The sequence below is a fragment of the Salicola sp. Rm-C-2C1-2 genome, assembly GCF_040196175.1.
Taxonomy (GTDB): Bacteria; Pseudomonadota; Gammaproteobacteria; order Pseudomonadales; family Oleiphilaceae; genus Halospina.
On the sequence record NZ_JBEFNF010000010.1, the window covers coordinates 1 to 56,676 of the forward strand.

At 58.7% G+C, this 56,676-nt stretch carries 56 protein-coding genes (1 of these 56 only partly in view); 14 read left to right on the forward strand and 42 right to left on the reverse strand.

Annotation, left to right across the window (positions count from 1 at the left end; translation table 11 throughout):
• Positions 1 to 204 precede the first annotated feature (204 nt).
• From AAF659_RS14040 to AAF659_RS14075, 8 genes are all read right to left on the reverse strand, one after another.
• Positions 205 to 834, reverse strand: a complete 630-nt coding sequence (locus AAF659_RS14040) for a hypothetical protein (RefSeq protein WP_349752409.1) — start codon at positions 832 to 834, stop codon at positions 205 to 207.
• 252 nt (positions 835 to 1,086) lie between these two features.
• On the reverse strand, positions 1,087 to 1,875 hold the full coding sequence (locus AAF659_RS14045; protein ID WP_349752410.1) for an HNH endonuclease: 789 nt from the start codon (positions 1,873 to 1,875) through the stop codon (positions 1,087 to 1,089).
• A 119-nt stretch (positions 1,876 to 1,994) separates the two neighbouring features.
• Positions 1,995 to 3,512, reverse strand: coding sequence for an LA2681 family HEPN domain-containing protein (locus AAF659_RS14050; protein ID WP_349752411.1), 1,518 nt, complete (start codon positions 3,510 to 3,512; stop codon positions 1,995 to 1,997).
• A 77-nt stretch (positions 3,513 to 3,589) separates the two neighbouring features.
• On the reverse strand, positions 3,590 to 4,258 hold the full coding sequence (locus AAF659_RS14055; RefSeq protein ID WP_349752412.1) for a hypothetical protein: 669 nt from the start codon (positions 4,256 to 4,258) through the stop codon (positions 3,590 to 3,592).
• A 688-nt stretch (positions 4,259 to 4,946) separates the two neighbouring features.
• Complete coding sequence (locus tag AAF659_RS14060) at positions 4,947 to 6,050, reverse strand: tRNA-queuosine alpha-mannosyltransferase domain-containing protein (RefSeq protein WP_349752413.1); 1,104 nt, start codon at positions 6,048 to 6,050, stop codon at positions 4,947 to 4,949.
• Positions 6,040 to 7,293, reverse strand: a complete 1,254-nt coding sequence (locus AAF659_RS14065; protein WP_349752414.1) for a D-amino acid dehydrogenase — start codon at positions 7,291 to 7,293, stop codon at positions 6,040 to 6,042. The genes AAF659_RS14060 and AAF659_RS14065 overlap by 11 nt, the downstream gene beginning before the upstream one ends.
• A gap of 6 nt (positions 7,294 to 7,299) precedes the next feature.
• Entirely contained in the window at positions 7,300 to 7,998 is a 699-nt protein-coding gene (locus tag AAF659_RS14070; RefSeq protein WP_349752415.1) for a hypothetical protein, read from the reverse strand.
• The gene (locus AAF659_RS14075) at positions 7,988 to 8,887 is read right to left on the reverse strand and encodes a LysR family transcriptional regulator (RefSeq protein WP_349752416.1); all 900 of its coding nucleotides are present in this window, start codon (positions 8,885 to 8,887) and stop codon (positions 7,988 to 7,990) included. The genes AAF659_RS14070 and AAF659_RS14075 overlap by 11 nt, the downstream gene beginning before the upstream one ends.
• A gap of 122 nt (positions 8,888 to 9,009) precedes the next feature.
• Between AAF659_RS14075 and AAF659_RS14080 the strand changes: the two genes are divergently transcribed.
• Together AAF659_RS14080 and AAF659_RS14085 are read left to right on the forward strand one after the other, a co-directional pair.
• Positions 9,010 to 9,786 (forward strand): ferredoxin--NADP reductase, encoded by a 777-nt coding sequence (locus AAF659_RS14080; RefSeq protein ID WP_349752417.1) that lies wholly within the window; start codon positions 9,010 to 9,012, stop codon positions 9,784 to 9,786.
• 64 nt (positions 9,787 to 9,850) lie between these two features.
• Entirely contained in the window at positions 9,851 to 10,162 is a 312-nt protein-coding gene (locus AAF659_RS14085) for a hypothetical protein (RefSeq protein ID WP_349752418.1), read from the forward strand.
• On the opposite strand, the gene AAF659_RS14090 is transcribed toward AAF659_RS14085, so the two are convergent.
• Entirely contained in the window at positions 10,156 to 11,685 is a 1,530-nt protein-coding gene (locus AAF659_RS14090; protein ID WP_349752419.1) for a methyl-accepting chemotaxis protein, read from the reverse strand. The genes AAF659_RS14085 and AAF659_RS14090 overlap by 7 nt on opposite strands.
• A 258-nt stretch (positions 11,686 to 11,943) precedes the next feature.
• On the opposite strand from AAF659_RS14090, the gene imuA reads away from it, so the two are divergent.
• The 7 genes from imuA to AAF659_RS14125 all read left to right on the forward strand — a co-directional run bounded on the left by imuA (position 11,944) and on the right by AAF659_RS14125 (position 19,054).
• On the forward strand, positions 11,944 to 12,591 hold the full coding sequence (gene imuA / locus AAF659_RS14095) for a translesion DNA synthesis-associated protein ImuA (protein WP_349752420.1): 648 nt from the start codon (positions 11,944 to 11,946) through the stop codon (positions 12,589 to 12,591).
• A 4-nt stretch (positions 12,592 to 12,595) separates the two neighbouring features.
• Positions 12,596 to 13,999, forward strand: a complete 1,404-nt coding sequence (locus AAF659_RS14100) for a Y-family DNA polymerase (protein ID WP_349752421.1) — start codon at positions 12,596 to 12,598, stop codon at positions 13,997 to 13,999.
• On the forward strand, positions 13,996 to 17,073 hold the full coding sequence (locus AAF659_RS14105) for an error-prone DNA polymerase (protein ID WP_349752422.1): 3,078 nt from the start codon (positions 13,996 to 13,998) through the stop codon (positions 17,071 to 17,073). Before AAF659_RS14100 ends, AAF659_RS14105 begins: the two co-directional genes overlap by 4 nt.
• 21 nt (positions 17,074 to 17,094) lie before the next feature.
• On the forward strand, positions 17,095 to 17,589 hold the full coding sequence (locus AAF659_RS14110) for a DUF6231 family protein (protein ID WP_349752423.1): 495 nt from the start codon (positions 17,095 to 17,097) through the stop codon (positions 17,587 to 17,589).
• 18 nt (positions 17,590 to 17,607) lie between these two features.
• Positions 17,608 to 17,880: an acylphosphatase gene (gene yccX, locus AAF659_RS14115; RefSeq protein ID WP_349752424.1), complete on the forward strand. Its 273-nt coding sequence runs from the start codon at positions 17,608 to 17,610 to the stop codon at positions 17,878 to 17,880.
• A 68-nt stretch (positions 17,881 to 17,948) separates the two neighbouring features.
• Positions 17,949 to 18,557, forward strand: a complete 609-nt coding sequence (gene lexA, locus AAF659_RS14120) for a transcriptional repressor LexA (RefSeq protein WP_349752425.1) — start codon at positions 17,949 to 17,951, stop codon at positions 18,555 to 18,557.
• Positions 18,558 to 18,589: 32 nt separating this feature from the next.
• The gene (locus AAF659_RS14125) at positions 18,590 to 19,054 is read left to right on the forward strand and encodes a cell division inhibitor SulA (protein ID WP_349752426.1); all 465 of its coding nucleotides are present in this window, start codon (positions 18,590 to 18,592) and stop codon (positions 19,052 to 19,054) included.
• On the opposite strand, the gene AAF659_RS14130 is transcribed toward AAF659_RS14125, so the two are convergent.
• On the reverse strand, positions 19,048 to 19,311 hold the full coding sequence (locus AAF659_RS14130; RefSeq protein WP_349752427.1) for a hypothetical protein: 264 nt from the start codon (positions 19,309 to 19,311) through the stop codon (positions 19,048 to 19,050). The two genes, AAF659_RS14125 and AAF659_RS14130, sit on opposite strands and share 7 nt — an antisense overlap.
• 12 nt (positions 19,312 to 19,323) lie before the next feature.
• On the reverse strand, positions 19,324 to 19,809 hold the full coding sequence (locus AAF659_RS14135) for a DUF6586 family protein (RefSeq protein WP_349752428.1): 486 nt from the start codon (positions 19,807 to 19,809) through the stop codon (positions 19,324 to 19,326).
• 178 nt (positions 19,810 to 19,987) lie between these two features.
• On the opposite strand from AAF659_RS14135, the gene AAF659_RS14140 reads away from it, so the two are divergent.
• Both AAF659_RS14140 and AAF659_RS14145 read left to right on the forward strand, forming a co-directional pair.
• Positions 19,988 to 21,022, forward strand: a complete 1,035-nt coding sequence (locus AAF659_RS14140) for a response regulator (RefSeq protein ID WP_349752429.1) — start codon at positions 19,988 to 19,990, stop codon at positions 21,020 to 21,022.
• Entirely contained in the window at positions 21,019 to 21,981 is a 963-nt protein-coding gene (locus tag AAF659_RS14145) for a sensor domain-containing diguanylate cyclase (protein WP_349752430.1), read from the forward strand. The genes AAF659_RS14140 and AAF659_RS14145 overlap by 4 nt, the downstream gene beginning before the upstream one ends.
• Positions 21,982 to 21,985: 4 nt before the next feature.
• On the opposite strand, the gene AAF659_RS14150 is transcribed toward AAF659_RS14145, so the two are convergent.
• Positions 21,986 to 26,851: an NAD-glutamate dehydrogenase gene (locus AAF659_RS14150; RefSeq protein ID WP_349752431.1), complete on the reverse strand. Its 4,866-nt coding sequence runs from the start codon at positions 26,849 to 26,851 to the stop codon at positions 21,986 to 21,988.
• 226 nt (positions 26,852 to 27,077) lie between these two features.
• Between AAF659_RS14150 and AAF659_RS14155 the strand changes: the two genes are divergently transcribed.
• Entirely contained in the window at positions 27,078 to 28,760 is a 1,683-nt protein-coding gene (locus AAF659_RS14155) for a BatD family protein (RefSeq protein WP_349752432.1), read from the forward strand.
• On the opposite strand, the gene ccmI is transcribed toward AAF659_RS14155, so the two are convergent.
• The 9 genes from ccmI to ccmA are packed head-to-tail and all read right to left on the reverse strand — an operon-like array spanning position 28,757 to position 35,552.
• Entirely contained in the window at positions 28,757 to 29,695 is a 939-nt protein-coding gene (gene ccmI, locus AAF659_RS14160; protein WP_349752433.1) for a c-type cytochrome biogenesis protein CcmI, read from the reverse strand. The genes AAF659_RS14155 and ccmI overlap by 4 nt on opposite strands.
• A 22-nt stretch (positions 29,696 to 29,717) precedes the next feature.
• Positions 29,718 to 30,191, reverse strand: a complete 474-nt coding sequence (locus AAF659_RS14165; protein WP_349752434.1) for a cytochrome c-type biogenesis protein — start codon at positions 30,189 to 30,191, stop codon at positions 29,718 to 29,720.
• Entirely contained in the window at positions 30,166 to 30,699 is a 534-nt protein-coding gene (locus tag AAF659_RS14170; RefSeq protein WP_349752435.1) for a DsbE family thiol:disulfide interchange protein, read from the reverse strand. The genes AAF659_RS14165 and AAF659_RS14170 overlap by 26 nt, the downstream gene beginning before the upstream one ends.
• Positions 30,696 to 32,699 (reverse strand): heme lyase CcmF/NrfE family subunit, encoded by a 2,004-nt coding sequence (locus tag AAF659_RS14175; RefSeq protein WP_349752481.1) that lies wholly within the window; start codon positions 32,697 to 32,699, stop codon positions 30,696 to 30,698. Before AAF659_RS14175 ends, AAF659_RS14170 begins: the two co-directional genes overlap by 4 nt.
• A gap of 36 nt (positions 32,700 to 32,735) precedes the next feature.
• Positions 32,736 to 33,227, reverse strand: coding sequence for a cytochrome c maturation protein CcmE (ccmE, locus tag AAF659_RS14180; RefSeq protein WP_349752436.1), 492 nt, complete (start codon positions 33,225 to 33,227; stop codon positions 32,736 to 32,738).
• Positions 33,211 to 33,426, reverse strand: coding sequence for a heme exporter protein CcmD (gene ccmD, locus AAF659_RS14185; protein WP_349752437.1), 216 nt, complete (start codon positions 33,424 to 33,426; stop codon positions 33,211 to 33,213). Before ccmD ends, ccmE begins: the two co-directional genes overlap by 17 nt.
• 17 nt (positions 33,427 to 33,443) lie before the next feature.
• Positions 33,444 to 34,181 carry a heme ABC transporter permease gene (locus tag AAF659_RS14190; RefSeq protein ID WP_349752438.1) on the reverse strand — a complete coding sequence of 246 codons (738 nt, stop codon included), beginning with the start codon at positions 34,179 to 34,181 and terminating at the stop codon, positions 33,444 to 33,446.
• Between the two features lie 20 nt (positions 34,182 to 34,201).
• Positions 34,202 to 34,930 carry a heme exporter protein CcmB gene (gene ccmB / locus AAF659_RS14195; protein WP_349752439.1) on the reverse strand — a complete coding sequence of 243 codons (729 nt, stop codon included), beginning with the start codon at positions 34,928 to 34,930 and terminating at the stop codon, positions 34,202 to 34,204.
• Complete coding sequence (gene ccmA, locus AAF659_RS14200; RefSeq protein ID WP_349752440.1) at positions 34,917 to 35,552, reverse strand: cytochrome c biogenesis heme-transporting ATPase CcmA; 636 nt, start codon at positions 35,550 to 35,552, stop codon at positions 34,917 to 34,919. Before ccmA ends, ccmB begins: the two co-directional genes overlap by 14 nt.
• Before the next feature lie 114 nt (positions 35,553 to 35,666).
• Here ccmA and fliK point away from each other — a divergent pair, with 114 nt between their 5' ends.
• Complete coding sequence (gene fliK / locus AAF659_RS14205; RefSeq protein ID WP_349752482.1) at positions 35,667 to 37,112, forward strand: flagellar hook-length control protein FliK; 1,446 nt, start codon at positions 35,667 to 35,669, stop codon at positions 37,110 to 37,112.
• On the forward strand, positions 37,105 to 37,401 hold the full coding sequence (locus AAF659_RS14210; RefSeq protein WP_349752441.1) for an EscU/YscU/HrcU family type III secretion system export apparatus switch protein: 297 nt from the start codon (positions 37,105 to 37,107) through the stop codon (positions 37,399 to 37,401). Before fliK ends, AAF659_RS14210 begins: the two co-directional genes overlap by 8 nt.
• On the opposite strand, the gene AAF659_RS14215 is transcribed toward AAF659_RS14210, so the two are convergent.
• The 21 genes from AAF659_RS14215 to fliM all read right to left on the reverse strand — a co-directional run.
• Positions 37,398 to 37,826, reverse strand: a complete 429-nt coding sequence (locus AAF659_RS14215; RefSeq protein ID WP_349752442.1) for a DUF2802 domain-containing protein — start codon at positions 37,824 to 37,826, stop codon at positions 37,398 to 37,400. The two genes, AAF659_RS14210 and AAF659_RS14215, sit on opposite strands and share 4 nt — an antisense overlap.
• Before the next feature lie 23 nt (positions 37,827 to 37,849).
• Complete coding sequence (locus AAF659_RS14220) at positions 37,850 to 38,344, reverse strand: chemotaxis protein CheW (protein ID WP_349752443.1); 495 nt, start codon at positions 38,342 to 38,344, stop codon at positions 37,850 to 37,852.
• A 92-nt stretch (positions 38,345 to 38,436) separates the two neighbouring features.
• A complete protein-coding gene (locus AAF659_RS14225; protein WP_349752444.1) occupies positions 38,437 to 39,336 on the reverse strand; it encodes a chemotaxis protein CheW in 900 nt (299 codons plus the stop codon).
• Positions 39,337 to 39,357: 21 nt separating this feature from the next.
• Positions 39,358 to 40,167, reverse strand: coding sequence for a ParA family protein (locus AAF659_RS14230; protein ID WP_349752445.1), 810 nt, complete (start codon positions 40,165 to 40,167; stop codon positions 39,358 to 39,360).
• Positions 40,168 to 40,320: 153 nt separating this feature from the next.
• On the reverse strand, positions 40,321 to 41,049 hold the full coding sequence (locus AAF659_RS14235; RefSeq protein WP_349752446.1) for an OmpA family protein: 729 nt from the start codon (positions 41,047 to 41,049) through the stop codon (positions 40,321 to 40,323).
• Between the two features lie 10 nt (positions 41,050 to 41,059).
• Complete coding sequence (locus tag AAF659_RS14240; protein WP_349752447.1) at positions 41,060 to 41,803, reverse strand: flagellar motor protein; 744 nt, start codon at positions 41,801 to 41,803, stop codon at positions 41,060 to 41,062.
• Complete coding sequence (locus tag AAF659_RS14245; RefSeq protein ID WP_349752448.1) at positions 41,803 to 42,990, reverse strand: protein-glutamate methylesterase/protein-glutamine glutaminase; 1,188 nt, start codon at positions 42,988 to 42,990, stop codon at positions 41,803 to 41,805. Before AAF659_RS14245 ends, AAF659_RS14240 begins: the two co-directional genes overlap by 1 nt.
• 63 nt (positions 42,991 to 43,053) lie before the next feature.
• Positions 43,054 to 45,303, reverse strand: a complete 2,250-nt coding sequence (locus AAF659_RS14250) for a chemotaxis protein CheW (RefSeq protein ID WP_349752449.1) — start codon at positions 45,301 to 45,303, stop codon at positions 43,054 to 43,056.
• An 11-nt stretch (positions 45,304 to 45,314) separates the two neighbouring features.
• The gene (locus tag AAF659_RS14255; protein ID WP_349752450.1) at positions 45,315 to 46,100 is read right to left on the reverse strand and encodes a protein phosphatase CheZ; all 786 of its coding nucleotides are present in this window, start codon (positions 46,098 to 46,100) and stop codon (positions 45,315 to 45,317) included.
• A 16-nt stretch (positions 46,101 to 46,116) separates the two neighbouring features.
• A complete protein-coding gene (gene cheY / locus AAF659_RS14260) occupies positions 46,117 to 46,488 on the reverse strand; it encodes a chemotaxis response regulator CheY (RefSeq protein WP_502949219.1) in 372 nt (123 codons plus the stop codon).
• Between the two features lie 110 nt (positions 46,489 to 46,598).
• Positions 46,599 to 47,330, reverse strand: a complete 732-nt coding sequence (locus tag AAF659_RS14265) for an RNA polymerase sigma factor FliA (RefSeq protein WP_349752452.1) — start codon at positions 47,328 to 47,330, stop codon at positions 46,599 to 46,601.
• A gap of 45 nt (positions 47,331 to 47,375) precedes the next feature.
• The gene (locus AAF659_RS14270) at positions 47,376 to 48,182 is read right to left on the reverse strand and encodes a MinD/ParA family protein (RefSeq protein ID WP_349752453.1); all 807 of its coding nucleotides are present in this window, start codon (positions 48,180 to 48,182) and stop codon (positions 47,376 to 47,378) included.
• A gap of 59 nt (positions 48,183 to 48,241) precedes the next feature.
• Positions 48,242 to 49,537 carry a flagellar biosynthesis GTPase FlhF gene (gene flhF, locus AAF659_RS14275; RefSeq protein ID WP_349752454.1) on the reverse strand — a complete coding sequence of 432 codons (1,296 nt, stop codon included), beginning with the start codon at positions 49,535 to 49,537 and terminating at the stop codon, positions 48,242 to 48,244.
• A 26-nt stretch (positions 49,538 to 49,563) separates the two neighbouring features.
• The gene (gene flhA / locus AAF659_RS14280; RefSeq protein WP_502949220.1) at positions 49,564 to 51,732 is read right to left on the reverse strand and encodes a flagellar biosynthesis protein FlhA; all 2,169 of its coding nucleotides are present in this window, start codon (positions 51,730 to 51,732) and stop codon (positions 49,564 to 49,566) included.
• A gap of 115 nt (positions 51,733 to 51,847) precedes the next feature.
• Complete coding sequence (flhB, locus tag AAF659_RS14285) at positions 51,848 to 52,987, reverse strand: flagellar biosynthesis protein FlhB (RefSeq protein ID WP_349752456.1); 1,140 nt, start codon at positions 52,985 to 52,987, stop codon at positions 51,848 to 51,850.
• A 15-nt stretch (positions 52,988 to 53,002) separates the two neighbouring features.
• Complete coding sequence (gene fliR / locus AAF659_RS14290; protein ID WP_349752457.1) at positions 53,003 to 53,782, reverse strand: flagellar biosynthetic protein FliR; 780 nt, start codon at positions 53,780 to 53,782, stop codon at positions 53,003 to 53,005.
• A gap of 4 nt (positions 53,783 to 53,786) precedes the next feature.
• Positions 53,787 to 54,056, reverse strand: a complete 270-nt coding sequence (gene fliQ, locus AAF659_RS14295; protein WP_349752458.1) for a flagellar biosynthesis protein FliQ — start codon at positions 54,054 to 54,056, stop codon at positions 53,787 to 53,789.
• Between the two features lie 14 nt (positions 54,057 to 54,070).
• The gene (gene fliP, locus AAF659_RS14300) at positions 54,071 to 54,823 is read right to left on the reverse strand and encodes a flagellar type III secretion system pore protein FliP (RefSeq protein WP_349752459.1); all 753 of its coding nucleotides are present in this window, start codon (positions 54,821 to 54,823) and stop codon (positions 54,071 to 54,073) included.
• A gap of 11 nt (positions 54,824 to 54,834) precedes the next feature.
• Positions 54,835 to 55,305 carry a flagellar biosynthetic protein FliO gene (gene fliO / locus AAF659_RS14305; RefSeq protein WP_349752460.1) on the reverse strand — a complete coding sequence of 157 codons (471 nt, stop codon included), beginning with the start codon at positions 55,303 to 55,305 and terminating at the stop codon, positions 54,835 to 54,837.
• The gene (gene fliN / locus AAF659_RS14310; RefSeq protein WP_349752461.1) at positions 55,302 to 55,820 is read right to left on the reverse strand and encodes a flagellar motor switch protein FliN; all 519 of its coding nucleotides are present in this window, start codon (positions 55,818 to 55,820) and stop codon (positions 55,302 to 55,304) included. Before fliN ends, fliO begins: the two co-directional genes overlap by 4 nt.
• Positions 55,813 to 56,676 carry the 3' portion of a flagellar motor switch protein FliM gene (gene fliM / locus AAF659_RS14315; protein WP_502949221.1) on the reverse strand. 135 nt of this gene lie beyond the right edge of the window, so 864 of the gene's 999 nt are visible here — the last part of the coding sequence; its start codon lies beyond the right edge, outside the window — the gene reads right to left on this strand; its stop codon occupies positions 55,813 to 55,815. The genes fliN and fliM overlap by 8 nt, the downstream gene beginning before the upstream one ends.

Here is a 56,676-nt window from a genome sequence, read left to right on the forward strand (position 1 = left end):
CTGGGTCAGTTGTCGGTATCCCATCTGCTCTTCACTTTGGTCGGTAAAGGCGATGAGGGTACCGGCGGCGGCCCTCTTACCTCTACCCGGCTACACCAAAGTGCTGCAGTTATTATCTGAATTCAGGAGTACAGCAAGAAAGACCGGAGTCTTTCGTCATGACACACGAGCGCAGCGGAAATTTTGTCCCTGTGCCTGCGCTTGTTAAATTTTCCCTGCTACGGGCGAGAATATGGCGCGCGTACCATCCTCATGATCAAAAACATGACCACCAACTCTCTTGACCCGCAACTCTTCCAAACCTTTATCTATCTCTTCGATCTTATCTGGATTCGATTTATAAAGCGTTTTCTTAATCTTCTCTAGAGTTGTGTAAATAATGTCAGACATTAAATCCAGATGTTCATTTATGCCTGATAGTAGATTTACAGATCTCTGTGATAGATCATTGTTGTTAATATAATTAAGATGCAGCCCTCCCATATCGAATCTTACCGGGACGAAAGAAAGCACTTCTTCCTTTTGCTTATCGATATAGTCAATGCTGTGAGCCCCTAGCTTATGCCTGATATCACGGATTTCAAGCTTCTCCAGTCTATCTCGGAAAGCAGACTGCTCTGCAAGCTGGCAAAGTTTACAAATAGTAAAAACAGCTTCTTGCTGGATGTATGTTGAATTCAAAGCCCCATACAATCTGAGGTACTTCTCGCCGACTTCGTTGTACCTCGAAACACCTTCCATGCCAAATCTCAAAAAATGATCAAGCGATAAGGAAGTATCACCGATAAGATCCATTCCTGAGCAGATAAAATTCCAATCTTTTCCGTCATTCAACTTCAGTGATCGCTTTGCATAGTCAGAGAACGACTCTTCTTCCTATGGGCCCTTGGCAAGTCGCCCATTAACAAGATCACGAAAGAAGTCTACATGATCATATAGTGCTTTCGCTTTGAGACTATGCACGAATTCTCCTTGAAATTTAACGCAGAGGTAGCCGGCGCCGGAGCGATAGCGGAGGGAACCAAAAGCGGTACGCTTTTGGCGTCCGGTTGACCGACTTGTTGTGTGCTCGCGCCATTAGAAACGTCAAACCCTAAAATTTTTACACCCGCGGCCCATAATGACGCTGGTTTCTCCAATAATCACGCCCGCGAGACAGCCTTCAGCCTTCCCTCCTGAAACCATAATCGTTGAATTATCTGGAGCCACCGCCTTAAAACCGCGATCTCTTACCCCTGAAATTCTCGCTCCTCGAAAGAGCATATCAATCTCTTCAACGATAAAAGCATTTGGCGGCTCTACTCTAATTTTTAGAGCAACTTTCCGCTTTTCCTTCCTGACGGTAAATACATTTCCTGCAACGTCAATATCAAAATTATCCGTAGAGCCTTTCCATTCATTATTATCTATTCTAAATATTTCTTGGTCTTCATCGTTATGAAAGATCCCTGAGATCTCAACCATTCCAGACTCATCGTTTCGGGTTAATCCCAAAACAGTTTCACCAAGTGCTTCGATTATAGTTGGGGTGTCTTTCCATTCGGTATCTCCAAAAACAACGATGGGCAGTTCCTGACCAGTATCGAAGAATTCAGACGCGAAGCCATCTTCAACGCACTTCGGTTTTTCGTTGTGGCGTATCACTTTCTCTTTAGACCAAACACCCCTAGTCACTTTGTCATGGCATGCTCCACACAATGCTGTGATCTTATTGGGATCGTGTTCTTGAGCTTCAGAAAACTCTGGATCAATATGTTCATATTGAATAATTGCTAAACCACATATCGCACACCCGAAACCACAGCGCTGTCTTACCTCGCGTTTTACGGCCGCTGGAATATCCCGTGAGAGCCCGTGCTTGTTTTTATTTCCCAACTTATTCTCCCGCGTTACTCAAAAAGATCCTTGATGGAACCATGACACACAACGCCCTGGCTTTGCGGCGCACCGGAGCGCCAGCGTAGGTGCGTCCGGCAACAGCCACTGGTTAGATTTCACTCATCGTGTCCACGGATATACTCATGAGATGGAACGAACAGGGGCATTGAAATCCCATTCTTCTCTCCAGCAATCCTCTTTTCCCTAATGAGAACCATCTCCACGAAATAAACAACAGCTGCGCGAGCAAGCTTCAACGTTTGAAATGACTCTTGCACGAACGACTCAAAGTCGAAATGCTCTACGCAACCTGATGCGCCTTTGGGGACTGACATGCCCATATCGTGAAGGACAGTAAATCGATGTGTCGAAGAGTTTCTCGAGCTTTGTTTTGCCCATAAAAATCCTTGCTCACTGGATAGATCTCTTGAGATTTCAGTCAGCGCCAAAAGAGCCGGATTACCATTTTTGATTTCTAACTTGATAGCTGGATCTAGATCCCGTCTATTCTGTCCTTTCTTCGCCTTCGTAAACCAAGCAGTCTTCATCGACGCGTTCTTCGATCCACATACTCCAAGATACGATAGTGATGCCACAGATATTTTATCCAGTATATCCAGGGCGCTGCGTTGAGCCAAAGCCAGTGCCGATTCGTTTACACCGTAGCAAGCGTAATCAAGTGTGTCGTTATAATTCCCGGTCTCATTAAAACGCTTCTGATAGGCGTCAAAAAGTAGTTGGCGAGCCATAATAAAATAAGATTTTAGAATATTAACCATTGCAAATATTTCTGGAACTGCGGCTTCGTCTTCTATCGACGAGGTAACTGACGATATATTAATATCATCCCAGTATTTTGATTCGCGCGTGTGCGAATGGATATTCGGAGAAAGAGTCAAGTTGTTAGAAATGACAAATCCTTTATAATCATCAGGCTGGAAATCTAATTTTGGCCTTTCAGATGGTCGAATATCTTTTATGCCACCCAGAATCCCATTAACCCCATATTCACCAGCGTAGGCATATATTCCTTCAATATTATTATTGACATGATAGGCTAGATGTTCGATTTCTTCTCTTAACAAATGGGGATCACCGATACCTTGACCTAGTGCATGCCTGAGCATTTTTAATGCTCCTGAGCTTGCTACCGCGTTTTGGGGGTTTTTCTCCATGGCTTTCGAATAGAAATCATAGGCTTCGACCCATCTATAAGAAGCCCAAAGAAGGTTTCCTAGGTTGGTAAAGGATTGAGATTGTGTATCTATCGATGCCTTCGAATCATTAGCTGATTTATAGAAGAGGCTCCGAGCTTCAAGCCGATATTTTTCAGTGTTGCCATACCAACTATACCCGTCATGGGTTGCAGCCAGCGCAATAGCATGGAGGCCGTTCGCCAAATTGTAGTTTAGCTCCGAGTTGTCTTCGCATCTGTCGATGACATATCGAAAAATTTCAACTCCCTTGAGGATTGCCTCGGACTCTTTCGCTATCCCACCTGCATCAACCAGAATGGCTGCCTTCAACAAATCGACATTTACATTTCCAGAAAGGCTCAGTGCTTCACGGATAGCTTCATTAGGATTTTCATCCACCAAGCGATGAAGCCTATCTGCTTGTTCTGCTAATTCCACTTAGCCTCCTGAAAATCTAACGCCGTGCGCAGCGGCCGGTTTGTGTAGCGAAGCGGAACAAATCGGTCCGACTGACGCTACTGGTTAGATGTTCTCGCCGCACGGGCCCTCTCGCGACTTTGAATTAAGTTATTTTCGTACTTCCTGTAGTCCCTTCTTTTTAAGTTAGTTCGGACTTGGTTTAAACGCCGAAAATGGTTATCAAAGTCTCTTTCAAAAGTTGCAGGGCTTACCACCAAATCATGGACTGCCTCTGCCAAATGCCCAACAAGCGCATATTTGAATTGAAGAGAGAGGAGGTTTTCTTGATTTATTAGCTGGTACTTTTCTGACTCAATAGAGGTCCCTTCATTATTGAATGGATAGACCCATTGTCCGTGTGCCAATTTATTTCGGATTTCGATTATGATCCTCAGTTCGTCGCTGAGAACTTCTTGGAGAGCATCTCTGCGCGCAGAGTGAGTCACACCTAGAGTCTGAGCATTGAGCGCCGCATGTCGAATATTGTGGTGCTTTCGAAAGGCTTGATCAACAGCTTCCTGCCACTGTTCGAGCTGAGAGGACTGGCCCTCTATGAATGCTCTTAATTGGTCATCAAATCCGAATTCTTCGTGCAGGAGCTTTTTTAGACGTGTCTCGGCCCAGGCGCCTATCAAAAAGGCGTAAAGACGAAGCAAAGATTGGAGGCTTTTCTGTGGATCTTTTGAGGCTATTTCTGATTTGGCTAGACGGCTGGTGTGGCCCATCGCAAACTCCAGCTCACGAAGGTTAGCCACATGGTACTTATATATTCTAGAAGGGCTTCTCGTCATTTGAATTACCACCTCCAAAGGCCACTCAGAGAATGACCTTTGGCGGTGAGGATTCGAACCTCACAAATACTCTCCAGAAGGAGTGTGTTTTCCATTACACCATCGCCCATGATAAACCCTACTAAAAAATCTAACGACCTACAACCTGAATACATCTAACAGAGATTAGTGTGCCGGCAGCGATATCCAATATCGTTGCCGGCTCAATAACTCCGCCTTCAGGCACGAACATCAACGCCCAAAGACCTTTTAAAAACAATAATCTATGTGAGGCAAGCTCGCTAGGTGTGTAATCGCTTGACCTCTCATTTTTGCTCATTCAATAACACTGTATATGCAAACAGTGCCGCAAGAAGAAAGCCATGGTTCGGCAGAAGGCACGGCTACGTCTGAGGGAACAGTTCCGTGAACGCATTCGGGCCCAGCAAGCGATGGGCAGCAAAGAGATTGAAGGCGTTGTTGACCACGCTACCGCCCCGGCGGACTTTAGTCACCGACCGGTCAGATTAGCGCGGGAAAAATGATCGCGCCAATAGGTTACTGGTATCCGGGGTCCATTTCTGGAAGATGGCGCACGTTCCTGCCATCACCGGGTCAACACGGTTCCATTTTGGATGGTAGCTCATTGGCCGACCAATGATGCAAGCAGATGCTGGTACTCTGGAACCACACGGCCCAGGCGGTAGCGCTCCGGCATCAGCGCCTCTGGCCCGGGGCGCGGGCGCGCCAGGACGGCCCTGACCCGCTCCGCTGCGGCCTGCCCTTCCTGGTCCGGGTCCGTTTCGTGGGATGCATAACGGAACGCCACCGGCACATACTCGGGATAGGCCAACCGGTCCGGCACAATGGGCACGCAGCCGGCTGCCATGGCTTCCTGAACCGCCAGCCCCTGGAAGTCGTGAAGCGCCGTGGACAGCACCATATCCGCGCTGCTTAGCAGCTCATCATAAGCCTCACGGCTCGTCACGTAGCCCAGGTTAACGAGCTGACCAGCAAATTCTTCCTTAATCCGGGCAAAGGCCTGGGGCGCATTCTGAAACCCCTCTCCCACCAGGCTCAGACGGAATGCCTGCCCCTGCTGGCGCAAGCCCCTGAGCAGGGCCAGCAACCGCTCAGGCCCTTTGTCGTACTCCCACCGGTGGTTCCAGACCAGATGGGGCACCTCCGGCCAGTCCTGGGAGCGCGCCGTAAACGCGGCGTCCGGCACGGGAACGGGAACCACCTGTGAGCGGGCCTCGATGGTCGCCAGGGCGGTTTTGGGCTTACGGTCGGGCATGCGCTTCAGCAGCGCCCTGGCCCCCTCCAGAAAACTCCGCCGGTTCCATTCACTGTTGAACAGCACCCGGTCCGCGGCCAGCGCCGTATACAGGTTCACAACACGGGGTTCATTGCTGGCAACCCGCTCCCGCTGCTCCGGGTAGGCAAATTGGTTCTCGTGGAAATAGACCACGGTGGGCGCCGCGGCCAGCCCCCGGTTCAGGCCCCGGACCACCGCCAGGTCCACCATGCTGGTCGCCAGCACGAGATCCGGGGGTTCCTGTAACTCCGGCGCGTCGTACCAGCTCAGGGGATTGCCCCGAATGCGCCAGCGGAAGTGGCGTGCTGGCAGCGTCAGGGTCCGCCAGTCGAATTCGGTAAGGGCGCCGGCCAGGCGCTCCCGCCACTGGCGATGGCTGGCGGCTTCGTAAGCGGACAGGCACAGCAGTCGCGGTCGGTCAGCGGCCATGGTCATCCAGTCTCAGGGCGCCGGGCTCCCCGGCAATACGGTCTCTCAGCAGCGCCGCCGAGCCACAGGCATTGGTCCACCCCAGGGTTCCGTGGCCGGTGTTGAGGTAGAGCCCGGGCCGGGAGCTGGCGCCCACAAAGGGAATACTGGAAGGTGTGGTGGGCCGCAGACCTGCCCAGAAGCGGGCCTGTCCCCAGTGCCCGGCCCCGGGGAAGCAGTGCGCCGCGCGCTCCAGGATCTGTTGGCAGCGCGCCGGATCAATGTCCTGCCGCCAGCCGTCAATTTCCGCCATACCGGCCACCCGCAGCTCATCGCCCAGGCGCGAATAGACGAGCTTGAACTCATCGTCGATCAGGCTGACGGTGTAGGCACTGTCAGGATCGCGCACCGGCACCGTCACGGAATAGCCGCGCGCCGGATAAACCGGCAGATGGAGGCCCAATGGCCGCAGAAGAGGTGCCGAGAAGCTGCCCAGTGCCACCACCACCGCATCCGCCTCCAGACTGGTGAACGCCCCGGACTGATTCAGCCGGACACCGCTGACCGCCCTGCCCTGCGTTTCAAGCCCCATCACCTGGGTATCGAACAGGAAGCGCACCCCTTGAGCCGCCGCCAGCTCCGCCAGCTGGGCGGTAAAAACCCGCGCATCCCCGGATTCATCGCCTGGCGTCCAGGTAGCGCCCTGTAGCCGGGGCTGGATCCGGGCAAGCGCGGGCTCCCTCGCGACCGCATCCGCCACGTCAATCACTTCCCGCTCACAGCCGAGCGCGCGCATGCGGGCCGCGGGTTCATGGGCGCCGGCGTACACATCCGGATCGGTGTAGAAATGGAGGATGCCCTCACGGCGTTGATGGTACTCAATACCGGTTCGTTCACGCAGTGCCGCCAGGCAGGCCCGGCTGTACAACCCCAGCCGTACAACCGTCTCAAGGTTACGGGCATAGCGGCGACTGCGGCACTCGCTGAGAAACCGCGCGCCCCAGGCCCATTGGTGGGGATCCAGGCGCGGCCTGAAGCGCAGCGGCGCAGAGGGGCGGAACAGCCAGCGCAGCAGCTGGGCGGGCGCTCCGGGGCTGGCCCAGGGCTCGGCGTGGGACACGGAGATCTGGCCGCCGTTGGCAAAGCTCGTCTCCTGAGCCGGCCCGCCCCGGCGCTCGACTACGGTCACATCATGCCCGGCTTCCCGCAGGTACCAGGCTGTGGTGGTGCCGATCACGCCAGCACCGAGGACCGCCACATGCATCCGCCACTACTCCAGATTAAGGGTGCGCGGCAGTGTAACCGCCAGATCGGCCCGCCACCAGAGCACGGCCACGCCAATACCGTGGACGTTGAGCAGGGTGATCAGGATCCAGTCAAAGGCGTACTTGATGCTGTCGTAATCCACCGCCGGAATTGACTGGAGGATCAGCGTGACAATCGCGATCCCCAATGTCACCGCACTCAGCATCAGGAGCCGGGCACCAGCGCGGCGCAGAAAGGGGTAGCGTGCCCGCCACAGGACGCTCCCCAGAAGGATCTGAACGATACCGGTCACGCCCACATAGCCAGCCGTACCAATACGCCGCGCCAGCGCGAAGGCGTCGCCGGCGTGGCCGAGACTGAGCACATAGGGCAGCAGAAACGCCGCCGCCAGTGCCCCGAGCCACCCAACGCACTTGCCACGGGGGTAGCCCAGCGCCTGCAGCCAGCGGTGGTTGACCGCCCAGAACAGGACCTGAAGCGTGATCGCCGGGATCATGGCACCCTTGAAGATGAAATAGGCCAGGCCGTTACGGCCGGTGGCGCTGATGGAGGTGCACGCATCCCAGTACGGGATGCACCAGTCCACGTACCCGTTCCAGGCGGAGACCAGATAGGTGGTATGGAAGGTTACCAGGGGCAGTAAAGCGGTAATGAATCCCAGCCATGCCAACCGGATGTCCCGTTGGGCCAGCTCATGCGTCATCGCTCGCCTCCGTGGTTTGCCGACACAGCTTCAACCACTGGTCCACGCCGGCGCTGCGGTATTTCTGGCGATGCAGGATGAAATAGAACGAGCGCGCCAGATCCCGGTGCAACACCGGCAGCGGAACCAGGTCCCCGCGGTCAAAGGCCTCCCGCAGGGCCACTTCAGACAGGCAGCCCACCCCCATACCGGCACCCACGGCCCGCTTGATCGCTTCGGTGTGCTGGAGCTCCAGCAGCACCGTGAGATCCGGCAGCAGGCCGTGCATGGCACGGTCAAACGTCTGCCGCGTCCCCGAGCCGCCTTCACGCAGGATCCAGGTGGCTGCCAGCAGATCCTCGTCGGTCAGTGCCTCACGCCCCGCCAGCGGGTGGTCCGGTGCACAGAATACCATCAATCGGTCACCGCGCCAGGGAATCACCTCCAGATCCGGCGAGTGGATTTCACCTTCAATCAACCCCACATCCAGCTCAAAATCCGCCACCTTGCGCCCTATTGTCCGGGTATTGGCAATCTCCAGCGACACATTGGCACCCTCGTTTTCACTCATGAAACGTGCCATAATCGGGATCGCCATATAGTTGCCGATGGTCAGCGTGGCACCTACCTTGACGTGCCCCACCTCGGCATGACGCGCCAGCGCATGCTCCAGCTCGCGGGCCTCATCCAGAAGCGCGGCGACCCTTGGGCGCACCAGCCGGCCAAGCTCATTGAGCTGCAGGCGTTTGCCCATGCGGTCAAAGAGCTGGACGCTGAACTGATTCTCCAGATCACGCAGCGCACCGCTTGCCGCGGACTGGGACATGGCCAGCTCATCAGCCGCACGGGTGATGTTTTCGTTGCGGGCAGTGGCCTGGAACACTTCAAGCTGGCGTAGCGTATACTTCATAATCGATTGTTCCGATAAAAACCAATTGGCTCATCTGTTGAACCAATACGTTAAACACTGGGTACTGCCCAGGCAACTGCCTGCGCCCATTCACCCGGTAAGCCACCAGCGAGGTAGATCTCATGGGCAAATACAATGTGGAAAAGGTGCTGGACGTACATCACTGGACGGGAGACCTTTTCAGTTTCCGCACAACCCGTGATCCATCATTCCGATTCAAGAACGGCCAGTTCACCATGATCGGGCTGCAGCTTGAGGAGGGTAAGCCGCTTATGCGCGCCTACAGCATGGCCAGCGCCAACCACGAGGACACGCTGGAGTTCTTCAGTATCAAGGTGCAGGATGGCCCTCTGACATCACGCTTGCAGCACCTGGAGGTGGGCGACGAGATACTGGTCGGCCAGAAGCCAACAGGCACTCTGATCGGTGGCAATCTGCTGCCCGGGCGTAATCTTTACCTGATCGGCACGGGGACTGGGCTCGCCCCCTACCTCAGCATCATCAAGGATCCCGAGATCTATGAACAATTCCAGAATGTGATTCTGGTCCACGGCGTACGCTACGTAGACGAACTTGCCTATCATGAAGCCATCACCAGCGAGCTGCCGCAACACGAATATCTGGGCGACATGATCCGGGACCAGCTGACGTACTATCCCACCGTCACCCGCGATGACTTCCACAACCAGGGACGTGTCACGGAGCTCATCCAAAGCGGTGAACTCACCCGCAATCTGGGCATGCCGGAGCTGAGCCTTGAAGACGACCGGTTTATGGTCTGCGGTAGCCCGGGCCTGCTCAAGGATATGGTGACCATCCTTACGGAGCGCGGTTTCCAGGAAGCCAAACAAGGCCATCAGGGCCATTTCGTGATCGAACGCGCTTTCGTGGAACAATAACGATGGCAGCGCCTCTGGTTACCGTTAAACTGGAACTCACGGTCAACGGTAGCCGGAGGCGCCCATGAACCCCGATGAATTTCTCAGAAAGTACGGTATCGAGCCCTCGGATCAGGAAAGGGAGCATTCGCTCCGCGAGAACTCCTGGGAGCGGGCGGTGCGTGTTCATCAGCCGAATGCCGGTACGCCGCATGACTGGGAAGAGTGGGAACACGCCAGTGAGCGCTATGGCGTGGAGGTGGAAACCGGCGAGGATGAGACAGATCCGACTCGGCCACGCCACAACACGGCGGAGATGATCGACGATCGGCCCACTGTGATGGACTGGCTTATTACCCGCTGGCGGCGCCTGCGCAAGCGCCTGCTGGGTCACTGAATCCGGAACCGCTCCATGGTTGTTCGCAGCTGACTCAACTGCTCTTGTATGGCTCTGGCCGATTCAACCGTCTGACCGGCATCCGCGTCCGTCTGGTTAGCCACTTCAGAGACGGCTCCCATGCGCTGACTGATGTCGTCCGAAACCTGGCTCTGTTCCTCCACTGCCGTAGCGATCTGATCGTTCATCCCCTGAATCTGCCCGATGGCTTCCAGGATGCGGTGAATCGCCTCAGAGGTCTGGCTCACAGACGCTACGCTCTCCCGGCTAGCCTGAGCACTCGCTTCACTCTCACTGACCAGGGTTCGCACCTGTGACTGCAGCCGCTCAATAGTCTCCTGAACCTGATTGGTCGAGTCCTGAGTCCGCTGAGCCAGATTACGCACCTCTTCAGCCACTACCGAAAATCCGCGACCGGATTCGCCAGCACGAGCGGCCTCAATCGCAGCATTCAGAGCCAGGAGATTGGTCTGGTCGGCAATCTCACGGATCATGCTGAGGACCTTGCTGACGTCGTCGGCATCCTGTTCCAGACTTTCCATAGTCCGGGCCGTCTCCGCAAAGCGGGTATCAAGATGACCGATGCGATCGCGAGCCTCACGCGCGACGCTGTCGCTCTCGCGCGCCGACTCCGCTGCTTCATGAGCATGACTGGCAGCATTCTGGGCATTGCCAGAAACGTCCTGAATGGAAGAAGCCATCTGGTTCACGGCCGTTGCCGCCTCGCTAACATCCCGACTCTGGCGGTCCGCGCCATCATGGGTCTTGGCTGTAACATCCAGAACCTGCTTGAGGCTGTTCTCTGCCGAGGCCGTGACAGTATCGATCTGGCGCAGCAGATCTCCCACATGGGCCACCATCAGATTATAGGCCTGCAGCATCTCACCCACTTCATTCTCGCGGATCTCAATGGCAAGCGTTTCTGAAAAGTCCCCGTCAGCCACCTGGCGCAGATTCCGGCGCAGCCGCTCCACCTGTTCCATGAAATGGAAATTGCCATAGATCCGGCCAATGGCCAGCATGCCCACCATCATCACCAGCAGAGCCATACCCACCATGGCTGACTGCCGCCGGCCCTGAGCATCATTCTGGCGCACAGTTTCAGCACCACGGGCAAGCGCATCCCGCACCGCTGTGGAAGCCCGGAGAACAGCTTTGGGGTCGGCGTCTTTCCCCTCCTGGCCGATCAGGCGCTGATATTGCCGCCATGCCCCAGCAACGCCGTTGAAGGCTGCCTGATTCCCCAGCAACGGCTCCAGTGAGCGCTCCAACTGCGAGAGCTGACGTTCGACCCCACTGCCGTCCGCAATAACCCGCTCATCAATGGTGGTAAGCTGTTGCGTGGCCGTGGCCGCAGCGGCGATGGCCTCGGGTTCCGGTGTGAGGTTACGCCAGAGACTCGCTGCAAGCCCTGCCAACAGCACAAAGATCAGGATAAACGAAACAAGAAACTGAGCGTTGAAGGTTTTCAGCCCCACCAGAGCCATCATCCGGAAAACCAGATTAGCGACCCACTCCCTCATAGACTGCTCCAAGCATACCGCCTTAATGGATTCGGTTACGGCTCTTGACCGGAAGACCGGAAAATTTAAGTTTGATCAACAGACCCTTCTTGATGCCTATAGCGTAGCATTTATACCGCAACCAGTGATCAGCAGCGATGACAATTCTCATGGACCAAAATACCCGGGGCGACTGACACGATGAACTGAGCCGGAGCACACGTTGCCGGACTTTGTCACAGCCTCTATACTGTATATATAAACAGTATAGAGGTGGCAATGGCCGTTAATCCCCGTAAACAACTTGAGCAGGATCCCCGATTGTGGCGCGCCAGCCAGCAGAAAGCTGCTCACATCCAGGGTATTGCCAGTGGTTTTGAGGCTCTGGACCGGTTGCTCGCAGCCAGTGGCTGGCCCCAGGGGGCACTGATCGAATGCCACTGCCCTCTCAACGGTATTGGCGAGCTGCAGTTGTTCGCCCACGCTATGCGCCAGTGCACCCATAACGGCGAGGCCCTGTTCTGGGTGGATCCACCTCACACACCCTACCCACCCGCCATGGAAGGTCTGGAACTGCCCACGGAACACTGCTTCATGGTGCGCACCGACAGCCATTCAGATCACCTATGGGCCCTTGAGCAGCTCCTGGAAAACAACGCGTCGGGCATGGTTCTGGGGTGGAGCCGGCGGCGGGATCCAGCCTCGCTGCGGCGACTGCAGCTGGCGCTTGAAGAGAGCCGGACCCTGGGCGTAATAGTTACCCCTGCGCAAGATGCCGGACAGGCCTCTCCCGCCCCGCTCCGTGTAAGCATTGACCCGATTCCCGGAGAAAACCGCCTCCAGGTGACGCTGCTACGTCAAAGGGGCGGCCAGGCAGGAACTCGAACTCTTCAGTTGCCTTCCATCATTTCCCATCAACCGGTGTAACCTGATGCTTTGGTTCTATCTCCATCTGCCCTCATTGCTTCTGGATCACCACTGCCGCGACAGCGCTCCCATGGCACTGTGCACAGGTACACCCCCAGTAATCCTGCAGCCGGACAACCAAGCCCAAAAAATGGGCGTGCAGGCAGGCCAGTCCCTGGCCACGGCCCGTGCGCTAAGCCCGGATCTCACCTTGATCGCCTTCAATAAAGTCCGGCAGACGGAGCTGTTGGAGCAGGTGGCAGAAAAACTCTATCAGCTGGCCGCTCCGCTGGCCCTGTGGCCACCGGATGGCCTTCTGATCCGGGCTGACCGGCTATGCCACCTCTATCCGGAACCGGGAGACCTCGCGACGGTACTAATGCAGCACCTGTCACAGCTTGGGCTGAACAGTCGTATGGCCACCGGCACCAGTCCGCGTATGGCCCGGCTTCTGGCTCGCCATGGCACCAGCGTGTGCACGGACGATCCGGAAACCATGCACCACGCCCTGTGCCAGCTACCGGTTACCGCCACGGACTGGCCACAAAAAGTCCGCCAACGATTGACCCGCATGGGGCTGCACCACCTTAAGGACCTGCTCGAATGCTGTCCGGCGGAACTGGCCAGCCGCCTCGGCCCGGAACTGTACAATGATTTTCAGAGAATGCTGGGACGATCCAGTGATCCCGTGCAGGAATTCCATCCACAGACGGCATTCCACCGGTCTCTGACCCTGAACCGGGAAAGCCAGAACACCGACCACCTACAGGGCCCGCTGGAGCACCTTCTGGAATCACTGGAAGCCTTTCTGCGCCAGCGTCAGCGCCTCTGTGACCGGCTAAGGCTCACCCTGCACCACCCCGAGCACAGGCCCACAACTCTGGAGCTGGAAACCCGTCAGGGCGAATCCCGGGCGGTTGCATTTCTGGAGCTGGCCCTGCTGCGCCTTGCGTCGCTCAATCTGCCCGATGATGTACAAGCACTCTCTCTGGCAACAGCCCGTACTATTGCCATTGAAACCACCGTAAGCCATGACCTGTTCAATAGTGACGAAAGCCAACAGCAGGCACGCCAGGCACTGCTGCACCGCCTGAGTGCAAGGCTGGGGCGGGACAGTATTCAGTGTCCCGGCCGGCGCCCGGACCCACGCCCGGAACGCTGCGCTTACTGGCAGCCCGCCGGGGAGCGCGGTGCCCATGCCGCGCAACGCTCAGAAACAACGCGCCCCTTCTGGCTGCAGCACCCTCCTCAGCCGCTGAAGCGAGCGCCTGCGCGCTGGCTCAACGGCCCCGAACGCATCCAGAGCGGGTGGTGGGATGGCGACTATGTGCGCCGCGACTACTACATCGCTCTGCTGGACAACGGCCAGCGCGCCTGGCTGTTCCGTAATCAGCAGAGCCAGTGGTTTATTCACGGCTGGTTCGGATGACGGCCGATTACGCTGAGCTCCACTGCATCAGCAACTTCAGCTTCCTGCGCGGTGCCTCTCACCCAGAGGAACTCGTCGAAGAAGCAGACCGGCTGGGCTACCAGGCTCTGGCGCTGACCGATGAGTGCTCCCTGGCAGGTGTGGTCCGAGCCCACACCAGGGCCCGCTCGCTGTCGCTGAGCCTGCTTATCGGCAGCGAGCTGCAACTGCAGGATCTGCCCGGCACTCTGGTGCTGATCGCGCCGAACCGCCAGAGCTATGCCGCGCTCAGCCAACTCATCACCCGGGGCCGGCGGCGCCGCGACAAAGGCCATTACCAGCTCTGGTTCGACGACCTGGAGCTGTGCAGGAACCAATGCCTGGCCCTGTGGCGCCCCGATTTCAGCCAGGGAGATGATAACAACGGCCAGCGGCTTATGGCGTTTTTCCCCGGGTTACGGCTGATGGCCGAACGCCCTCTGGCTCAGAATGACCACCTGCGCATGCGCTGGCTGAAACAGCTTTCAACCCGCCTCGGGTGCCCGGTGGTGGCCACGGGCAACGTGCTGATGCACCGACGCCGACGCAAGTCCCTGCAGGACCTGGTTACCGCCATCCGGTTGGGCCAGCCACTGCCACAAGCTGCAGACCATCTCCAGGGCAACGCCGAGGCCTATCTGCGCCCACGCGAGCGCCTGGAGCGCCTGTTTCCCCCGGATTGGATTGAGGCTACCGTGGACGTAGCCCGGCAATGCACTTTCAGCATGGATGAGCTGCGCTACGAATACCCAGGTGAGCTGGTGCCCAATGGTCACACCCCCATCAGCTGGCTGCGGGAACTGGTGGCACAGGGTTGTCACTGGCGCTTTCCGGACGGCGTATCAGAGGCTATTGAGAACCAACTGACTCATGAACTCGAGCTGATCGAGTGCCTGGGCTACGAGCCCTTTTTTCTGACCATCTATGATGTGGTCCGCTTTGCCCGCGAGCGCGGCATTCTTTGCCAGGGGCGGGGCTCAGCCGCCAATTCCGTGGTCTGCTACTGCCTGGGTATCACCGAGGTCGATCCCAGACGGGTTAACCTGCTACTGGAGCGCTTCATCTCAAAGGAGCGCAACGAACCCCCGGACATTGACGTCGATTTCGAGCATGAACGCCGCGAAGAAGTCATCCAGTACCTTTACCGCAAGTACGGACGCGAGCGCGCCGCTCTGGCCGCCACTGTCATCTGCTACCGCCCGCGCAGCGCTCTGCGCGATGCCGGCAGGGCCCTGGGGCTGGATTCAATGCATCTCGAACAGCTTGTCCAGGGCATCGACTGGCGCGACGATGCTGATGACTGGGAGCAGCAACTGCGCCGCAAGGGCCTGCTGGATGACCAGGGCCCGGCCCGTCACCTGCTGCCACTGGCGCGCGAACTCATTGGCTTCCCGCGCCACCTGTCCCAGCATGTGGGGGGGTTCATCATTGCCTCGGAGCGGGTCGCCGACCTGGTGCCGGTTGAGAACGCGGCCATGGCCGACCGCACCGTCATTCAATGGGATAAGGACGATCTTGAAGCCCTGGGGCTGCTCAAGGTGGACGTGCTCTCACTGGGGATGCTCACTGCCATCCGTAAAGCACTTGCACTCACGGGCAACCATGGCGGGCCGAGTAGCCTGGCGGAGGTGCCGCCGGAATGCCCGGAGGTCTACCGTATGCTCCAACAGGGGCACAGCATGGGCGTATTCCAGGTGGAATCCAGGGCCCAGATGAGCATGCTGCCACGCCTGAAACCCCGTGAGTATTATGACCTCGTGGTACAGGTCGCCATCGTCCGCCCCGGTCCCATACAAGGGAACATGGTTCATCCTTACCTGCAGCGTCGTAAGGCACCGGAGGCTGTCCCCTATGCGGACGACCGCATCCGGACTGTGCTTGAGCCCACCCTGGGAGTGCCCATCTTCCAGGAACAGGTCATCCGGCTGGCCATGGTAGCGGCCGGCTTCAGTGCCGGCGAGGCTGATCAACTACGTCGGGCCATGGCCGCCTGGAAGCGTCACGGCGATCTATCGCGGTTCCGGGAAAAGCTTATAGATGGCCTTGAAAGTAATGGCTACAGCCTTGAATTCGCAGAAAACCTATACCGCCAGATGAAGGGGTTTGGCGGCTACGGATTCCCAGAATCCCACGCTGCCAGCTTTGCACTTCTGGTCTATGTCAGCGCCTGGCTCAAATGCCATCACCCGGCCGCGTTTCTATGCGCCCTACTCAACAGCCAGCCCATGGGATTCTATTCGCCGTCACAGCTGGTACAGAACGCCCGGCGTGAAGGTGTGAATATTCGGCCTGTAGACATCAATCAAAGCCAGGAACAGCACTGCCTGGAAGACGACGACAAGCCCCCTGCAGTCCGTCTGGGATTGCGCCTTATCGATCGCCTGCCCCAGGAAAAGGCCCGGTGTCTGATTGAACGCCGCCCCGGAAGGGGTTACACCAGTATGACGGAGTTGCGCCGGCGCACAGGACTGAGCCACGCCGATCTGGAGATCCTCGCTGCGAGCGGCGCCCTGCACCCCCTGACAGGCAACCGCCACCAGGCGCGCTGGGATCTACTGGAACCCGATCACGCTCTGCCGCTGGCTGCTGATGGTGCGATGCCTATGCCGGAGCCGCGCTCGCGCATGCCGGAACCCGATGAATCCCAGCGGACCTTTGAGGATTACGCCAACCTTGGTCTGTCATTGGAACGCCATCCTCTCGCCCAGCTGCGGGAATCCGGCCAGCTCCGCCACTGTCTGCGGGCGACCGATCTGGAAACCGCCGAAAGCGGTCGTCCCCTGGCTGTATCGGGGCTGGTTACCGGGCGCCAGCGGCCGGGCTCTGCGGGCGGGGTCACCTTTGTAACCCTCGAGGATGAGACCGGCAACATCAACGTGGTTGTCTGGCCGGATACCGTCCGCTGCCAGCGCCGCCCCCTGCTCAACGCAAGACTGCTTCAGGTCCGGGGAACCCTGGAACGCCATGAGGGCGTCATTCACGTGATCGCTGGCCGTCTCAATGACCTCAGCCACCTCATTGACAGGCTCAGCGTCAGCAGCCGAAACTTTCATTAACACTCAGCCCGCGAGGCCGCCATGCAAACTGATACCAACGGCTACAACCCTGCCAGCGACATCGGCATGATCCTTGATCACTACCGCCCCGCCTCCGTGGTACACAGCGCCGGTATCGCCGAGCAGTGTCTGCAGCGGTGGCCGGAACGCACAACAGCAACGCAGTGCCTGAAGCTACCTCCTGAGGAGCCTGAAAGCGTCTTCCCGCTACCCCAGCTTTTCGAGCTGGCTCTGGTTACGGACACCCTGGAGAAACTGCCACAGGCCCGGGGCCAGAAGCTGCTCGGTCAGCTGCGTAACATGGGCGCCACACGTATTGCCGTACTGGTGCGAAACGACAGCCCCTGGCGCTTCCAGGATTTCATCGGCATGGGTTTCACACGCCTTTACCAGTACACGGAGCCCGTGAACGCCACCCTGTTCGCCTATGACCTGGACACCTATAATTACGTTCGCGAATGGAACAATCCAGACAACTGGGCCAACCCCGAAATGTGGGACAAAGCCCGCTGGTAACAGCACAGGAGCACAGCAATGGCAGAAACCTGCGTTCTCGCCCGCGTTGAGGGCCATGTTCAGGGAGTGAGTTTCCGGGACGGCACTCGCATCCGCGCCCAGAAGCTGGGCATTACCGGCTACGCCCGCAACCAGCCTGACGGCAGTGTGGAAGTACTCGCCTGTGGCGCGGAAAACGCCGTTAGTCAGCTCATTGAGTGGCTCCATGAAGGTCCGCCCGCCGCCTCAGTAAGCCGTGTTGAAAGCCACCCAACCAGCACGGTAGCCCCTTCCGGATTCACCCTTGGCTGACCTCTTTACAGGGCCACAAAAACTGTATACATTGACAGTGCCTGTACAAAAAAACAGTGGCCCTAACTATGAACCTGACCTCAAGACAGCAACAGATTCTCGATCTCATCCGTGAGCACGTACACTCCACGGGGTATCCGCCCACACGGGCTGAGATCGCCACCACTCTGGGATTCAAATCCGCTAACGCAGCCGAGGAACATCTCCGCGCCCTCGCCCGGAAAGGCGCCATTGAAATGGTCAAAGGCGCCAGCAGGGGTATCCGTCTCCCCGAAGGAGAAGAAAGCCCGGGGATTCCCATTGTCGGCCAGGTAGCTGCCGGCAACCCCATCCTCGCCGAAGAGCACATCGAGGATCACTGCACCCTGGAACCCGGATTCTTCACACCCGCCGCAGACTATTTTCTGCGGGTACGCGGCACCAGCATGGAGAATGTGGGCATCCTGGACGGCGACCTCCTGGCGGTGCACCGCACCACGGAGATTCACAATGGTCAGATCGTCGTGGCCCGGCTGGAGGACGAGGTAACCGTCAAGCGCTTCCGCCGGGACGGGAGCACGGTCTGGCTCATTGCCGAAAATGATGAGTTCGAGCCCATCCAGGTGGATCTCACCGAAACACCACTGGACATTGAAGGGTTGGGCGTGGGCGTCATCCGCCGCGGTGATCTGCACTGATCCGGCCCCACAGCGCTGACAGGAGTCCTATCATGGAACAACTGGATCTCAGTCCCCAGAAACAGACAAGCCCTATTACCGGTGCACCACCCACCAGCGTCAGCCATAGCGGCGACGATGGCGCGCCGGAGGCGAACGTTACGGAGATCATTCTGCCGCAAGAGCAGGTCGAGAACTTCCAGCTGCTTTTACCGATGCTGACCCAGCTCAACCAGGAGGAGCGCTGGCTCGCCTGGATTGACCCGCCGGCAGGGCTGGTCGGCAAGTGGCAGCAGCATCACGGCATTATCCAGCACCAGCTTCTGATTCTGCGCTCGTCGGCGCAGCACAGCGCCGAAGATCTAGCCACAAAGGCGCTCTCAGCGGGCACCTGCCATGGCGTAGTGCTCTGGACCTCAGGCCTGAGTCGCCACAGCTATGCCCGCCTGGAGAGCGCGTCTGTCCGCGGCCACAGCCATGGCGTCATACTGCGCCAGAGACAGAACCATCGTCAGTGAACGGTCTGATTGTAGGCGGGGGGCATGGTATCTTCCTCTTCCATGTCCACGTCACCGATATCATCGGTGGTTGACCCTGCCGCCTCCAGGCCGGCAGTGATCATAGCCTTGGCCACGTTCAGGTCATTGTCCTGGAGCATCTCCTTGGCTTCATCTGAGAAGCGGATCCGCACCAGTGGTGTACTTTCATCATCCGCCCGGCGCAGCGCGTACTCGCCAGTGGGAAGCTGAATGATTTCCAAAAAGGATGTGGGCATAGACAACGCCTTTTACCATTGGTTGTGACGTTCCACGAACGTCTCAAAATAATCCCTGAAATCGCTGATCAGTGAACGAAGTGCTTCTGGAGAACAGTCGGGTCCGGCCGCAGCCACGGCAATCACCCCCGGATCACGCGGCTGCGAGCCGCGCCTCCCCGCCTCCTGTTGACGCGCCAGAAGGGCTTCGAGTCTTGACCACCAGCTGTCGCTTGCCGCGGCAGAAGCTGACAGCACCTGAACCTCGCCAGGTTGATCGCCAACTCGTGCACGCAGAGTCGCGAGGCAATCAACATCAGCCGCGTCATCACCAGCACTTTCAGCAACCAGCGTCAACAGAATGTCGCGAGCCTCGGCAACCAGGGCTACAGTGCCCTGCACCAACGCCTCTGATGTCACCATTGTCCTTCGGTGACCGGCCTCATCCGATAGCGCCACCAGCTGCCCTGCAAGGGTTAGCTTTTCCCGTAGCAGTGAACACCGCTCGGCATCCGGCATCAGCAGTTCTCTTTGGCAATCAGTTGCCCTTATATTATCACGAACATAACCGGCTGACTTCCCCGCAGCCGCAACCAACAAAGTGAAAAACCCCTTCAGCCTGCTACCCTTTAGAGATAACACGCGCCGCCCCGGTATAGACCGGCGCGGCGCTCCACCACACATTCAGGAGCTGCCGATGCCCACAGGCGTGATCATCTGTGATGACTCCTCCATGGCCCGCAAACAAATGGCTCGGTCTCTCCCTCGGGACTGGGACACGGCACTGACTTTTGTCGAAAACGGTGATGCTTGCCTCGAGGCTATCCGTGACGGCAAAGGGGCTGTTGTTTTCCTAGACCTCAATATGCCCGGGTCCGATGGTTACGCGGTTCTGGAACGTATTCATCAGGAAGAACTGCCTGCCCTTGTTATCGTAGTCTCAGGCGATATCCAACCCGGGGCGTATGAACGGGTTCGCCGCCTGGGCGCCCTCAACTTCATCCGCAAACCCATTGACCCGGATATCCTGGCCGATACGCTGAAAGACTATGGGCTCTACAGCCCCACTTTGGCACCCGAGCCAGTAACGGCCTCAGCCCCTGCGCCATCCTCAGCCACGGACGTGCCCTGGCAGGATGCGCTTCAGGAAATCGCCAATATCGCCATGGGTCAGGCGGGGGATCTTCTCGCACGCCTTTTGGATGTATTCATCAGGCTTCCTGTTCCACGCGTCAATATGCTGGCGGTCTCTGAACTGAAAATGGCACTGAACATCACCGAATCAACCTCCAGCTGGTCAGGCGTGTGTCAGGGCTTCATTGGTGCCGGAATCGCCGGCGAAGCGCTGCTGCTGTTCAATAATGCGCACATGGATACGATGGCACATCTCCTTGGCATTCCCGATGAAAATAATGCCAACCGTGATCTCGAGTCCCTCATGGATCTATCCAGCATCATGGTGGGCGCGTTTCTGCGTGGTTTCGGACAGCAGATGGACATGCAGTTCGGCCTCAGCCATCCCGTTGTGCTGGGCACCCACCTGGACATCAGCGAGTTGCTGGAGAGCAGCCAGTATTCCTGGCAGCAAATCCTGACTATTGAACTTACGTACGCTATCGAGTCCCATAATATCGAGTGTGATCTACTTCTACTATTCAGCGAGGATTCAGTGACCCCGTTACGCCAAACGCTGACATGGCTTTCCAATTCCAGCGCCGGAGTTACGGCATGACCGAGTCACAGAATGAGCTGCATGAATTCCATTGGCTCATGGACATGCTCCAGACCATTGAAGTCGGCCTTGTTGTTCTGGATCGCCAGTTCAACGTTCGACTCTGGAACGGGTTCATGGAAAGTCACAGCGGATTCAGTGCCACCCAGGTCCAGAACCGTCCCCTGTTCGAAATTTTCCCGGATATCCCTGAGGGTTGGATCCGACGCAAGGTTGAAACCGTGCTCACGCTGAACATGCGAACCTTCACCACCTGGGAACAGCGCCCCCACCCGTTTCCGTTCCGCAACGCGCGCCCGATTACCGGCACTGAAGCCTACATGTACCAGAACATAACCTTCAGTCCCCTGAGCAGCGCTTCCGGTGAAGTGGATCATGTATGTCTACTGGTGTATGACGTGACGGACAGCGCCACCGCAAGACTGCGGATGGAACGCACCAACGCCCGCCTGGAGCAGCAGAGCCAGACCGATGGTCTGACTGGCCTGCTCAACCGCAGTGCGTGGGAATCACTGCTTGCCAGTGAGTTTGAGCGATTCCGCCGCTACCGCAGCGTCGGGACGCTTCTGATGTTCGATATTGATCATTTCAAACCCATCAACGATACCTGGGGGCACCAGGCAGGTGACGATGTCATCAGGGCTATCGCTGCCATGGTCATGGAGCGTCTGAGGCAGACCGACATTGCAGGTCGTTATGGCGGTGAGGAATTTGCCGTCATATTGCCGGAAACGGACCTCGCAGGCGGCGAGATACTGGGGGAGCGGCTACGCCAGTCGATTAGCTCCATGCAGGTAACGACCGAAGCCGGCCTACTTGAATGCTCGGTCAGTCTCGGTGTTGCCCAGGTCACTGATGCCATGAGCGATCACCAGCAGTGGCTGTCGCACGCCGATAAAGCGCTCTATGCAGCCAAGGCGAATGGCCGCAACCAGATCGCTCTCGCCGGCAATCAATAGTCAATCAGCCGTTGGCACCTGCGTAGACCGTGCTCTGCGCCAAATCCAGAAGCTCGCGCAGAGCCACGGAAAACATGGCGTATTCCGGTGCGCTCTGGTTCCGAAACTCTCCCAGAATGCCATGCCAGCGTTCGATCAGCCCGGCATGCTCGTCTGTCCAGGCCTGGAGCATGGTTTCAAGGTCTGCCTTCGCGTTGCGCGAGCGCAGAATGCCGGTGGTCAGGGCGCGCTGCTGCCAGTTCAGGTCCTCACGGAAACTTTCCCGGGCCAGTGCCTCCCAGTGGCTGCGTGGCTCAAGCGCGGATATGGCTTTTGCAAACCAATCGAGTTCCAACTCATCCCCAACCGCGAAATACAGGTGCGCCACCTCCCTGAGGTCAAGCCCCGTCTCTTCCCTGGCATCAATGATACCCAGGCCAGATAGCAGATAGCCGCTGCCGGCCACGACCCCGGCCAGAGCCCCAGGAACGCCCTCACCTGCGAGACGATCACGCTCGTGCTGCCAGGTCTCCGTCGCCCGCTCGCCAATATAGGACGGAAGATCCGCTGCCATGGCATCCAGCCTGGCCTGGAAGCGCTCAATCTGGACAGAAAGGTCAATCTCGCTGCGCCGGTTACGCAGAAGCCAGCGCGTTGCGCGCCGGACAAGGCGCATCAGCTCACTCTGGAGCTCAACCTGGAGGCTGCTCGGGATCTGGTAGTCAAGTGCCTCCACCTGCTGCCACCAGTAATCCAGGCGGAAAATGGTCTTGGCGATCAGGTATGCGCGTGCTATGGAGGGCAGCGTGGCGCCGGTCGACTGCTCAAGTCGTTCCACGAAGGTCATGCCCATATGGTTGACCAGGTCATTGGCCACGCGCGTGGCGATGATTTCACGTCTCAGCTGGTGGCGCTCAAGTTCCTCACTGAAGCGTTCAACCAGCTGCGACGGGAACATCTCGCGGATCATTGACTTGATGCCGGGATCTTCCGGCAGATCGCTGCCGACCAGTACCTGTTTCAGGTCCGCCTTGACTACGGCGATCAACACGGACAGTTCCGGGCGGGTGAGGCCTCGGCCAGCAACCTGGCGCTCACTGAGCGCCTCTTCGTCAGGTAGATTCTCAAGTGTCCGGTCCAGCAGTCCTCGATTTTCATATCGGGTCATTAAGCGCCGGTATTCCTCGAGCCTTGAGGCGCCTTCCGAGTTGGCGATGGAGATCGCCTGAGTCTGGCGATAGTTATTCGCCAGCACCAGCCCCGAAACATCCTCAGTCATGCTGTTCAGGAATTCGTTGCGCTGCTTGAGGGTCAGGTCCCCCTGGGCAACCAGGCGGTTGAGAAGGATCTTCATGTTGACCTCGCGGTCGGAGCAATCAACACCACCGGAATTGTCTATGAAGTCCGTGTTGCAGCGGCCGCCATTAAGTGCAAATTCCACCCGTCCGGCCTGGGACATGCCGAGATTACCGCCTTCACCCACAACCCGACATCCGAGTTCGGCACCATTAACCCTCAGGCCATCGTTAGCCTTGTCGCCAACATCCCCATGGGATTCCTGGCGACTCTTCACAAAGGTGCCAATACCCCCAAGCCAGAGCAGATCGTGCTGCATTCTCAGAAGATGGGAGATCAGCATATTGGGCGGCATGTGGTCGGAACGTGTACCCAGAAGCCGTTTCACCGGTTTGCTCAACGGAATCGACTTGGCCGCCCGGCTGTAAATGCCTCCGCCTTCCGATATCAGCGTTGTGTCATATTCTTCCCAACTCGACTCCGGAAGAGCGAACAGTCGCTCGCGCTCCCGGAAACTAGCCTCGATGTCCGGTTCCGGATCCAGGAAGATGTGCTGGTGATTGAAGGCTGCCACCAGCCGGATTTTGCGGGACAGCAACATGCCATTACCGAAAACGTCCCCGGCCATGTCGCCAATTCCGACAACACTGAACTCATCGGAATCCGTATTCAGCCCCATTTCACGGAAGTGGCGCTCGACCGAGACCCAGGCCCCCTTGGCGGTAATCGCCATTTTCTTATGGTCGTAGCCGTAGCTGCCGCCGGAGGCAAAACCGTCCTCCATCCAGAAGCCGTATTCGTTGGAGATCTCGTTGGCTAGATCCGAGAAAGTAGCGGTTCCCTTATCCGGTGCTACAACCAGATAGTAATCGTCGTCATCGTGACGGATGACACCAGCAGGCGGAACCACTTCACCGTTGATGAAGTTGTCCGTCACGTCCAGAAGTCCGCGGATGAAGCAGCTGTACGCGACTCGGCCGGCAGCCTGGACCTGGTCCCGGTCAGCATCACTGGGGATCTGCTTGGCAACAAAGCCACCCTTGGCGCCCACCGGCACAATCACCGCATTCTTGACCTGCTGAGCCTTCACCAGCCCCAGGATTTCGGTCCGGTAATCCTCAAACCGATCCGACCAGCGCAAACCACCGCGGGCGACCTTGCCGCCGCGCAGGTGAACACCTTCCACCTGGGGAGAATAGACAAAGATCTCATAGACCGGCCTTGGGCGCGGAAGATCTGCCAGCTGGGCAGAGTCAAACTTGAGACTGATGCAGTTGGCGTCACCATTGCTCCCTTGCTGGTAAAAATTGGTTCGGGTTGTGGCCTGCATCAACTCCAGGAATAGCCGCAGCACCCGGTCTTCGCTGAGGTTCGGAACTTCATCCAGAGCACTTCCGAATTCAATCGCAATCTTCTTCTGAGCCGCCTCACACTGGCGCGCGCTCTGGTAACGCTCGGGATTAAAGCGGACATCAAAGAACTGGAGCAGCAGCGATACCAGCTTACCGTGCCGGGACAGAGTACCGGCGATGAAGTTCTGACTGTTACTGATACGGATCTGCTGCATGTAACGGGCATAGGCCCGTAGCAGCCCGATGGAGCGCCAGTCCAGGTAGTCGGCCAGGGCCAGCCGGTTGAAATGGTCATCCTCTGCTTCACCATTCCAGACGCGCGTGAACAACGCCTCGAAAATCGGCCTGATACGCTCAATATCAATGGGCTTGCCGGAACGCGACTGCAGTGCGAAATCATGAATCCAATGAGTGTTCCCCTGGCGATCCGTGATTTCGAACGGGTGCTCACCGATCACCCGGAAACCGATGTTCTCGAACACCGGGATCACATCGGAAAGCGGCAGCTGTTCACGCGGATGGAACAGTTTGAAGTGCAGCGTATTAGCCGTCTCCTCCGGATCCCGGTAAAAGCTCATGGCCATCTGGCCCGTGTCACGGATGCGATCCAGGTACTCCACATCAATCGCGGCCCGCCGCGCGGAGAACATGTCTCTATAGCCGGCTGGGAAGGCGTTCTCATAGCTGGCGGACAGCCGTGTGCCAATCTCCTCACCGTGATGTTCAACCAGAGCTTCGTGCAGGGTGTCCTGCCAGGAGCGCGCCAGTTCCACCAGTTTCTGCTGCAGTTCATCCACCGGCAGAACCCGGTTCTCCTGGGGCTGCACGCGCACCGTAAACTGGGTGCGCGCCAGCACGGATTCAGAGAAATAGGTGGTGAAATCCACACCCTCAGCATCCAGCGCCCGCACTAAGGCGTTCTGCATACTCACCCGCAGCTGGGTCGAGTAAAGCTCACGTGGCACAAACACCAGACAGGTCACAAACTGGCCGTAAACATCCTCGCGCATGAAAAGCCAGATCTTGCGTCGCTCCTGAATATAGAGAATAGCCTTGGCCACATTGAGAAGCTCATCGCCTTCAATCTGGAACAACTGATCCCTAGGATACACCGTCAGGATCTGATCGAGCTCCTTGCCAGCATAATCCTCACGCTGGAAGCCGGACGCATTGAGCACGTATTCAATCTTGCGCCGCAGCAGCGGAATCTCGTCCGGACGCTCCTGGTAGACCCGCGAGGTATACAGGCCGAGGAAACGCCGCTCACCGACCACACGCCCTTCGGAATCCAGTTTCTTGATGGCGATATAATCCGGAAAAGCGGGCCTGTGGATGCGCGAACGCTGGGCAGACTTGCCGAAGATGAAAAGACTGCCGCTGTCGGTCATGGCCTGACGCGTCTGGCGCGGCATGTCTTTCATGCGGATACGACTCGGCCGCTCGTTGTAGGTACGCAGGATTCCCAGCTCGGAATCGGCCACCTGCCGGATCTCGGTACGCCGGTTTTCACGCACGAAGTCGTACTCGTCATAGCCCAGGAAGGTGAAACGGTCGTCCACCAGCCATTCGAGGAATGCTCTGGCCTCGCTGATCTTCTCTGCAGACAGAGTTTTCGGCGGATCCGCCAGCTCTTCCAGGATGGCTTTGGCCTTATCGCGCATGTGCGGGAAATCCGATACCGCGATCCGGACCTCACTCATTACCTGCTCTACATCCGCACGCAGCGTTCGGAGGGCAGTGCTGTCCGAGTGGCGATCCACCTCCATAACGATCAGCGCTTCCTCGCCCGGCTCGAGCGGCTTTTTAACCGCCTCGTTGAGCCGCACCAGACTGCCATTGTCGTCACGCTCCGGGTTCAGAATGGTGTAATGGATTGTGTGGATATTCAGTTCCCGGGAATTGACTTCCATGCGCATAGAGTCAATGAGGAATGGAATATTCGGGTGCAGCACGAACATCACTGTATGGCTGGACTCCCATCCATCCTTCTCCAGATCCGGATTGAAGACCCAGATCCTCGATTCCTGGCCAGCGCCCTGCTGGATGAATTCCCATGCCGACAGTACAGCGCCGTAGGCATCCAGGAAACGCTGCTGTACCAGCTCCTCGAATGGCATGTGCTCAAAATAGCGCTGGGCAAAGTCGCTGATCCGCTCTACCTGGTCTGCCGGAAGACGTTCTCTCAGCGCTGCATCAAGCTTCTGCTCGAATTCAGCCAGTGTGGAGAAGGTTACGTCATGCATGCTGGCATCCTGTCGCTTTGGATAATCTTGATTTCAGCATAGTCAAAACCACGCCTTCTGACCCGCCTGTTTGCGGAAATTCCTTATAGATCCCTTATTCAATTACGATTTGGAAATAACGCGCCTAAACTGGACCTGCATCCCCCTCCGCCGCTTGAGCCGTAACGCCGGGTGCGCGAGGATGTCACTCGGACTTCCCACCCGGACCAGGAGCAGCTGCGCCGTCATGCCGATCTTGCGGATTACCCTGTGCCCTATTGTGCTGCTTGCGACACTGACAGGCTGGAGCAGCGCCGCTCTCGCTGAGCTGACAGCCTCCGCTGGCCCCGAGCGCCTTTACAGCAACGAGCTGATCACTCTGACACTGGAAACTGAAACAGAGCTCGATTTCAGTCTGGGCTCACTGCTGAACCCTGCGGAAATGAAAATACCGCACCCGGATACAACACCGCTAAAAGCGGATTTCCGGATTCTGGACCGCCATCAGCGCATGGCGATCCAGTCCGATAACGGCATCAACGAGGGGAAAGTAACCTGGACCTTCCTTTTGGCCCCTGCAAAAACCGGTAATCTGACAATCCCGGCACTGAGATTCCAGGACATGCAGAGCCGCCCCATCGACGTGACGGTCAGGCCAGGAGTGGCGCCAGCGGCACGCGCTGAGCCCGATGCCAGACTGGATATCAGCCTCAGCGACGACGAGGTCTACGTTCAACAGCAGATCATCATGACCCAGCGGGTCTACTATGAACCACCTCTGGCGCAGGCAAACCTGTCTTCTCCAACAATACTGGACGCCATGGTCAAACCGCTGGGTAAACAGCGCGAGTATAGAGCTGAAAAAAACGGCCGGGAGTGGCAGGTCGTAGAAAGGCGTTTTGTCATCGTCCCCCAGTCCGCGGGCACCATAATCCTTCCCGAGCAACGCTTTGAAGCCCGGAAGCAGACCGAAAGCGGTGACCTGGTACCTGTAATCGCGACCTCTCCAGCCCAGCGCATCCCCGTAAACCCACCGCCGGATTCCTTCAGTGGTGACATCTGGCTTCCCGCAAAAAACCTTGAGCTTACTGAGGAGTGGTCCAAATCACCCGATTCATTACGCGCCGGTGACAGCATCCGCCGGGACATCCACATCCGGGCTGTAGGAGTCGCGCCCGAGTCGCTACCGCGGTTGACCATTAACTACCCCCAGAGCATGCGGGAATATCCCAGACCCTGGAAATCGGACTCACGCCTGATCGGAAACAGTATCGAAGGGCGGCTGCGCAAGCGTGCCAACCTGGTACCGATTGAACCCGGGCGCCTCACACTGCCCGTGGTGCGTATTCCCTGGTGGGACGTACAGGCGGATAAACAGCGTGAGGCGGTTCTAGATGCCCATGAGATGAACGTTGAGCCCGCCGCCGGTGCCGGTGGTAGCGGCAAGCCTGAGAATGGTGAGGACAAAGAGGTCAGCGATGCGATTTCTGATATCAGCCTGTCGCGCCCCGGCAATACCACACTACCGCCGTTGTGGTTCTGGCTGGCGGTGGTCCTCGCTTCGGGATGGCTGATTACCGGCGTCGCATGGTGGCGAACCCGACGAGGCGGCAGCAACACAGTCGCGCTGAGTGCCGAAGAAAGGGCCAACCGTGAGCGCTTCCACGCCCTGTGTGAGCACGCGCGCCGCGGCGAAGCCGATACCCTGACGGTGTTACCGCAGTGGGCCGCAGCACACTTCAACCGCCCGGCGCTACGCACGGTCGGCGATGTCACCGCCTACCTGAATGATCCCCAGCTCACACGGGAACTTGAGGCACTGGAGCGCCATCTTTTTGCCAACCCACAGGACCGCGAGGTCTGGGATGGGGATGATCTGGTCGCCGTTCTGAGGCGGCTGGCCGGCCGCCCCCGTAATGGTGGTTCTTAGCCGTCGGATTCGCCGTTCTGGCTGGCGCTGCCACCTTGCTGAAGGAGATCCTGCGGCACTGGCTCTCCAAGCTCAGAATAGGCGGTCGCCACGCCCTGACGGATGCTGTCCGCCTGAGGATGGTTCGGGGCGAGCTCAAGGATACGCTCCCAGTAATCAAGCGCCGTGCGATAATCGCCATTGCGGAAGGCCTCGACGCCGAGAAGCCCGAGGCTGTTCACCTCATCCGGATTGTCCTCGCGGGCACGGCTGATGGCAGTCTCAACCTCATCAGTCATCCGCCCTTGGTTGGCCATGAAAAGCGCCTGGGCGCGTAGCCCAAGGGCACTGGCCGGACTGCCTTCACCCGCACGCTCAATGGCGCGTGCCAGCTCGCCGTAAGCTCCGGCAGCATCCCGGAAGCGCTCCAGCTGCATATAGCTACGCCCCAGCATGGCCCAGCCTTCCGGGTTGTCCGGATCAGCCTCCAACCGCGTCTCAAGCCGCTGAACCATGGCATCCACGTCCGCCGCATCCATGCCGTCCTGCATCATCTGCTGGCGCTCGCGGAACTGCGCCACATCATCGCTGGCCCCAAGTGAATCATAGAGCACAAAAGCGGCGACCGGCAGGGCCAGAACAAGAACCAGCGTTGTCACCACAATTCCACGGCGCCCTCCGGGCCCGCCCTCGACGCTTTCAGCCTCTTCGGACTCCACGTCCCGTAGAAGCCGCATCTCCAGTTCGTCTTTCAGGGACTCAAACCCGGATTCATCCAGAATGCCCTCGTCCCGCTCCTGTTCAAGTTCCTTCAGACGGGAGCGATAGGCCTCCAGGTTCTGCTCGCGATATCGTACCGCCGGCCTTAAGCGGCGGGCGAAAAGCATCGGGTAGATAACGAATACCAGCGCCAGGATGATCAGCAGGATGACAGCAAGCCAGAAATTCAGGGGCATGGATGCTCACTCAGGATTGGATTCATTCATTACGCAGCCACTGCTCAGCGCGGCGACGCTCTTCTTCGGAAAGTTCGGAGCTCTCGATCTGCCTGCGCGCGCGATTCCGCGCTACCAGCAGAAGCACCACGCCTATACCGATCACGAGCGCCACAAAGGGCCCGATCCAAAGAGCCCAGGTCCGAGGTGCGAACTCCGGCCTGTAGCTCACATAGCTGCCGAAGCGGTCGATCATGGCCTGCCGGATCGCCTCATCCGTAGCACCCTCCTGCATCATTCGCCGCACTCGCTCGCGCATATCTTCGGAAATGGGGGCTCCGGATTCAGCAATGGACTCGTTCTGGCATTTGGGGCAGCGGAGCTCGCGTGTCAATTCGCTGAAACGTTCACGCAGCTCCGGGTCCTCAAAACGCTCCTGAGCCATGCCCGGCGCGGCAACAACGAGCAGCGCCAGCAACAACAGGACGACTTCAGCCGTCTTTACGGTATCGTTCATAGAGCGGCTCAAAATCGGACTCCCAGACGTCTTGATCCACCACGCCCACATGACGGTGGCGGACGATGCCGTCGGCATCGATCAGATAGGTTTCCGGCGCCCCATAGACACCCAGATCAAACCCAAGGCTGCCTTCCGGGTCGTAGATCACCTGGGTGTAGGGATCACCGCGCTCCGCCAGCCATTCCAGGGCCGCACCACGCTCATCCTTGTAGTTGAGGCCAACAATAGGAACCCCCTGCTTCGCAAGCCGGTTGAGGTGAGGATGCTCCACGCGGCAGGCCGCACACCAGGTGGCCCAGACATTCAGAAGCTGAACTTTTCCCTTCAGCATCTGTGGCCCGGCAGGTGCTTTGGAATCGTGCAGCACGGGCAACTCAAAAGATGGCACCTCACGGCCTACCAGAGCGGAATCAAGTTCGCTGGGATCTTCGCCGAGCCCCCAGTAAAGCACCACTCCCAGCGTGACTGCCAGGACCAACGGTAGAAAAAGCCAGACCCGGTTCACGATGACGCTCCTTCAGCCAGAGGCCCACTCGCTCTGGGTTTCTCAGCCATGGTAACCGTCTGGCGCTGACGGACGCGGTAGCGCCGGTCACTGACCGCAAAGGCTCCGCCCAACGCCATGAGCAAAGCACCCCCCCAGATCCAGCGCACCATGGGCTTATACTGGATGCGCACGCTCCAGGCTGTCTGCCCTTCCACATTCTCACCGAGCGCCACAAAAAGGTCTTTGAGAACGCCAGGGCTGATCCCGGCGTTGGTCATCACACTACTACGTACCGGGTAATGGCGTTTCTCCGGAAACACCGTCGTGACCAGCTCACCATCCCGATAGATGTCAAAGGTCGCCTGCTGGGCGGTGAAGTTCGGCCCCTCACGTTCTCTCAAATCTGCGAAGTGCCATTCGTAACCCGCAATCTCCAGCCGGTCCCCCGGAGCCATCCGCCGGTCCTGCTCCACCCCGTGGAGCGACACCATAGTGGCGCCGGCAATCGAAACCGCCAGGCCAACATGCCCCAGAACCATACCGTTATAGCTGCGCGACAACTTTCGCAGACCATGCAGGCGCCCATTGCGGCTCGCTGTCTTGTCCCAGACATCCCTCAGGGTTGCAAAAGCCACCCAGGCGGCAACCAACAGCCCAACAAAGCTCAAGACATGGAACTCACCCACCATCAGCAACGGTGTGATCAGCGCAACAACCACGCTCAGCACTGCTGGTACCATCAGCTTGCGCAACACCATATTCACTGGTGTGCGCTTCCAGCGGGTGACAACACCGAAACCCAGGATAACCCCCGTCATCAGGGCAATAGGGACGAAGGTGATGTTGAAATAGGGTTCGCCCACGGAAAGCGTGCCGCCTCCCATGTAATCCAGGATCAACGGAAAAATGGTCCCAAGCAGCACCACGAACGTGGCGACCACCAGAAAGACGTTATTCATCAGCAGCAATGCTTCACGCGAGAACAGCGTGAACCCGGTACGGCCCTGAACAGCAGGCGCACGGATGGCGTAAAGCGCCAGCGAGCCGACCACGGTCACTGAAAGCATCATCAGTATGAAGAACCCGCGCTCAGGATCCGTGGCAAAGGCGTGAACCGACGTAAGCACACCGGAACGCACCAGGAAGGTGCCCAGTATGCTGAGCGCGAAGGTCATGATCGCCAACAGCACAGTCCAGCTTTTGAACACACCGCGCTTTTCGGTAACCGCCAGTGAATGGATCAGAGCCGTGCCCACCAGCCAGGGCATGAAAGAAGCGTTCTCGACCGGATCCCAGAACCACCAACCGCCCCAGCCCAGCTCATAGTAAGCCCACCAGCTGCCCAGGGCGATGCCCAGTGTCAGAAAAGCCCACGCTACAGTGGTCCAGGGTCGGGACCAGCGGGCCCAAACCGCGTCCAGCCGCCCGCCAAGCAGCGAAGCGATGGCGAAGGCGAAAACGACTGAAAAACCAACGTACCCCATATAGAGCATGGGCGGGTGCACAATGAGGCCGAAGTCCTGCAGCAGGGGATTCAGGTCGGCACCGTCCTGAGGCACGTTCGGCAGCATGCGCTCAAAAGGGTTCGAGGTAAGCAGCGTGAACAGCATGAAGCCGACACCGATCAGCCCCATGATGGACAGCACCCGGGCCCGCATCTCATCCGGCAGGTTGCGACTGAAAAGCGCCACTGCCAGCGTCCAGGCCCCCAGAATCAGCACCCACAGGAGCATGGAGCCCTCGTGTCCGCCCCAGACAGCGCTGAACTTGTAGTACCAGGGCAGCATGCTGTTGCTGTTGTTGGCGACATAGCCCACGGAGAAGTCATCCACCATGAAGGACCAGGTGAGGCAGGCGTAGCTCAGCACCAGCATCACAAACATGCCCGCCACCAACGGGCGGTCGAACGCCATCAGGCCCGGATGACGGATGGTGGCTCCCGTCATGGGGACTACGACCAGCGCCACTGCCAGCAGCAGTGCCAGGATCAGCGCGAAATTACCAAGTTCAGGAACCATCATCTCTCCTGCGTCAGAGTCGCTACCACCAGCACCTCAGGTACCGGTGTTGCCATTACCGTGATCCACACCTTCAGCCGGATAATCACCCCCTTCCTTCAGGCGGCCGGAGGCCTCCAGAGCCTCCTTGACCTCAGGGGGCATGTAATCCTCGTCATGTTTCGCCAGCACCTGGTCCGCTGTAAGCAGTCCATCCGCGTTCAATTTGCCCAGCGCAACCACGCCCTGACCCTCCCGGAACAGATCCGGCAGGATACCTTTGTATTCCACTGGCACCCGCCCCTGGTTATCGGTGATGACAAAACGGACCTTCAGCGAGTCCGGATCGCGTTCCAGACTGCCCTCCGCCACAAGACCACCGGCGCGGATACGCTGCTGCACTGGTGCTTTGCCGGTATCAATCTCAGCCGGGCTGTAGAAAAGGTTCATGTTCTCCTGCAGAGCCACCAGCGCCAGTGATACAGCCACGGCAAAGCCCGCGAACAGCACGAGAATGATGGTCAGACGGCGTTTACGAACCGGATGCATCGTGTTTTTTTCCTCCACTGCCTTGACGATGGGCCTCACTGCGCATGAGGCGTCGATGATGGCTGATGACCTGGCGACGCTGGATCACCGTAGCCAGGATGAGCGCCAGGATCACCAGAATGAAAGCCCCGTAGCTGACCCATACGTAGAACCCATGTCCGCCCATACTGATCAGTGCCTGGAATGAATCGAACTGCATATAACCTCCAAGCCGTCCTATTGTGCCAGAACCCACTCCCGAACCCAGCGGGCACGGCGCTCTCTGAGCAGAATGTCATTCCGCATGCGCCAGAGGATCAGCCAGGCCACCAGAAGATGGAAGCCCAACAGGCATATCAGCAATGGCGCCCACATGCTGACCGGCATCGACGGGGCCTCGGTAACCTTGATGGTCGCTGGCTGGTGCAGCGTGTTCCACCACTCCACTGAGTACTTGATGATGGGAATATTGACCACACCCACAATCACCAGAATGGCGCTGGCCCGAGCTCTTATATCGGGATCCTCCATGGCTCCGCGCAACGCCATGACCCCCAGATACAGAAACAGAAGCAGGAGCATGGAGGTCAGCCGCGCATCCCAGATCCACCAGGTTCCCCAGGTAGGCTTGCCCCAGACAGCACCGGTAAGCAACGCCAGGAAAGTCATGCCAGCACCTACGGTGGTAGCAGAAGCAATGAAGGTATCCGCCATCTTCATACGCCAGACCAACCCCACCAAACCAGCCACGGCCATGGCCACATAAAGCGACTGGCCCAGATACGCTGCGGGCACGTGGATGAAGATGATGCGATAACTGTCACCCTGCTGGTAGTCCGCCGGCGCGAACAGCAATCCCCATACCACTCCCACGCTAAGTACAACCAGCGCCAACCATCCGAGCCAGGGCATCAACCGGCCCGCGATGCCGAAGAACCACTTGGGAGAACCCAGCTTGTGAAACCATTGCCACATGTGGCGATCCTCAGTTCATGTCATCCATTGGAAACGCTGATACGCAGCGCTCCGGCGATGGCCAGCGGCGCCAGCACCACCGCCAGCGACAGCATGGCGCCGAGCAACGCCAAATGCCCGGTGATGGGCGCGCCCTCCGCTGCCGCCGTCACCGCCCCGGTGCCGAATATCAGCACCGGAACATAGAAAGGGGTCATTATCAGAACAAGCAGCACACCGCTGCCGCGCAGACTCACAGTCAGTGCGGCACCAATGGCCCCGACAAGCACAAGGATGGGCGTTCCTGCGAGCAGTGTCAGCACCAGGACCATCCCGGTGGCAGCTGGGAGATGCAGCATAACGCCCAGTACCGGTACCAGCAGTATCAGCGGCAGCACCGTCGTGACCCATACGGCGGCCACGCGGGCCAAGGCCAGCAGCGCCAGCGGCTGAGGCGACAGCACCCATTGTTCCAGATGCCCATCCGCATAGTCATTGCGGAACAACAAGTTCAGCGACAGCAGGATGGCCAGCAATGCCGCCACCCAGATGATCCCCGGGCCGGCCTGGCGCAGGAACTCCGGTTCCGGGCTTACCCCCAGCGGAAACAGCGATACGATCAGAACAAAGAACACCAGCGGATTGATCAGATCCTGGCGGTTGCGGAACGCGACGAGCCACTCCCGGCGCACCGTCTCAAAAGCGGCCCGCAGCCAGCCTTCTTCCCCAGCCGCAAAATGCACCGATACACGCGACTCAGACCGCATCATGGTCCTCTTCCAGCATCAGTGTGCGCACATCCCTCAGCCCCAGCGGATGGTGAGTGGTCAGAATCACAGCACCGCCCGCACGCACGCGGTTACTGAGCAGTGCCTCGAGTTGTCCCACTGCTTCGCGGTCAACGGCGGTAAATGCCTCATCCAGGATCCACAGCGGCGCACTCGATAGATACAGGCGAGCCAGCGCCACCCGCCGCTGCTGCCCCGCAGAAAGCTGTGCCGCCGGGAGGTCCTCATAGCCGGCCAGCCCTGCGTCTACCAGCGCCGCCATTACCTGTTCCGGGTCGGTAGGCGCACGCATGGCCTGCCATCCGGCCAGGTTCTCAAAGGCGGTCAGCGAAGGTGAAACACCGGCACTGTGACCGAGAAAAAGCAGATTCGCCTGATACTGAGCCCTGACCCGGTGCACCGGTTCGCCCCGCCAGAGGAGCTCCCCTTGGAAAGCTGGATTGAGTCCAGCCAGGATACGCAGAAGGGTTGTCTTGCCCGCGCCGTTGGGTCCGGCAATCCGCCAGAGATCGCCGGGTCCAACCGTCAATTCAAGACCGCTGAACAGCGGGCGGTCATCACGTTCACAGTGGATCTGCCGGGCTTCGAGCAGGGTACTGGTCATTGTCTATCCGGCCGGTGGGGTCTGCGGGTTGGGTCTACCCCCGGCGCGAGCCTATTATATAGAAAACGCTCGGCGTTTGCCGCCATGAATGGCAACGGGGATACCGTCTTGAAAGTGCCTGTTCTTTCGCTGATGACACGTACTGACAGCGGTCAGACCACAGGAGCCGACAGCTCCCGTCTGGCCGCCCAGCTTGAGCGAGCCGGGCTGCGTGAGGGCGAACCCAGGCTCGCCCGCGTGCTTAACGCGGACGGCGGCGGGCGCCCGGCCGGCGACGGTGTCCGGGCCATGCCCGGCACTAGGCTGTTGCTGGAGGTGGGCGGGCAACGCCTCCCTGTACGCAGCGATCGCTCCCTGGATACAGGCACCATGGTCAAGGTCATGCGCGCGGGCAACGAGCTGCGCCTTATGGAGAGCCTGGATCAGCCCTCACGCAGCACCCTGAGCCAGTCCCTGGCCAACCGCATTCCCTTCCAGCAGAATCTCGGGCAGGGTCTGAACCGTCTTGCGGCCCAAGCGAATGATCCTGGCCTGCCTCAGCAGATCCGCCAGGGACTGGTGCAACTGACCCGCCTCATGCCGGCCACGCCCGCTGCTCAGCCCGCCACTGGCGGCTTACAGGCGAATGCTGCCTTACCCATTACTGGAACTGGAGCGACATCCACCACATCCCTTGGGGCAAATCCGACCCAGGACTCCGGCATGAGCCTGGACCGGATGAGCGGTGCGCAGATCCGCAAATGGATCAGCCAAAGCGGCCTGTTCCGGGAAACATCCATGGTGCAGCAATCCGCATCACCAGCCGGCACTAATGCCAACCAACCTCAGACCGACCTCAAGAGCCAGCTCATCCAGCTTGCCGCTCAGCTTCTGCCAAAGGTGACTGGTAAACCCGCGAGCGAAAGCAACACCAGCCTGCACGGCCTGATCAGCCGGCTCGAGCCCATGACGAAAACATCCGCCGACGACCTCAGTGCCCTGCGTTTTCCAACGCCACCGTCCACCACTGCTACCAGCAGTACCAGTACAGCGACCGGCGGCAATACCAGCAGTTCCATGGGCGCAGGCGAAATGCTCCGGCTTCTCGCCGGAATGATCAACCGCCTGACCGTCAACCAGCTTCACTCACAGGCAGCCAGCGCCGGGACTGAGGCCAATGCGCCCAACCAGACCTGGATTCTGGAGCTCCCCTGGGTTACCGGCAGTCAGGAGGTCCGGATTATGCAGGGACGACTGGAGGAATACGGCCCAGATGACCCAGATGCGAACGAGGGGGAAGAACGCCCAAGCCGAGAGCGTGAATGGCAGCTGACCTTGGCCCTGTCGTTTGACACCACCGGCCCGCTGTATTTTGAAATCAACCTGCGGGGGCGCCAACTCCGGACCCAGATCTGGGCCGAGCACCCGGCAACCGTCGACCTGATTGAGGCTACTCGAGGGCGGCTGGAAACAGCGCTTGCACAACTGGATCTGGACGTCATCCCGGTGGAGTGCAGAGAAGGTCAGCCACCAGCCCGGGTTACGCGACTCACCCAGCAACTGGTGGATGAACATGCCTGAGAACAGCGATCATGGAGCCGCCATTGCGCTGACCTATGACGGCGAGAACGCACCCACTGTTGCGGCTACCGGGCAGAATGAACTTGCCCATGAAATGATCCGAATCGCAGAAGAGAATGGCGTGCCTCTCTACGAAGATCCCGATCTGGCAGCGCTGCTCAGCCGACTGGATCTGGGGGAATCGATTCCCGAAACGCTCTACCAGATCATTGCTGAGGTTCTCGCCTACAGTTTTTACTTGCAGGGCTTCACACCTGACGACTTCCGGGATGCTGACAGGGAGCGCTAGACCACCTCATCGGTCTGGGACTGGTCTTGCTTACTACCACGCCTTTGCCCCTGACGCAGTGCCGAGACCAGCTCTGCCTCCGGTCGTGAAATGCCACAGGAATTCATCAGGTCCTCAGTGCCAGCACCCAGCTCGACCAGCTTGGAGGCTTCGTCATAGGGAACGCGCAGAGGGTCATTCAGGCGCATCTCCTCCAGTGCGCCACTGAGGCGGTGCAGGGACTGCTCGCACGCCACCAGGCGTCGTCCGACCCCCATACTGCCGCTACTTACCGCGTGAAGCTCCCTGCCCAGATCATCGCAACGCTGACGCCAGTGCGCCTCCATGCGGTTCATTCGAACCCGATTGGCGATGCCCTGCGCCGCCACCAGGGCAATAGCCAGGGCTGTAATGCCCCATGGAAGAAGGGTGTCGATCGTGTCCATATCAGCCTCCTGTCGCTGACCCGCTAGAGCGACTCGATTTCGGCCCATTCCTCGTCAGTCAGCATCTTTTCGAAAGCCACCAGAATCACAAGCTCACCCTCACGGTTGCAGACCCCGTGAATGAAGCGGGCACTTTCCTCATTGCCCACATTGGGCGCGCTCTCAATCTCGCTCTGGCGGATGTAGATCACCTCTGCAACCGCATCCACCATGATGCCGATAACCTGTTCCTCGGCCTCAAGCACCACAATGCGTGTTGAATCCGTCACCTCGCCGTCCGGCAAGCCGAAGCGGCGTCGGGTATCGATTACCGTCACCACGTTGCCGCGCAGATTGATGATACCGAGCACGTAATCCGGTGCCCCGGGAACCGGCGCAATTTCGGTGTATCGCAACACCTCCTGGATCTGCATCACGTTGAGCCCGTAGGTCTCGTCCGCGAGCCGGAACGTCACGTACTGCAAAACCGGGTCATCGCTGCTCTGCTGGGCCGCGTTTTGAATGCTCTGGGTCGCCATATCCGCCTCTCTGTCCGGGCAACTGTCAATATTTCATCAATGAGCACCCTGCACTATAGAACATAGCACAAACTGTGCCACTCACTGAGCCGCTAGCGGTCCAGCTCCGGGTTGCGTTCGGTTTCCGCCTTCTGCAGCAGAGCCGCCAAGCATGAAACGTCCAACAGGGCACACATCTCCTTTTTGATGGTGCCCGCCAGCCACTGCCGACGGCCACCCTCACTACGCCATTTCACCTCATCTGGCTGGACGAGGAAAGACTGGGCGACTTCATCGCAGGCCAGCCCCCAAGCACTATCTCCAAGCTGTATCACGAACTGGTATTGCTTCTGGAATTCATCACGATAGCGTTCCGGCATCACCCAGCGAGCAGTATCGGCAACACGTATGGTGTGATCGCCAACCCGCAGCAACCCCAGAAACCAATCCGGCCGCCCGAAAAGGGGCGTAAGCTCGCGCTCAAGGCGATGGACCTGGCCCAGAAGCACCAGCGGCACTGCCAGCTGCAGACCCGCCACCCGGAAAATGAGGCACTCAAAGCCTTCTTGAGCCCAAGGCGGCCGACCATTACGCCAGGTGCCCGACTCAACTTCCGGCGTGGCACCCGATTCGGTACTCACCGGCGCGACCGAACCATATTCCCTTTCAGGTTCTTTAATAGGCTCGGGTTCGGGCTCGGGCTCGGGCTCGGGTTCGGGCTCGGGCTCGGGCTCGGGTTCGGGCTCGGGCTCGGGATCCGGCTGCGACCACGCCGCCTGCTCCAAGCTCTGGATTGCCGGGCTTACTAGCCCCTGATTCAGGGTCGGCTTTTCCGCTTCTGCAAGAGGACGCGAGGCCGAATGGTCCTGGCGGGAACGCATCCAGCGCGGCGCGGCCCCCCCACTGGGTCGATCATCATCCCCTGCCCAGGGACTGCCATCCCCGGCGGACAAAAGCTCGTCAAGGTAATCGCCAATGATGGAATCCGGCTTGTTATCGCCATGTCCTGCCACTGTCCGGTCTCCTCCGCGGCTCTACCGCGCCTCTGCAGTCTGACGGCTGCGCCCGTCATCACCAAGCTTGGCCTGCAGATCGGAAAGCAGACGACGATACGCACGGATCCCCTGAGAGTCCTGGGAAACAGCAGTCGGTACCAGACCTTTCTGACTGGCATCGCGTAAACGCGTATCCACCGGAATGGCGAACCGCCAAAGTTCGTCCCCATAATCGCGCCGCAATTGATTCAGACTCTGGACCGAGGCCTGGGTCCGGCGGTCGTACATGGTGGGAATAATGGTATAGCTGAGATCGTTTTTCTGACTCTTCATCACCATCTGCAGGGTATGCAGCATCCGGTCCAGCCCCTTTAGCGCCAGAGGTTCAGTCTGAACCGGCATCAGAAGATGCTGCGCCGCCGCCAGTGCATTGATCATCAGCACCCCGAGCGAGGGAGAATTGTCCAGAAGAACATAATCGTAATCATCCCAGAGCGTCGACAGGGAGCGCGAGATCACCAGCCCCATACCCGCAACTCCAACACTGCGGCGTTCGAGCGTGGCCAGGGCGCTGGAGGCTGGCAGCAGATGCAGCCCCTGGTGACCTGTTTCAATAATTAGCTGTGCCGGCAGCCCTGGTGGCACCTTGCCCTCGTGCTGGAAAAGATCATAGACCGAATGCTCAATAGCATCTGGATCATGCCCGAAGTAGGCGGTCACCGAACCGTGGGGATCAAGATCCACCATCAGTACCCTATGCCCCGCATCCGCGAGCAAACCACCAAGAGCCACCACGGTGGAGGTCTTGCCAACGCCACCTTTCTGATTAGCCACTGTCCAGATTCGCACCCTCGACCCTCCTGATATTCATGGGCCTTACGCCGGCCAGCCCTTGCCACCGCAAGCGTCTGTCGGCGGCCCTGTGCCGGCGGCACCCATGGCGCGGGCTGCACCGCCGCCCGATTGACAGCTGTCGGAAAGGAAGCAGTTTCCATGCCACAATTACCGCTGCCCTGGCGTTGCCGGAATGCTTTGTCCCGCGCCAATAACAAGCGTTACCCGCCGATTGCGCGCCCGCCCGCGCTCGGTATCATTGCGCGCCACCGGCTGCTTGTCGCCGTAACCGAGCGCAGCAAGCCGTTCGCCGTTGATACCGCTGTCTTCGAGCAGTCGCACCACGGCGCCCGCCCGCGCCGCAGACAATTCCCAGTTGGAAGGGAAGCGCCCGGTGCTGATCGGTAGATTATCCGTGTGTCCCTCCACCACAATCGCATTATCACCTGAAGCCAATACGCCGGCGATACGCATAAGTGCGGTCTGCGCTTCCGGTCCTGGCAGTACGCCGCCACTGCGGAAAACCAGGTCACCCGGTAGCGTCACTTCCATCCATTCGGCCCCCTCACGAAAACGGACCTGATCAGCACCCACCAGCCCTTCCAGTGCCTGGCCCAGCTCTTCTCGGAGTCGTTGATCGGAAAAGTGCGGCGCACCAGTGCCCGACCCCCCTGAAGCCGTGATTGGTTCGCCGACGGGGATGGGATTGATCGTACGTGGTGTCCCCGTGAAGACACCCTGAACCGCCTCGGAAAGCCGCCGGACCTGATCCTGCTCAGCGGCGGAGATGGCATAGAGGAAGACAAAGAAACCGAAAAGCACGGTTACGAAATCGGCATAGGACACCAGCCAGCGGTCGTTACTCGGGCCCTCGCTGTCACTGTGGCGGCGTCTCATGATCGGCTCCTCAGCGGTGCATGAAGCCCTGCAGCCGCATCTCGATGGTATTGGGATTTTCGCCTTCCAGCACCCCCAGTAGTCCGTCGATCATCATTTCCTGATAGCGACTGCGGTAGTGAACCAGGCTCCGGAGTTTGCTTGCTACCGGAAAGCACAGCAGGTTCGCCACGGCAATGCCGTAGATGGTGGCGACGAAAGCAGTGGCGATGCCAGTTCCCACCTGAGCCGGGTCCTCCAGGTTTGTCATCACCTGAATCAGGCCCATAACGGCCCCGATGATGCCAATGGTGGGCGCATAGCCGCCCATGGATTCAAAAACACGGGCCGCTTCCAGATCACCCTGTTCCCGGGATTCGAGATCGGTCTCCAGCATCGAACGGATGGTTTTGGGCTCCAGCCCATCAACGAGCAATTGCAGCCCTTTGCGTGCAAAGGATTCGGTTTCCTGCTCTGCCGCCGATTCAAGCCCGAGAATCCCGTCCTTGCGCGACTTCATACTCCAACCAACCACCTTTTCGACACCGTCGCGCATGCTGATATCCGGCGGCGAAAACACCCATCGCAACAGAACCACGGCGCGGCGCAAGACCGTGCTCGGGGTCTGTAAGGTAATAGCTGCCAGTGTTCCGCCAATAACAATCACCACCGCAGGCAGGTTAATCAGCGAGCTGGGGGTACCGCCTTCGAGAATAGTACCTCCGAGAAGCGCGGCAAATGCGAGTATAACCCCCAGAAAACTGAGCGGATCCATCAGGTGACCCCTTCGCTCAGCCGGCTCCCGATCCGGTCCAGCGGCAACACCTCATCGGTCAGCCCCGCCTTCGCCACTGCCATGGGCATGCCATAGATCACCGAGGTTTTCTCATCCTGGGACCAGACGGCAGAACCAGACTGTTTCATCAGGCGACAGCCCTCCTTGCCATCAGCCCCCATCCCCGTAAGGATCACAGCAAGAGTCTTGCCGGGAAAACTGCGGGCGATAGACCCGAAGGTAACGTCCACGCAGGGGCGGTAGTTGACCCGGCCGTCATCCGGAATCACCCGGATCCGGCTGGATCCCCCTTTCTTCTCCACCAGCATCTGCTGGCCACCTGGTGCCAGCAGTGCCACGCCCGGTTCCAGCACATCACCATCCGTAGCCTGGCGCACTCGGATGCGGCAGAGCTTATCCAGCCGCTCCGCAAACGCCAGTGTAAAACTGGCCGGCATATGCTGGACCAGGATAATGGGCGCCGGGAAATTGGCGGGGAGTTCAGCCAGCACTTTCTGAAGGGCGATGGGTCCGCCGGTCGACGTGCCAATAGCTACAACGTCATAGTGTCGGGCAGCGGAGCGTCGTGACGCACTTCCGCTGGTAGCAGTCGAACTTTCGGCTGGCTCAGTCGCCGTCGTACCCGACTGTTGCGGCTCGGACCGTTGCCGGCGCTCCGGTGTGGCCGGGCGCGAGGGCTCCCGCTGTGGAGCCGGGCTTGATGAGGCCCGGCTTCCCCCCGAGGCTGGCGCCGGTGCCCCGGAACCACCAGCGCCTCCACGCGCGGGGTGACTGCGTGCCACTTCGAGGAGACGCTTCCGCAGTATCTCCTGCAGCCGGCTGGAAGAGCGTGCAATCTCTTCAAAATTCTTCGGCAGGAAATCCACGGCCCCGGCTTCAAGCGCATCAAGCGTGACGCGGGCGCCCTCATAGGTAAGCGAAGAGAACATCAGAACCGGTGTCGGACGGCTCTCCATGATCTTACGCACCGCAGTGATGCCGTCCATGACCGGCATCTCGTAGTCCATGGTGACCACGTCCGGGCGGTGTTTCTCAACCAGGTTCAACGCTTCCTGGCCGTTGCTGGCGGTTGCCACAACCTTCAGTTCGCCAGTAGCAGCGAGGATCTCCGTCAAACGTTTGCGGAAAAACCCGGAATCATCAACAACAAGGACGGAAACCGTCATCCAAGACTCCAATCACAGGGGTCCGGCCCGCGGTACCGCGGTTCCGATGACGCGGACCGGTTATCAGGCGTAATGCTGGAGGAGGCTGGGCACGTCCAGAATCAGAGCAATGGTGCCATCCCCAGTGATGGTGGCCCCGGCCATGCCCGCTGTTCCCTGGAGCATCTTGCCTAACGGCTTGATAACCACCTCCTCCTGGCCGACCAGCTGGTCAACCACAAAGCCCACGCGCTTGGTGCCAACCGCAACCACCACCACATGCGCATCCGTATCATCAGTCTCAACCGTCGCACCTTCAACCAGCCATTTCTTAATGTAGAACAGCGGGTAAACGTGATCCCGCACAACAATGCACTCCCGCCCGTCCACAATGTTCTTCTTGCTCAGGTCCAGATGGAAAATCTCCACCACGTTCACCAACGGCAGAGCAAACGGCTGTTCCTCCAGCTTCACCATAAGGGTTGGCATGATCGCGAGCGTCAGCGGCACCTTGATCACAATGCGCGACCCTCGCCCCAGCTCCGAATCAATATCAATGGAGCCATTGAGCTGATTGATCTTGGTCTTGACCACATCCATGCCAACGCCACGACCGGAAACATCAGAAATCTCGGTATTGGTGGAGAATCCCGGTGCGAAAATGAGCTGGTAGCATTCGCTCTGGGTCAGGCGATCAGCGGCTTCCTGCTCGTAAACGCCCTTCTCCACCGCCTTGCGGCGCAGCTTCTCGGGATCCATGCCGCCACCGTCATCTTCAATGACAAGCTGGATGTGATCGCCCTCCTGCTCAGCGGAAAGCGCAACACGCCCGACACGTGGCTTACCAGTACGCTCGCGTTCGTCCGGCATTTCAATGCCATGGTCAACGGCGTTGCGGACCAGGTGGACCAGCGGGTCGGATAACGCCTCGACAAGGTTTTTGTCGAGATCGGTCTCCTCACCACTCATGCTCAGGTTGACTTCCTTCTCCAGGCTGCGCGCAAGATCCCGAACCACCCGCGGAAAGCGGCCAAATACCTTCTTGATCGGCTGCATCCGTGTCTGCATGACGGAAGATTGCAGGTCGCCAGTAACCACATCCAGGTTGGAAACCGTTTTTTGAACGCGCCCGTCCTCGAGCTCGTCACTGAGGCGCTTGAGTCGATTACGGATGAGAACCAGCTCACCCACCATGTTCATGATGTCATCCAGGCGCCGGGTATCCACCCTCACGGTGGACTCAGCGGCCGCAGCGGCCTGATCCTTACCGCCACCGCCAGAGGCAGCCTTATCTTCACCTCCTTTACGACCGCCACCGGAACCACCACCGCCAGCTCCGGATTGATTCGTGGCAGGGGTCGGCTGAGCGGCTGATTCCTGCTCAGGTACCGGGGCGGATTCAACCGGCGCTGCTTCACTTTCTTCGGCTACCGACTCCTGAGTGTCTTCAGTCCCCCCACCGCCAGCCGTTTCCGCAGTGTCCGGCTTGAACTGTCCGGGACCGTGAAGTTCATCCAGCAGAGACTCAAATTCATCCTCGGAGATTTCCTCATCATCCGATGAGGTTTCATCATCGCCCTTACCTTCGCCAGACGCAACGGCGGAGCCAGCTCCCTGGTTATCGCCGTTCACAGCATCGGGATCCGGCGGTGCTCCGGCGTGCTGGCCCTCTCCATGGAGCTGATCGAGCAATGCCTCGAATTCATCCTCTGAAATCTCGTCGTCATCGCCAGACCCGGATTCTGCCGTCCCGCTCGCTTCTCCGCCAGCTTGAGGCGCGGGTGCATCGTCATCCTTAGGATCAATCGCATCCAGCAGCTGCTCGAATTCGTCGTCAGTAATATCCCCTTCCTGACCACTGTCATGTTCCGCTGTCTCTTCGGAAGCTACAGCGCCCCCAGCCGAAGGCGCTTCGGCGGCACTGTCACTGCTGTCGTCTTGGCTTTCCGGCTTGGCCAGGCGTGCAAGCTGCTCCAGAAGCTGGGGGTCAGCAGGGGTCGGCGCCTCGCGCCTGCGGACCTCGTCAAACTGGGTATTGACGACGTCCAACGCCCGCAGCACCACATCCATAAGATTCGAGTCAACCGTGCGCCCACCGTTACGCAGCGTGTCGAAAACGTTCTCGGCCTTATGGCAACAATCAACCAGCGCATCAAGCTGCATGAAGCCAGCACCGCCTTTAACGGTATGAAACCCCCGAAAGATGGCATTGAGCAGGTCCATGTCATCAGGGTTATTTTCGAGCTCAACCAACTGCTCGGAGAGCTGCTCGAGTATTTCACCGGACTCAACCAGAAAGTCCTGGAGGATCTCTTCGTCCGCGTCCAACGCCATGCAACGTCTCCTTAAAAGCCGAGACTGGACAGCAGGTCGTCAACCTCGTCCTGTCCGGAAACCACATCCTGCTGCGAGTCGTCGATCTGGGGACCCTCGCCCTTGCTGCTCGCTTCACCTTCCTGGCTGCTATCGCCGTCGTCATGAACCACGCCGGCAATCCTGTCCACGTCACTGGCCATAACCATCAACTTGACCAGATGGTCTTCAACCTCTTTCACCAGCGAAGTCACACGCTGGATAACCTGTCCGGTAATATCCTGAAAGTCCTGCGCCAACAGGATTTCAGAGAGATTACCGTGCAACCGATCCGAATCCGAAACAATGCGATCCAGAAAAGCATCGATCCGGCGATACAGCTCGCGAAACTCGGAAGGTTTCATCTCCCGCCGCCGCAACCTTCCCCAGTCTTCTCGGATGGCATTGGCTTCCTCGCGCAGATTCGAGGCAACCGGCATGGTGTCCTCGACCAGATCCATAGTCTTGTTCGCCGAATCACTGGTCAGGCGCACCACATAATCCAGGCGGTCGGAGGCATCAGCCATCTTGGACAGCTCTTCCTGCTGTTCGCGATTCTCAGCCTTGATCTCGAAGTTACGCAGCGCCTCGTGAAGACTGCGGGTCAGGCGGCCCACCTCACGGTAGAGACTGCGATCACGCACCTCACCCAGTTCAGCAATACGCTGCATGGCATCGCTGATATCACCCCGATCCAGAGCGTCTTTGAGGGCTGTGGCGTGCCCTTTGAGCTCTTCTGCCACTTCCTCGGTAATGTCTTCCCGGTTGAGCTCGCTCATGCCGTCTGCACCTGATTCACTCAATGCGTTCAAAAATCTTTTCGATCTTGTCTTTGAGTACCGCAGCCGTAAACGGTTTGACCACATAACCGTTCACACCCGCCTGCGCAGCGGCCACGATCTGATCCCGTTTGGCCTCGGCAGTAACCATCAGAATGGGCAGATTTTTAAGGTTCTCATCAGCCCGAATTGCCTGAAGCAGCTCCATACCGCTCATACCTGGCATGTTCCAGTCCGTTATCAGGAAGTCGAACTTGCCATTACGCAGCATCGGAAGCGCGCTATTGCCGTCATCCGCCTCCTCGATGTTGTTGAAGCCGAGGTCGCGCAGCAGGTTCCTCACGATCCGTCTCATCGTGGAGAAATCATCCACAACAAGAATCTTCATGTTCTTGTCCAAAACAGCCTCCCAAACTTCGGTTGTTGTCACGCCGGCCTGAGCGGCTCGTGCTACAACACTCACTTTCACAGTCTAGACGTTTGTTCCAATCTAACCAGTCAGCTTCCCAGACGCGCCAGCATGCGTGCCCTCAACCGGGCTGCTGCCTGGCCATGAATCTGGCTGACCCGCGATTCACTGACTCCGAGCACGGCGCCCACCTCCTTGAGGTTGAGTTCATCCTGATAGTAAAGCGATAAAACCAGCCGTTCACGCTCGGGAAGCTGGTCAATCTCCCCTGCCAGCGCGCTGCGGAAATCCGCATCCTGAAGATCACCCTCAGGGCCTTCTTGCGGGGCCTGGTCATTGATGTGCTCATTCTTTTCAGTCAACTCATCAAGGCTGAAAAGACGCCCGGTGGTCGCATCACTGGCTCGGCTGTGGTACTCGTCAAGCGATACTCCGAGCTCATTTGCAACCTCCGCGTCTTTCGCGTCGCGACCTTCACGTGCCTCGATGGTCTGGATCGCTTCGGAAATACGGCGGGCATTACGGTGTACCGAGCGAGGCACCCAGTCACCGCGACGTATTTCGTCGACAATCGCCCCGCGGATACGGATGCCGGCATAGGTTTCAAAGGTCGCACCCTGACCAGCTTCATACTTGCGCGCCGCCTCCAATAGCCCAACCATACCAGCCTGCATCAGATCTTCGAGCTGGATATGATCAGGAAGGCGCGCCATCAAGTGTAACGCGATCTTCTTGACCAGGGGCATGTGGCTCTCCACGAGATCGTCCACATCGGCCCGATGGGTCTGTGTGTAGAGTTCAAGCGGCCCGGACTGCGTCATGATATGGCCACTCCCGTAACCCCCTGCTCAAGAATAAAAACCCGATCAGTCCTGGACGAGCCGTTCCACAAAAAACTCCAGGTGACCCCGCGGTGACGACGGCAACGGCCACTGATCCACCTTCTTCGCAAGTTCCCGAAAAGCACCGGAAGCTTTGGCATTCGGGTAGAGTTCCATCACCGCCTTCTGACGGCGAACCGCTTTCTTGACCGCGTCATCGAGGGGGATGGTTCCAACATATTGTAACGCAACATCAAGAAACCGCTCAGTGACCCGATAAAGTTTGTCGTAAAGCGTTTTGCCGTCCTGCTCGGTACGCACCATATTCGCCAGAACCCGGAACCTGTGGGTGTCATAGTCCCGATTCATGAGCTTGATCAGGGCGTAGGTGTCCGTGATGGAGGTGGGCTCGTCATTGACCACCAGCATGATTTCCTGGGATGCCCGCAGAAAGCTGACCACGGCCTCCGAGATACCCGCTGCAGTATCAACAATCAGTACGTCGATGTCGTCACCGAGTTCACTGAAAGCGGAAATCAGCCCGGCATGCTCCATGTGACTGAGATTGGTCATGCGCTGGGTTCCAGACGAGGCCGGCACGATCCGGATACCACCGGGACCGTCCACGAGGATGTCGGCGAGCGAGCACTCGCCAGCGAGGACATCTGAAATGTTGTAGGTGGCGCTGATACCCAGAAGAACGTCGATATTGGCAAGACCCAGGTCAGCATCCAGCACCACGACCCGCTGCCCCATTTCGCAGAGCGCGATGCCGAGATTGACCGAGACGTTGCTCTTGCCAACGCCACCCTTGCCACCGGTGACCGCGATCACCTGTACCGGTTTAGTCATGCGGAATGGGCTCTCCCGTCCTGTTGCTGTTGCATTGTGAGGAAACGCCCGATCCCATATCAGGCGCCTTCGGCCATGGCGCTCTCGCCGCGATTGAGCGCCTGATGGCGACGTACGGCCTGTTTGACCAGATCCGCCGCCCCTGCGCGGTGCAGGTCATCGGGGATTTTCTGGCCATTGGTGTAGAACGCGACCGGCAGCTGACTCTGCGCCGCAAATCCTACCACCTCGCCGAGGGTCAGAGCCTCATCCGTCTTGGTCAGGATACACCCCGCGAGCCCCACGGCATTATAGCAATGCCAGGTGGATTGCATAATGCGCGGCTGACTGGTCGCTGAAATCAGAAGGTACGGGTGTACCCAATGCCGGCTGCTCACAAGCTCTTCAATCTGCTCTTCCCAGCCGCGGTCCGCTGCCGTAAGGCCAGCTGTGTCAATCAGTATCAGCTTGCGGTCTGAAAGATCATCCAGAATGGCGTCCAGGCTGTTAGCCTCGTCCACCACCCGGACCGGCACATTAAGAATACGCCCGAAAACGAACAACTGCTCATGCGCTGCCACACGGTATCGGTCCGTCGTCACAAGCGCCAGCTGTTCCGCACCATGACGCAGCACAAACTGCGCCGCCATCTTACCAATGGTGGTGGTTTTGCCGGAACCAGTCGGCCCCAGCAGGGCATGGATACCCCCTTGTTCCAGCGGATCCGCCTGCACCGTACCCATTCTGGCCGCAAGCGCCTTAAGCGCACTCTTCCAGCCCACATCCAGTCGTCCCTGGCCATGCTCCGCAGCCAGTTCTCGCGCCTGCTCACGCGACAGTCCCAGATCCTGCAAACGGTCCGACAGGCGCTGTTCCACTACGCCCTGAGTTTTCTCGCCAGGGTTTGAGCCGGACTGCTGACCGCTCATCTGCTGGAGCATATCACGCAGTGAATGGATCTCCGCGCGCATGGAGCTCAGCGCATCGCCTGATTCACCCGAAACAGGGAGGTGTTCCGGCTCCGGCTCTGGTTCTGAATCACCTGCGCCCACAGCAGCGGGTCCTACTGGCTCCTGACTGTGGCGGGAACGCTGCTGGACGTCACTGATATGGGCCCGGGATTTGGCCTTCGCCTCCTCCAGCTTGCGGTGCTTCTCCGCCTGCAGCTCAGCCAGGCGCGAGGCGTTGGCTTTGTCCTCGTCCGCCACACCCAGCTGACTGCGCACTTCTCCCTCGTCATAATCAAGTGCCGTCACGATTTCGACGCCATCATCCACCCGCTTGCTCGATAGAATCACCGCGTCGTCACCCATTTCACTGCGGACCATCCGCAGCGCCTCGGGCATGGTGGGAGCAAAGAAGCGTTTGACTTGCATGGCAGGGAACCTCCGCCGCCGTCAGTTTATTGGCCTATGGACGACACAATCGTGACCTGCTTGTTCTCCGGAATCTCCTGATAGGACAGAACGTGCAGTCGTTCCACTCCATACCGGACAAACCTTGCCAGCACCGGCCGCAGGGGAGCCGATACCAGCAGGATGGCGGGCTTACCGACCGCTTCCTGTTTCTGGGCCGCATCCGAGAGTGAACGCTGGAGTTTCTCAACCATATTAGGCTCCAGAATCATGCCGATATCATCGGCAGTGCCGGATTGCTGACCCTGCTGTACAGACTTAAGCAACATCTGTTCCAACTGCGGGTCCAGCGTGATCACCGGCACCTCTGTCTCGTTCCCGCACAGCTGCTGGACAATCATCCGCTTGAGCGACTTGCGCGCTGCTGTGGTCAGAACACTCGGATCCTGGCTGCGTGGCTGAACATTGACGATAGCCTCGGCAATACTGCGCATGTCGCGGATCGGCACCTCCTCCAGCAGCAGATTCTGCAGCACCTTCAGAAGCAGGCTGATGGACACGGTATTGGGAACCAACTCCTCGGCGAGCTTGGGCGAGGCTTTCTCAAGCTGGTCCAGCCACTTCTGCACTTCCTCGTGACCAAGAAGTTCGTGGGCATGTTCCTGCAGCACCTGGTTCAGGTGGGTCGCAACAACAGTGGAGGCATCCACCACCGTGTAGCCCAGTGTCTGCGCCTGATCCCTCTGGGACGTCTCGATCCAGGTCGCATCCAGGCCGAAAGCCGGATCCTTACCCGCGATTCCCTCAACCTTGCCGAACACCTGTCCCGGATCGATGGCCAGCTCACGCTCAGGATGGATCTCAGCTTCCGCCAGAGTCACGCCCATCAGCGTGAGGCGGTAGACATTGGGCATCAGGTCCAGGTTGTCGCGGATATGCACCGAGGGCATAAGAAAGCCCAGATCCTGGGAAAGCTTCTTGCGCACCCCCTTGATCCGAGCCAGCAGCTGCCCACCCTGGTTCTTGTCGACCAGCGGAATCAGACGGTACCCCACCTCAAGACCGACAATATCGACATTGACCACGTCCTCCCAGGCAAGCTCTTTGCTTTCTCCGGTGCCTTCGCCCGGCAGGGCCTGTTGCTGATCCTCGGTGATGGTGCGTTGCTGTGCACCACCCCCCTCGCTGACGGCTGCCTGACGAGCCACCGGTGCCGCCCCCTCCTCTACAACCTGCTGGCTGCGCTTCCAGATGAACCAGGCCACCGTCGCCGCCATAGCGCCCAGCCCAATGAAAGCCACAGAGGGCATGCCCGGGATCAAGCCAAGGCCGATCAGGATGCCACCCGCAATGCCGAGAGCATGCGGCGACGAGAACATCTGCTCGACAACCTGAGCTGACATTTCCTGGGATTTACCCACCCGCGTCACGATGATGGCCGCGGCCGCTGACAGCAGCAGTGAGGGGATCTGTGCCACAAGGCCATCACCGATCGTCAGCAGGGCGTAGTTCTCAACCGCCTGACCAAAGGCCAGTCCGTGCTGGAACATGCCGATGCTGACACCACCAACGATGTTGATGAACAGTATGAGAAGGCCCGCAATGGCGTCACCGCGAACGAACTTGGAGGCACCATCCATGGAGCCGTAGAATTCCGCCTCGCCGGCAACCTCTTCACGGCGCACCTTGGCTTCATCCTGATTGATCAGCCCGGCGTTGAGGTCTGCGTCGATGGCCATCTGTTTCCCGGGCATCGCATCCAGGGTGAAGCGCGCACTGACCTCGGAGACCCGGCCCGCGCCCTTGGTTACGACGATGAAGTTGATGATCATCAGGATGACGAAGACTACAAGGCCCACGGCGTAGTTGCCACCGATCAACACCTCGCCGAAGGATTCGATAACCTTGCCCGCGGCGCCACCGCCCTCATGACCATGCAGAAGTACCACGCGGGTGGAGGCCACATTGAGCGCCAGCCTCAGCAGGGTGGCCACCAGCAGAACGGTGGGAAAGGCAGCGAAGTCCATGGGCCGCATGGCGTAGATCGCGACCAGGATAACCACCAGCGACAGGGCAATGTTGAACGTAAAAGCCACATCCAGCAGGAAAACCGGGATGGGCAGCGTCATCATGCCCAGAAGCACCATGAGCATGAACGGGATCGCCACATTCCCGCTCAGTATGCTCCTCAGGCCCCTGAGCTGGTCGATTGCCATCGCCCGATCCATGACCGTCCGGCACCCCCTGCGGATGAATGACTGATTCAGGCGCCATTTTTCCGGCGCCACTCCGTGTTACTGAGAAGGGGTTGCAAGCGCCGTACCAGATCCCCTATTCATCGCGTTTGAAGTCATCAGGAATCGGCAGCTTCGGCATTACCGGCTTCTTGCCGCCATTACGACGGTACTGGCGGAGCTGGAAGAGGTAGGCCAGAACCTGGGCCACAGCCATGTAAAGTCCCTCCGGAATGGTCTCGCCGATCTCGGTGCTATGGTAAACAGCGCGTGCCAGTGGCGGCGTGCGCAGCACATCCACCCGGTTCTCGCGAGCGATCTCCATAATCTTGGTGGCGATCTCGTCCGCGCCCTTGGCCACGACCTCGGGGGCCGCCATGCTCTGGCCATCGTACTTCAACGCCACGGCGTAGTGTTCCGGGTTGGTGATGACCACGTCGGCGCTGGGCACATCCTCCATCATGCGCCGCTGCGTCATCTCCTGCTGCAGCTGGCGGACCTTCTGCTTGACCTCGGGCTTGCCCTCGGTTTCCTTCTGCTCGTCCTTCACCTCCTGCTTGGACATACGCATCTTTTTCTGGTGGTCATAGATCTGGAAGGGAACGTCGATCACCGCGATGACGATGGTGGAACACGACAGCAGGAAAAAGCTCCAGGCCAGGGTCCAGAGCGTGTGCTCCGTGGCCTTGTTGGGGGACTCACTCGAGATTGCGAGCAGGTCCTCGGTACGGATGTTCATTATCGCGATGGCGATAATGATCACCAGGGAGACTTTGGCCACGCTTTTACCCAGCTCCACCAGAGAGCGTACGCCGAACATTCGCCCCAGCCCTTTGATCGGGCTCATGCGGCTGACCTGAGGCGCAACAGCCTTGCCGGAAATCAGGAAGCCACCCAGCATGACGGGCCCGAGAAAGGCCGCCACCGCCAGCACTGCCAGCAGCGGTGTAAGCGCATAGGCGGCGGTGGTGGCGGACTGGCCCAGATGCTGGAGCATCTGGGAGGTGTCAAAAATCTGACCCCTTTCCAGCGCGAAGTTGAACTCGAACATTTGTTTGAGCGCCCCCCCGATGGAACCGCCAAAAAGCAAAAGTCCGCTTGCCCCCGCCATCAGAACCAGCATGGTGGCTAGGTCCTTCGACTGGGGGACCTGACCCTCATCACGCGCTTTCTCAAGCCGCCTGGGCGTCGGGTCTTCCGTTTTTTCCTGGCTGTCGTCGCCACCGCCTTCCGCCACGCAATGCCCTCCGGATCAGGTCTTCTGCATTTCACGCAGGAAGATGAATGTCTCGCGGCTGAACTCCTGGAAATGCGGGGCTAGGTCCCGCACCAGGACCCAGTTGGCGAATAGCCCGAACAGCAGCGCAACCGGAAAGCCGATGGCGAAGATGTTCATCTGGGGGGCCGCGCGCGTCATCACGCCAAACGAGATGTAAACGATCAGAACCGCCGCCATCGCCGGCAACGCCAGCAGCATGGCGCTGGCGAACAACCAGGTCATGCGGTGGGCCAGCTCGCGGAAGGATTCGATCGCAAGGCCGTCTGTCGCAATGGGAATGGTGTTGAAACTCTCGACCAGAACATCGAACAGCACCAGATGGCCGTTCATCGCCAGGAAGAGCAGCGTGATGCCGTTGAGATAGAATTGGGACAGCACCGGCACATTCACCCCGTTGGCCGGGTCAACCATGGAGGCGAAACCCAGCCCCATCTGCATCGCGATCATTTGCCCTGCAACCACGAACAGCTGGAACAACATATAGACCGCAAACCCCATGGCGCTGCCAATCAGAACCTGCTGTATGGAGATCACTGCCATTTCCGGCGATATCGAATCCAGTACTGGCACATCATTCAGCATGGGCATAACCAGAACCGTTAGCGCCAGGGCCAGACCGATACGGATCCGCGCCGTCACCAGCTGGGTCCCGAAGATGGGGATCACCATCAGGAAACTGCCAATACGGAACAGCGGCCAGAGGAATTGCCCCAGCCACTGCCCGATTGCGTCCGGCCCCAGTTCAATCGGCATGGGGCTACGCGATCATGCTCGGAATGTTTTTGATCAGCTCATTGGTGTGATCCAGAAGCAGGGTCAACAACCAGGGCCCCCATACGATCAGCACCAACAGGGTCACGATCAGTCGCGGCAGGAAACTCAATGTCTGCTCGTTAATTTGGGTGGCTGCCTGGAAGGTCGAAACCACCAGCCCAACCATCAGACCGGGGCCGATAATGGCCAGGGCCATTGTCACGATCAGCCAGAGAGCGTCCCGCATCAGTTCAATAACCAGTTGCGGTGTCATCGTCGATACCTCCTCTATATTCCGTAACTGGCGGCCAGAGTGCCCATCACCATGGCCCAGCCATCGACCAGCACGAACAGCATGATCTTGAACGGCAACGAGATGATAATCGGCGAGAGCATCATCATGCCCATGGCCATGAGCACACTCGCCACCACCATGTCAATGACCAGGAAGGGGATGAACAGCATGAAGCCGATCTGGAAGGCAGTCTTGAGCTCACTGGTCACGAAGGCCGGCGTAAGAACCCAGAAGGACACGTCCTCGGGCCCCTCGTAACTGTCCTCCTCACCTGCAATTCGAACGAACATGTTCAGATCCGTTTTCCGGGTCTGACCGAGCATGAACTCACGGAAGGGCTGGCTGGCGTTCTTGACCGCCTCCATCGGCGCCATTTCCTCATTAAGATAGGGCTGCAGTGCCTGCTCGTTGGCGCGCTCCAACACCGGCGACATAATGAAGATAGACAGGAAAAGCGCCAGCCCGATCAGGATCTGGTTGGATGGGGTCTGCTGCAGACCTATGGCCTGGCGCAGTATGGCGAAAGTGACGATGATGCGCGTGAACGATGTCATCATCATCAATGCCGCAGGCAGAAAGCTCAGCGCCGTCATCAGCGCTACAATCTGCAGGGTTACCGAATACTGTTGTTCACCGTCTTCAGTCGTGGTGAGCGACAGCGCCGGGATGCCCTCAGGCGAGGCCTGAGCCAGTAGGGGGGCGAGCAGCAGCAGTGCCCCCGAAATCCAAGCGCGCTTCAATGTCATGGATGATCCCCCTAGATGTCATTGGAATCTCCCGTTGTACCGCGCCCCATCACCTGCTGGAGCTTACGGGCGAAGTCACTGCTGCCTGCGGGTTGCGAGGCTGTGACAACGGGTTCATCAAAGACATGCAGGGTTCGTACCGATTGTGGCGTTATGCCTATAAGTATTTGTTTTTCAGCCACTTCCACCAGCGCTACACGCTCTTTCTGGCCCACGGAAAGAACCGCTACCACCTTGAGCGCCTGAGTATTGACGCCCCCCAGCCCCTGGACACGACGTGCGATCCAGCCACTGAAGATGATCACCGCCAGCACCACAATAAGCCCGACGCCCAGGGTGAGCGCCGTTGTCATGGTATCCGGCGTGCTGGCGCCAATACCGCCACTACCAGCTTTCTCCTGAGCCTCCTGAGCGGTCACCAGCACCGGCAGCAGTACTGCGGGAACCGCTGCGCCACAACCGTATAACGAGAGCCGGCTCAATTGGAAAGCTTACGGATGCGTTCGGAGGGGCTGATTACATCCGTCAGGCGGATGCCGAATTTCTCGTTCACCATCACCACCTCGCCATGCGCGATCAGCATGCCGTTGACCAGCACATCCAACGGCTCACCCGCCAGCCGGTCCAGTTCGATCACTGAACCCTGGTTGAGCTGGAGCAGATTGCGGATCGGGATGCTCGTATTACCCACCTCCATGGAAATGGTCACTGGAATATCAAGAATCACATCCAGATCCGGATGCTGCTCCCCCCCCGGATCTGGCTCTTGGCTGAAGTCCTGCATGGGGGCCTGCCGGACATCCTCACCGCCACCGCTGCCGTTACCGCCGCCCGCAGCTTCCGCCATGGCTGCGGCCCATTCATCACCGCGGCCGCCTTCATCACCGCCTTCGCCGGCTCCCTCGCTGGCCTCTCCCATGGCCTGCTCCCATTCGGCGGCGAGTTTCTCGTCTTCGGTCATTTCCTCGCCGTTGCCGTTGTGTTCATTTTCACTCATTGTTCTGAACCTTCAACTTGTTAGTGGTCTCGGGCCGTTTGATCTGTTCCGTGATACGCACTGCGAGGTTGCCATCACGGGTCCCGAGATGCCCTTTATAGATTGGGATGCCGTTGGCGGTCATCGTCGCCTCTTCGGGCATGTCGATGGGAATAATGTCGCCGGCCTCGAACCGCGCAACCTCGCGCAGGGAAATCTTGCGTTCCGCCACGGTCACATTCACCGGCACATCAACCTCTTTGACATCTTCTTGGAGGGCATTGACCCAGCGTTCATCGACCTCATCCACATCACTCTGAACACCCGCATCCAGGAGCTCGCGTATGGGCTCAACCATTGAATACGGAATCGCAATGTCCAGCTCGCCACCGCCACCGTCCAGCTCAATCTGGAAGGTGCTGACGATGACCACTTCGCTGGGACTGACAATGTTCGCCATGGAAGGATTCACTTCAGAGGAAAGATATTCAAAGTCCACCTTGAAGACCGCGCTCCAGGCCTCTTTCATGTCCTGGAACACCTGCTCCAGAACCATCTGCACAATCCGGGTCTCGGTGGGCGTGAACTCGCGCCCCTCGATCTTGGCGTGGCGCCCTTCGCCACCAAAGAAGTTATCCACCAGCTTGAACACCAGTTTGGCATCCATAATGTAAAGCGCCGTCCCCCGCAGTGGCCGCATCTTGACCAGGTTGAGACTGGTGGGCACAAAAAGGGTATGAATGTACTCCCCGAATTTCATGATCTGGATGCCGGCTGCCGCCACATCCGCATTACGCCGCAGGAGATTGAAAAGACTGATCCGGGTATAGCGCGCAAACCGCTCGTTGATCATCTCCAGCGTCGGCATGCGACCGCG

What these genes read in the sequence shown, in the direction of transcription:
- AAF659_RS14055 (WP_349752412.1), bottom strand. Translation starts at nt 4,258, where the DNA reads ATGGGCCACACCAGCCGTCTAGCCAAATCAGAAATAGCCTCAAAAGAT.
- AAF659_RS14060 (WP_349752413.1), bottom strand. Translation starts at nt 6,050, where the DNA reads ATGGCCGCTGACCGACCGCGACTGCTGTGCCTGTCCGCTTACGAAGCC.
- AAF659_RS14065 (WP_349752414.1), bottom strand. Translation starts at nt 7,293, where the DNA reads ATGCATGTGGCGGTCCTCGGTGCTGGCGTGATCGGCACCACCACAGCC.
- AAF659_RS14070 (WP_349752415.1), bottom strand. Translation starts at nt 7,998, where the DNA reads ATGACGCATGAGCTGGCCCAACGGGACATCCGGTTGGCATGGCTGGGA.
- AAF659_RS14075 (WP_349752416.1), bottom strand. Translation starts at nt 8,887, where the DNA reads ATGAAGTATACGCTACGCCAGCTTGAAGTGTTCCAGGCCACTGCCCGC.
- AAF659_RS14080 (WP_349752417.1), top strand. Translation starts at nt 9,010, where the DNA reads ATGGGCAAATACAATGTGGAAAAGGTGCTGGACGTACATCACTGGACG.
- AAF659_RS14085 (WP_349752418.1), top strand. Translation starts at nt 9,851, where the DNA reads ATGAACCCCGATGAATTTCTCAGAAAGTACGGTATCGAGCCCTCGGAT.
- AAF659_RS14090 (WP_349752419.1), bottom strand. Translation starts at nt 11,685, where the DNA reads ATGAGGGAGTGGGTCGCTAATCTGGTTTTCCGGATGATGGCTCTGGTG.
- imuA (WP_349752420.1), top strand. Translation starts at nt 11,944, where the DNA reads ATGGCCGTTAATCCCCGTAAACAACTTGAGCAGGATCCCCGATTGTGG.
- AAF659_RS14100 (WP_349752421.1), top strand. Translation starts at nt 12,596, where the DNA reads ATGCTTTGGTTCTATCTCCATCTGCCCTCATTGCTTCTGGATCACCAC.
- AAF659_RS14105 (WP_349752422.1), top strand. Translation starts at nt 13,996, where the DNA reads ATGACGGCCGATTACGCTGAGCTCCACTGCATCAGCAACTTCAGCTTC.
- AAF659_RS14110 (WP_349752423.1), top strand. Translation starts at nt 17,095, where the DNA reads ATGCAAACTGATACCAACGGCTACAACCCTGCCAGCGACATCGGCATG.
- yccX (WP_349752424.1), top strand. Translation starts at nt 17,608, where the DNA reads ATGGCAGAAACCTGCGTTCTCGCCCGCGTTGAGGGCCATGTTCAGGGA.
- lexA (WP_349752425.1), top strand. Translation starts at nt 17,949, where the DNA reads ATGAACCTGACCTCAAGACAGCAACAGATTCTCGATCTCATCCGTGAG.
- AAF659_RS14125 (WP_349752426.1), top strand. Translation starts at nt 18,590, where the DNA reads ATGGAACAACTGGATCTCAGTCCCCAGAAACAGACAAGCCCTATTACC.
- AAF659_RS14130 (WP_349752427.1), bottom strand. Translation starts at nt 19,311, where the DNA reads ATGCCCACATCCTTTTTGGAAATCATTCAGCTTCCCACTGGCGAGTAC.
- AAF659_RS14135 (WP_349752428.1), bottom strand. Translation starts at nt 19,809, where the DNA reads ATGCCGGATGCCGAGCGGTGTTCACTGCTACGGGAAAAGCTAACCCTT.
- AAF659_RS14140 (WP_349752429.1), top strand. Translation starts at nt 19,988, where the DNA reads ATGCCCACAGGCGTGATCATCTGTGATGACTCCTCCATGGCCCGCAAA.
- AAF659_RS14145 (WP_349752430.1), top strand. Translation starts at nt 21,019, where the DNA reads ATGACCGAGTCACAGAATGAGCTGCATGAATTCCATTGGCTCATGGAC.
- AAF659_RS14150 (WP_349752431.1), bottom strand. Translation starts at nt 26,851, where the DNA reads ATGCATGACGTAACCTTCTCCACACTGGCTGAATTCGAGCAGAAGCTT.
- AAF659_RS14155 (WP_349752432.1), top strand. Translation starts at nt 27,078, where the DNA reads ATGCCGATCTTGCGGATTACCCTGTGCCCTATTGTGCTGCTTGCGACA.
- ccmI (WP_349752433.1), bottom strand. Translation starts at nt 29,695, where the DNA reads ATGCCCCTGAATTTCTGGCTTGCTGTCATCCTGCTGATCATCCTGGCG.
- AAF659_RS14165 (WP_349752434.1), bottom strand. Translation starts at nt 30,191, where the DNA reads ATGAACGATACCGTAAAGACGGCTGAAGTCGTCCTGTTGTTGCTGGCG.
- AAF659_RS14175 (WP_349752481.1), bottom strand. Translation starts at nt 32,699, where the DNA reads ATGGTTCCTGAACTTGGTAATTTCGCGCTGATCCTGGCACTGCTGCTG.
- ccmE (WP_349752436.1), bottom strand. Translation starts at nt 33,227, where the DNA reads ATGCATCCGGTTCGTAAACGCCGTCTGACCATCATTCTCGTGCTGTTC.
- ccmD (WP_349752437.1), bottom strand. Translation starts at nt 33,426, where the DNA reads ATGCAGTTCGATTCATTCCAGGCACTGATCAGTATGGGCGGACATGGG.
- AAF659_RS14190 (WP_349752438.1), bottom strand. Translation starts at nt 34,181, where the DNA reads ATGTGGCAATGGTTTCACAAGCTGGGTTCTCCCAAGTGGTTCTTCGGC.
- ccmB (WP_349752439.1), bottom strand. Translation starts at nt 34,930, where the DNA reads ATGATGCGGTCTGAGTCGCGTGTATCGGTGCATTTTGCGGCTGGGGAA.
- ccmA (WP_349752440.1), bottom strand. Translation starts at nt 35,552, where the DNA reads ATGACCAGTACCCTGCTCGAAGCCCGGCAGATCCACTGTGAACGTGAT.
- AAF659_RS14210 (WP_349752441.1), top strand. Translation starts at nt 37,105, where the DNA reads ATGCCTGAGAACAGCGATCATGGAGCCGCCATTGCGCTGACCTATGAC.
- AAF659_RS14215 (WP_349752442.1), bottom strand. Translation starts at nt 37,826, where the DNA reads ATGGACACGATCGACACCCTTCTTCCATGGGGCATTACAGCCCTGGCT.
- AAF659_RS14220 (WP_349752443.1), bottom strand. Translation starts at nt 38,344, where the DNA reads ATGGCGACCCAGAGCATTCAAAACGCGGCCCAGCAGAGCAGCGATGAC.
- AAF659_RS14235 (WP_349752446.1), bottom strand. Translation starts at nt 41,049, where the DNA reads ATGAGACGCCGCCACAGTGACAGCGAGGGCCCGAGTAACGACCGCTGG.
- AAF659_RS14240 (WP_349752447.1), bottom strand. Translation starts at nt 41,803, where the DNA reads ATGGATCCGCTCAGTTTTCTGGGGGTTATACTCGCATTTGCCGCGCTT.
- AAF659_RS14245 (WP_349752448.1), bottom strand. Translation starts at nt 42,990, where the DNA reads ATGACGGTTTCCGTCCTTGTTGTTGATGATTCCGGGTTTTTCCGCAAA.
- AAF659_RS14250 (WP_349752449.1), bottom strand. Translation starts at nt 45,303, where the DNA reads ATGGCGTTGGACGCGGACGAAGAGATCCTCCAGGACTTTCTGGTTGAG.
- AAF659_RS14255 (WP_349752450.1), bottom strand. Translation starts at nt 46,100, where the DNA reads ATGAGCGAGCTCAACCGGGAAGACATTACCGAGGAAGTGGCAGAAGAG.
- cheY (WP_502949219.1), bottom strand. Translation starts at nt 46,488, where the DNA reads ATGAAGATTCTTGTTGTGGATGATTTCTCCACGATGAGACGGATCGTG.
- AAF659_RS14265 (WP_349752452.1), bottom strand. Translation starts at nt 47,330, where the DNA reads ATGACGCAGTCCGGGCCGCTTGAACTCTACACACAGACCCATCGGGCC.
- AAF659_RS14270 (WP_349752453.1), bottom strand. Translation starts at nt 48,182, where the DNA reads ATGACTAAACCGGTACAGGTGATCGCGGTCACCGGTGGCAAGGGTGGC.
- flhF (WP_349752454.1), bottom strand. Translation starts at nt 49,537, where the DNA reads ATGCAAGTCAAACGCTTCTTTGCTCCCACCATGCCCGAGGCGCTGCGG.
- flhA (WP_502949220.1), bottom strand. Translation starts at nt 51,732, where the DNA reads ATGGCAATCGACCAGCTCAGGGGCCTGAGGAGCATACTGAGCGGGAAT.
- fliR (WP_349752457.1), bottom strand. Translation starts at nt 53,782, where the DNA reads ATGCCGATTGAACTGGGGCCGGACGCAATCGGGCAGTGGCTGGGGCAA.
- fliQ (WP_349752458.1), bottom strand. Translation starts at nt 54,056, where the DNA reads ATGACACCGCAACTGGTTATTGAACTGATGCGGGACGCTCTCTGGCTG.
- fliP (WP_349752459.1), bottom strand. Translation starts at nt 54,823, where the DNA reads ATGACATTGAAGCGCGCTTGGATTTCGGGGGCACTGCTGCTGCTCGCC.
- fliN (WP_349752461.1), bottom strand. Translation starts at nt 55,820, where the DNA reads ATGAGTGAAAATGAACACAACGGCAACGGCGAGGAAATGACCGAAGAC.